This window comes from Limnothrix redekei LRLZ20PSL1 (assembly GCF_043235035.1).
GTDB lineage: Bacteria > Cyanobacteriota > Cyanobacteriia > CACIAM-69d > CACIAM-69d > CACIAM-69d.
In genome coordinates, this window is sequence record NZ_JAZAQF010000082.1 from 1 (window position 1) to 57,671 (window position 57,671).

Annotated in this window: 48 protein-coding genes, 2 tRNA genes and 2 pseudogenes (1 of these 52 running past the window's edge); 20 read left to right on the forward strand and 32 right to left on the reverse strand. The window is 55.9% G+C overall.

Annotated features, from left to right (window positions below; translation table 11 throughout):
* From VPK24_RS14210 to VPK24_RS14220, 3 genes and pseudogenes are all read right to left on the reverse strand, one after another.
* Positions 1-124 (reverse strand): annotated as a pseudogene (locus VPK24_RS14210) (photosystem II D2 protein (photosystem q(a) protein)); the annotation flags it as partial.
* 132 nt (positions 125-256) lie between these two features.
* Positions 257-445 (reverse strand): hypothetical protein, encoded by a 189-nt coding sequence (locus tag VPK24_RS14215; RefSeq protein ID WP_393014322.1) that lies wholly within the window; start codon positions 443-445, stop codon positions 257-259.
* The gene (locus VPK24_RS14220; RefSeq protein ID WP_393014324.1) at positions 436-1,971 is read right to left on the reverse strand and encodes a glycoside hydrolase 100 family protein; all 1,536 of its coding nucleotides are present in this window, start codon (positions 1,969-1,971) and stop codon (positions 436-438) included. Before VPK24_RS14220 ends, VPK24_RS14215 begins: the two co-directional genes overlap by 10 nt.
* 268 nt (positions 1,972-2,239) lie before the next feature.
* Here VPK24_RS14220 and VPK24_RS14225 point away from each other — a divergent pair, with 268 nt between their 5' ends.
* Both VPK24_RS14225 and VPK24_RS14230 read left to right on the forward strand, forming a co-directional pair.
* Positions 2,240-4,525, forward strand: coding sequence for an HAD-IIB family hydrolase (locus tag VPK24_RS14225; RefSeq protein WP_393014326.1), 2,286 nt, complete (start codon positions 2,240-2,242; stop codon positions 4,523-4,525).
* Between the two features lie 657 nt (positions 4,526-5,182).
* Positions 5,183-7,651: a GAF domain-containing protein gene (locus VPK24_RS14230; RefSeq protein WP_393014328.1), complete on the forward strand. Its 2,469-nt coding sequence runs from the start codon at positions 5,183-5,185 to the stop codon at positions 7,649-7,651.
* Positions 7,652-7,679: 28 nt separating this feature from the next.
* On the opposite strand, the gene VPK24_RS14235 is transcribed toward VPK24_RS14230, so the two are convergent.
* The gene (locus tag VPK24_RS14235; protein ID WP_393014330.1) at positions 7,680-8,804 is read right to left on the reverse strand and encodes a metal ABC transporter solute-binding protein, Zn/Mn family; all 1,125 of its coding nucleotides are present in this window, start codon (positions 8,802-8,804) and stop codon (positions 7,680-7,682) included.
* A gap of 268 nt (positions 8,805-9,072) precedes the next feature.
* Between VPK24_RS14235 and VPK24_RS14240 the strand changes: the two genes are divergently transcribed.
* Positions 9,073-9,831 carry a metal ABC transporter ATP-binding protein gene (locus VPK24_RS14240; RefSeq protein ID WP_393014332.1) on the forward strand — a complete coding sequence of 253 codons (759 nt, stop codon included), beginning with the start codon at positions 9,073-9,075 and terminating at the stop codon, positions 9,829-9,831.
* 8 nt (positions 9,832-9,839) lie between these two features.
* A complete protein-coding gene (locus VPK24_RS14245) occupies positions 9,840-10,751 on the forward strand; it encodes a metal ABC transporter permease (protein WP_393014398.1) in 912 nt (303 codons plus the stop codon).
* 41 nt (positions 10,752-10,792) lie between these two features.
* Here VPK24_RS14245 and VPK24_RS14250 read toward each other — a convergent pair whose 3' ends face one another.
* Both VPK24_RS14250 and pdhA read right to left on the reverse strand, forming a co-directional pair.
* Positions 10,793-12,307 (reverse strand): ABC transporter substrate-binding protein, encoded by a 1,515-nt coding sequence (locus VPK24_RS14250; protein WP_393014334.1) that lies wholly within the window; start codon positions 12,305-12,307, stop codon positions 10,793-10,795.
* A gap of 382 nt (positions 12,308-12,689) precedes the next feature.
* Positions 12,690-13,724 (reverse strand): pyruvate dehydrogenase (acetyl-transferring) E1 component subunit alpha, encoded by a 1,035-nt coding sequence (pdhA, locus tag VPK24_RS14255; protein ID WP_393014400.1) that lies wholly within the window; start codon positions 13,722-13,724, stop codon positions 12,690-12,692.
* A gap of 201 nt (positions 13,725-13,925) precedes the next feature.
* Here pdhA and VPK24_RS14260 point away from each other — a divergent pair, with 201 nt between their 5' ends.
* The gene (locus VPK24_RS14260) at positions 13,926-15,416 is read left to right on the forward strand and encodes an aminotransferase class I/II-fold pyridoxal phosphate-dependent enzyme (RefSeq protein WP_393014336.1); all 1,491 of its coding nucleotides are present in this window, start codon (positions 13,926-13,928) and stop codon (positions 15,414-15,416) included.
* Positions 15,417-15,533: 117 nt separating this feature from the next.
* Here VPK24_RS14260 and VPK24_RS14265 read toward each other — a convergent pair whose 3' ends face one another.
* The 4 genes from VPK24_RS14265 to VPK24_RS14280 all read right to left on the reverse strand — a co-directional run bounded on the left by VPK24_RS14265 (position 15,534) and on the right by VPK24_RS14280 (position 19,583).
* The gene (locus VPK24_RS14265) at positions 15,534-16,022 is read right to left on the reverse strand and encodes a type IV pilin-like G/H family protein (RefSeq protein ID WP_190354557.1); all 489 of its coding nucleotides are present in this window, start codon (positions 16,020-16,022) and stop codon (positions 15,534-15,536) included.
* Positions 16,023-16,332: 310 nt separating this feature from the next.
* Positions 16,333-17,679: a class I SAM-dependent methyltransferase gene (locus VPK24_RS14270; RefSeq protein WP_393014338.1), complete on the reverse strand. Its 1,347-nt coding sequence runs from the start codon at positions 17,677-17,679 to the stop codon at positions 16,333-16,335.
* A 251-nt stretch (positions 17,680-17,930) separates the two neighbouring features.
* Complete coding sequence (locus VPK24_RS14275; protein WP_393014340.1) at positions 17,931-19,421, reverse strand: class I SAM-dependent methyltransferase; 1,491 nt, start codon at positions 19,419-19,421, stop codon at positions 17,931-17,933.
* Positions 19,422-19,451: 30 nt separating this feature from the next.
* Positions 19,452-19,583 (reverse strand): hypothetical protein, encoded by a 132-nt coding sequence (locus VPK24_RS14280; RefSeq protein WP_393014342.1) that lies wholly within the window; start codon positions 19,581-19,583, stop codon positions 19,452-19,454.
* A 140-nt stretch (positions 19,584-19,723) separates the two neighbouring features.
* On the opposite strand from VPK24_RS14280, the gene era reads away from it, so the two are divergent.
* Positions 19,724-20,653: a GTPase Era gene (gene era, locus VPK24_RS14285; protein ID WP_393014402.1), complete on the forward strand. Its 930-nt coding sequence runs from the start codon at positions 19,724-19,726 to the stop codon at positions 20,651-20,653.
* Positions 20,654-20,686: 33 nt separating this feature from the next.
* Here the strand turns inward: era and VPK24_RS14290 are convergent, their stop codons facing one another.
* The 5 genes from VPK24_RS14290 to VPK24_RS14310 all read right to left on the reverse strand — a co-directional run bounded on the left by VPK24_RS14290 (position 20,687) and on the right by VPK24_RS14310 (position 23,309).
* Positions 20,687-21,298 carry a PH domain-containing protein gene (locus VPK24_RS14290; protein ID WP_393014344.1) on the reverse strand — a complete coding sequence of 204 codons (612 nt, stop codon included), beginning with the start codon at positions 21,296-21,298 and terminating at the stop codon, positions 20,687-20,689.
* Between the two features lie 336 nt (positions 21,299-21,634).
* Positions 21,635-22,843 (reverse strand): tyrosine--tRNA ligase, encoded by a 1,209-nt coding sequence (tyrS, locus tag VPK24_RS14295; protein WP_190354561.1) that lies wholly within the window; start codon positions 22,841-22,843, stop codon positions 21,635-21,637.
* A gap of 81 nt (positions 22,844-22,924) precedes the next feature.
* Positions 22,925-22,996 (reverse strand) — tRNA-Thr (locus VPK24_RS14300).
* 4 nt (positions 22,997-23,000) lie between these two features.
* A tRNA-Tyr gene (locus VPK24_RS14305) sits at positions 23,001-23,085 on the reverse strand.
* A gap of 98 nt (positions 23,086-23,183) precedes the next feature.
* Positions 23,184-23,309 carry a hypothetical protein gene (locus tag VPK24_RS14310; RefSeq protein ID WP_393014346.1) on the reverse strand — a complete coding sequence of 42 codons (126 nt, stop codon included), beginning with the start codon at positions 23,307-23,309 and terminating at the stop codon, positions 23,184-23,186.
* Between the two features lie 35 nt (positions 23,310-23,344).
* Between VPK24_RS14310 and VPK24_RS14315 the strand changes: the two genes are divergently transcribed.
* Positions 23,345-24,856: an HlyD family secretion protein gene (locus VPK24_RS14315; protein ID WP_393014348.1), complete on the forward strand. Its 1,512-nt coding sequence runs from the start codon at positions 23,345-23,347 to the stop codon at positions 24,854-24,856.
* Positions 24,857-24,888: 32 nt separating this feature from the next.
* Complete coding sequence (locus VPK24_RS14320) at positions 24,889-26,004, forward strand: universal stress protein (protein ID WP_393014350.1); 1,116 nt, start codon at positions 24,889-24,891, stop codon at positions 26,002-26,004.
* Positions 26,005-26,329: 325 nt separating this feature from the next.
* Here the strand turns inward: VPK24_RS14320 and VPK24_RS14325 are convergent, their stop codons facing one another.
* The gene (locus VPK24_RS14325) at positions 26,330-26,950 is read right to left on the reverse strand and encodes a YybH family protein (RefSeq protein ID WP_393014352.1); all 621 of its coding nucleotides are present in this window, start codon (positions 26,948-26,950) and stop codon (positions 26,330-26,332) included.
* A 188-nt stretch (positions 26,951-27,138) separates the two neighbouring features.
* Here VPK24_RS14325 and VPK24_RS14330 point away from each other — a divergent pair, with 188 nt between their 5' ends.
* A complete protein-coding gene (locus VPK24_RS14330) occupies positions 27,139-28,326 on the forward strand; it encodes a tetratricopeptide repeat protein (RefSeq protein WP_393014354.1) in 1,188 nt (395 codons plus the stop codon).
* Here VPK24_RS14330 and VPK24_RS14335 read toward each other — a convergent pair.
* The 7 genes from VPK24_RS14335 to VPK24_RS14365 all read right to left on the reverse strand — a co-directional run bounded on the left by VPK24_RS14335 (position 28,307) and on the right by VPK24_RS14365 (position 36,363).
* Positions 28,307-28,828 carry a bifunctional nuclease family protein gene (locus VPK24_RS14335; protein WP_099534323.1) on the reverse strand — a complete coding sequence of 174 codons (522 nt, stop codon included), beginning with the start codon at positions 28,826-28,828 and terminating at the stop codon, positions 28,307-28,309. The genes VPK24_RS14330 and VPK24_RS14335 overlap by 20 nt on opposite strands.
* Before the next feature lie 206 nt (positions 28,829-29,034).
* Positions 29,035-29,370 carry a ribulose bisphosphate carboxylase small subunit gene (locus tag VPK24_RS14340; protein ID WP_099534326.1) on the reverse strand — a complete coding sequence of 112 codons (336 nt, stop codon included), beginning with the start codon at positions 29,368-29,370 and terminating at the stop codon, positions 29,035-29,037.
* A gap of 94 nt (positions 29,371-29,464) precedes the next feature.
* Complete coding sequence (gene rcbX / locus VPK24_RS14345) at positions 29,465-29,872, reverse strand: RuBisCO chaperone RbcX (protein ID WP_099534322.1); 408 nt, start codon at positions 29,870-29,872, stop codon at positions 29,465-29,467.
* A 134-nt stretch (positions 29,873-30,006) separates the two neighbouring features.
* Positions 30,007-31,431 carry a form I ribulose bisphosphate carboxylase large subunit gene (locus VPK24_RS14350; RefSeq protein WP_099534321.1) on the reverse strand — a complete coding sequence of 475 codons (1,425 nt, stop codon included), beginning with the start codon at positions 31,429-31,431 and terminating at the stop codon, positions 30,007-30,009.
* Between the two features lie 525 nt (positions 31,432-31,956).
* Positions 31,957-34,311: a CHAT domain-containing protein gene (locus VPK24_RS14355; RefSeq protein ID WP_393014357.1), complete on the reverse strand. Its 2,355-nt coding sequence runs from the start codon at positions 34,309-34,311 to the stop codon at positions 31,957-31,959.
* A gap of 596 nt (positions 34,312-34,907) precedes the next feature.
* A complete protein-coding gene (thiS, locus tag VPK24_RS14360; protein WP_190354566.1) occupies positions 34,908-35,132 on the reverse strand; it encodes a sulfur carrier protein ThiS in 225 nt (74 codons plus the stop codon).
* A 169-nt stretch (positions 35,133-35,301) separates the two neighbouring features.
* On the reverse strand, positions 35,302-36,363 hold the full coding sequence (locus tag VPK24_RS14365) for a thiamine phosphate synthase (RefSeq protein WP_393014359.1): 1,062 nt from the start codon (positions 36,361-36,363) through the stop codon (positions 35,302-35,304).
* Positions 36,364-36,682: 319 nt separating this feature from the next.
* Between VPK24_RS14365 and VPK24_RS14370 the strand changes: the two genes are divergently transcribed.
* The gene (locus VPK24_RS14370) at positions 36,683-37,102 is read left to right on the forward strand and encodes a CAAD domain-containing protein (RefSeq protein ID WP_099534318.1); all 420 of its coding nucleotides are present in this window, start codon (positions 36,683-36,685) and stop codon (positions 37,100-37,102) included.
* Between the two features lie 14 nt (positions 37,103-37,116).
* Positions 37,117-37,278 carry a hypothetical protein gene (locus VPK24_RS14375; protein ID WP_393014361.1) on the forward strand — a complete coding sequence of 54 codons (162 nt, stop codon included), beginning with the start codon at positions 37,117-37,119 and terminating at the stop codon, positions 37,276-37,278.
* Between the two features lie 15 nt (positions 37,279-37,293).
* Here the strand turns inward: VPK24_RS14375 and VPK24_RS14380 are convergent, their stop codons facing one another.
* Positions 37,294-38,607, reverse strand: a complete 1,314-nt coding sequence (locus tag VPK24_RS14380) for an ABC transporter substrate-binding protein (protein ID WP_393014363.1) — start codon at positions 38,605-38,607, stop codon at positions 37,294-37,296.
* A gap of 299 nt (positions 38,608-38,906) precedes the next feature.
* Between VPK24_RS14380 and pilM the strand changes: the two genes are divergently transcribed.
* The 5 genes from pilM (at position 38,907) to VPK24_RS14405 (ending at position 45,615) form a co-directional block, all read left to right on the forward strand.
* A complete protein-coding gene (gene pilM, locus VPK24_RS14385; RefSeq protein WP_393014365.1) occupies positions 38,907-40,058 on the forward strand; it encodes a type IV pilus assembly protein PilM in 1,152 nt (383 codons plus the stop codon).
* Between the two features lie 220 nt (positions 40,059-40,278).
* Positions 40,279-41,238: a PilN domain-containing protein gene (locus VPK24_RS14390; protein WP_393014367.1), complete on the forward strand. Its 960-nt coding sequence runs from the start codon at positions 40,279-40,281 to the stop codon at positions 41,236-41,238.
* Complete coding sequence (locus tag VPK24_RS14395; RefSeq protein ID WP_393014369.1) at positions 41,228-42,004, forward strand: hypothetical protein; 777 nt, start codon at positions 41,228-41,230, stop codon at positions 42,002-42,004. The genes VPK24_RS14390 and VPK24_RS14395 overlap by 11 nt, the downstream gene beginning before the upstream one ends.
* Positions 42,005-42,132: 128 nt before the next feature.
* Positions 42,133-44,346 (forward strand): secretin and TonB N-terminal domain-containing protein, encoded by a 2,214-nt coding sequence (locus tag VPK24_RS14400; protein WP_393014371.1) that lies wholly within the window; start codon positions 42,133-42,135, stop codon positions 44,344-44,346.
* 336 nt (positions 44,347-44,682) lie between these two features.
* Positions 44,683-45,615 carry an Npun_R2821/Npun_R2822 family protein gene (locus tag VPK24_RS14405; RefSeq protein WP_393014372.1) on the forward strand — a complete coding sequence of 311 codons (933 nt, stop codon included), beginning with the start codon at positions 44,683-44,685 and terminating at the stop codon, positions 45,613-45,615.
* Positions 45,616-45,785: 170 nt separating this feature from the next.
* Here the strand turns inward: VPK24_RS14405 and sds are convergent, their stop codons facing one another.
* A complete protein-coding gene (gene sds / locus VPK24_RS14410; RefSeq protein ID WP_393014374.1) occupies positions 45,786-46,757 on the reverse strand; it encodes a solanesyl diphosphate synthase in 972 nt (323 codons plus the stop codon).
* 678 nt (positions 46,758-47,435) lie between these two features.
* On the opposite strand from sds, the gene VPK24_RS14415 reads away from it, so the two are divergent.
* Positions 47,436-47,735, forward strand: a complete 300-nt coding sequence (locus VPK24_RS14415) for a hypothetical protein (protein WP_099535225.1) — start codon at positions 47,436-47,438, stop codon at positions 47,733-47,735.
* Between the two features lie 519 nt (positions 47,736-48,254).
* Here the strand turns inward: VPK24_RS14415 and VPK24_RS14420 are convergent.
* Together VPK24_RS14420 and VPK24_RS14425 are read right to left on the reverse strand one after the other, a co-directional pair.
* Positions 48,255-49,460, reverse strand: a complete 1,206-nt coding sequence (locus tag VPK24_RS14420; protein ID WP_393014404.1) for a 4-hydroxy-3-methylbut-2-enyl diphosphate reductase — start codon at positions 49,458-49,460, stop codon at positions 48,255-48,257.
* A gap of 429 nt (positions 49,461-49,889) precedes the next feature.
* Positions 49,890-50,777, reverse strand: a pseudogene (locus VPK24_RS14425) (alpha/beta fold hydrolase); the annotation flags it as partial.
* A gap of 148 nt (positions 50,778-50,925) precedes the next feature.
* Between VPK24_RS14425 and VPK24_RS14430 the strand changes: the two are divergent.
* Together VPK24_RS14430 and VPK24_RS14435 are read left to right on the forward strand one after the other, a co-directional pair.
* Positions 50,926-52,137, forward strand: coding sequence for a site-2 protease family protein (locus VPK24_RS14430; RefSeq protein WP_393014376.1), 1,212 nt, complete (start codon positions 50,926-50,928; stop codon positions 52,135-52,137).
* 128 nt (positions 52,138-52,265) lie between these two features.
* A complete protein-coding gene (locus VPK24_RS14435; RefSeq protein ID WP_099535229.1) occupies positions 52,266-52,421 on the forward strand; it encodes a PCP reductase family protein in 156 nt (51 codons plus the stop codon).
* 93 nt (positions 52,422-52,514) lie between these two features.
* Here the strand turns inward: VPK24_RS14435 and cysW are convergent, their stop codons facing one another.
* From cysW to fraC, 5 genes are all read right to left on the reverse strand, one after another.
* Positions 52,515-53,378, reverse strand: a complete 864-nt coding sequence (gene cysW, locus VPK24_RS14440) for a sulfate ABC transporter permease subunit CysW (RefSeq protein WP_393014378.1) — start codon at positions 53,376-53,378, stop codon at positions 52,515-52,517.
* Between the two features lie 178 nt (positions 53,379-53,556).
* Entirely contained in the window at positions 53,557-54,402 is an 846-nt protein-coding gene (gene cysT, locus VPK24_RS14445; protein WP_393014380.1) for a sulfate ABC transporter permease subunit CysT, read from the reverse strand.
* Positions 54,403-54,806: 404 nt separating this feature from the next.
* Positions 54,807-55,625, reverse strand: a complete 819-nt coding sequence (locus tag VPK24_RS14450; RefSeq protein WP_099535235.1) for an ABC transporter permease — start codon at positions 55,623-55,625, stop codon at positions 54,807-54,809.
* 335 nt (positions 55,626-55,960) lie between these two features.
* Positions 55,961-56,557, reverse strand: coding sequence for a DUF5357 family protein (locus VPK24_RS14455; RefSeq protein WP_393014383.1), 597 nt, complete (start codon positions 56,555-56,557; stop codon positions 55,961-55,963).
* Positions 56,558-56,652: 95 nt separating this feature from the next.
* A complete protein-coding gene (gene fraC / locus VPK24_RS14460) occupies positions 56,653-57,234 on the reverse strand; it encodes a filament integrity protein FraC (RefSeq protein ID WP_393014385.1) in 582 nt (193 codons plus the stop codon).
* 345 nt (positions 57,235-57,579) lie between these two features.
* Between fraC and VPK24_RS14465 the strand changes: the two genes are divergently transcribed.
* A protein-coding gene (locus VPK24_RS14465; protein WP_393014387.1) for a cob(I)yrinic acid a,c-diamide adenosyltransferase crosses the window boundary here: on the forward strand, positions 57,580-57,671 show its 5' end (the start). Its footprint extends 1,054 nt past the window's final position; 92 of the gene's 1,146 nt are visible here — the first part of the coding sequence; the start codon lies at positions 57,580-57,582; the stop codon falls past the right edge of the window.

The window sequence follows — 57,671 nt, forward strand, 5'->3', positions numbered from 1 at the left end:
ATGCGCAGGGGAACAGCAGCAGACCCGACCAGCCGACGAAGACGAAGCGATCCCGCTTCAGCCAGTCGTCCACTACGTCGAACCACCCGCGTTCCGTGCCCACGCGTCCAACTGCGATGGTCATGGAAGAACTCCGAGTAAGAAGGGAAATAAATGACAAAAATGAGAGGTCAGGGATGATCGATGGCTAAGGGCGACTAAGCACAAAGCGATCGAATCGCCACAATCACTCTCAGAAAAGTTTAACTTTCTTTACCTAAATCCGGCTAGGGGATCGCCCCAGGAATTCGGCCGGGGAACCCCCGGCATTTTGCGGGTCAATGCTCAGGTCGGGGCCCTGGGGCGATCGCCGGGCCCGAACCGGCAACTCACGCGATCGCCCGCTGCGGGGCCTGGTTGGGTCGCCATGGGCGATCGCGTTGGCTGCCAGCGTCCTCAATCCCATCGCAAATCCTGATATTGCGCCTCGATCGACAGGATCGATCGCAATCCCGGCATATCCAACACCGTGGCATCGGCCGGCTTATTCAGAAAATGATGAACCAACAGCAGGCCCGTAAAAGTCCAGGTTTGGTAAAGACGCGCTTCTTGACCCAACCAAACCCCCGTGGGCCCATCAAAATATTCCGGCCATTTTTGTTCCGGTAACCGCTTCAACAACACCTGATAGGCATCTTGCAAGCAATCCCAGAGCGACTCATGCAAATGTCCAAAGCGATAGTAAGGCGTGGTTGACGTTTGTTGATGTCGCAAAACGGCCACCACAAAATACCAAAGCAGGCAGGGCCAGTGACCGCCATTGTGATAGCACCAGGGGCGATTTTTGGAGTCATATCCCGTTTTGTTACGCCAATCACTGGCATCCAAAGGGGGATGGCAAATGCGCAAAGGCATTTCTCCAAACAAATCAGCTTGGTTATTCAGCACCAATTGAAAGAGGGCACGCTGTTGGGAAAAGGTGAGCACATCAAAAATAGCGCCCAAGCAATTTCCCAAGGAAAAAAAGCGAAAATCGGGGCGACCTGTACGGATATTACCAATCAGATATCCCCCTTGATCGCCCAGCCAGGTTTGCAACCAGTGGGGAATCGTTTCGGTGCGAATATTATATTCATTGGAGACTCGTTCGCCGTATTGATCAGTGGGGCGACGGCGCAGGATTTGAATGGTTTTGCCATTAATCCAATAGTGCTGAAGCAGATAGCGACGCAGGCGACGGGCCAGGGCAGTGGCGTATCGTAATTGCCAAATTTGCTGCCGAATAAAGGGATCGGTGAGGACTGTTGATCCGGCAGTGCTGCCAATTACTTTTTCCTTCAGATCGCTATGAATTAAAACAACGGAGCTGAGCAAGGCTCCATACAGCAAGGTTTGAATTTCTAAGGGTGCGCCCCACACATCCAAGGGGCGATCGATCATGAAGGCTCCGTCGGGTACGTAAAGGGTTGGAGCGTGCCGAAACCAAGGATGCAAAATCAGCCGCAGAAACCGCTGAATTCCCTCTTGGACTTTGGGTTGTTGGCTCCAACTCCAATCGCCCGTGCGTTGCACATAAACATGGGCCAAAATCGGCCACCAAAGGCTGGCATCAACGGAAGAAACTCGCCCGATCGCCCGTTGGCCATAGTCAGCCACCAGGGTTTGGCTGTTGGGTTCCACATAGAAGCTGCTGGGAAAAATACCTTCCGTTTGGGGATCGGTGCTTTGCAAGTCCAGGCAAGTATCTAGGAAATCTCGCAGTAAATCCGCTCGTCCATCCAACAAAAAATAAATCATCACGGGTACGTTATCCCGGATGAAAACTTCGTTGTAATTCAGGTCAGGATCCGGCGGGGCATCGGGTCGATCGCGCCGAGGTTGTGGCAATGCGGCAAAGGTTCCCACGGGGCGATCGCGACAGTAAACAATTGATTTGTCATAGAGCAAATGCCGCGCGTGATGAATACTTTGAACGCTGTCAAATCGAGCCATAAATGCAAATCCTTAGCGGAAATCTATCGCCTTGTGGTCGGTGCTTAACCGATCGCTGGGCAATTTGAGGTTCGGGTAACCCCTCCAAGCTACTCAAAATTCGCTGGTTATGCTGGAGAGGCCGAGCGGCACGTTTCGGCCGGTCGTTCAACCAGTCGTTTCACCGTCAGTTGCCGAGTTACTCAAGGCTCGATTCAGCATCCAGAGGGTCTTTGGTCATTACCCATCGCTGAAGAACGGGCTGTTCATGGAGGATTCCAACAGAACCATGACTGACTTGAAAAACCTGTATATCGTCACCATTAGCATTCACGGCTTGCTGCGGGGCAGCAATTTGGAACTGGGCCGCGATGCTGATACGGGTGGTCAAACCAAGTACGTGGTGGAGCTGGCGAGATCGCTCGCCCAGCGTCCAGAAATTGATCGGGTCGATCTCATCACTCGTCGCATCCAAGACCCGAAAGTGAGCGCCGACTATGCCCAGCCCATTGAACCCCTCAGCCCCAAATCGCAAATTGTTCGGCTGCCGGCCGGGCCGCGTCGCTATCTGCGCAAGGAGGTGCTTTGGCCCCATCTCGATATCTTTGCCGATGAAGTCTTGCGCTACCTGCGCACGGTGGGCCGCACGCCGGATTTGATTCACAGTCACTACGCCGATGCGGGCTATGTGGGATCTCGGGTGGCCGGGTGGCTGGGGGTGCCCCTGGTGCATACGGGCCATTCACTGGGGCGGGTGAAGTTACAGCGGATGTTGGAGCAGGGTAGCAAGCCGGCCGCCCTGGAAGAGCAGTTTCACTTCAACACCCGCATTGAAGCGGAGGAAGTCACCCTGGCCAGTGCCAGTTTGATTGTGGCTAGCACGCAACAGGAAGTGCAGGAGCAATATCAGGTTTATGACAATTACCAGCCCGATCGGATGGTGGTAATTCCGCCGGGCACGGAGCTTCAGCAGTTTTATCCACCGCCGGCCCAATGGCCCACCCCACCAATCCAAGCCCAGCTCGATCGATTCCTCACCGATCCGCAGAAGCCGATGATCCTGGCCCTGTCGCGGGCGGAGCGGCGCAAGAATGTGGCCAGTTTGGTGCAGGCCTATGGCGAGTCGCCGGAATTGCAATCCCTGGCCAACCTGGTGTTGGTGCTGGGCAGTCGCACGGACATTGCAGCCATGGAGCCGGGCCCCAGACAGGTGATGACGGAACTGATGCTGTTGATCGATCGCTACGATCTCTACGGCAAGGTGGCCTATCCCAAGCAACACCAAAGCACCGACGTGGCGGATTTATATCGTCTGGCCACCCAAACTCGGGGCGTGTTTATTAATCCGGCCCTAACAGAACCCTTTGGCTTAACGTTGATTGAGGCGGCGGCCAGCGGTTTGCCGGTGGTGGCCACCAATGACGGCGGCCCGCGCGATATTCTGGCGGCCTGTGCCAATGGGCAGTTGGTGGATCCGTTGAATCTTGACCAAATTCGATCGGCCCTTTACCAAGCCTTGACCCAGCCCGATCGTTGGCAACAATGGTCTGAGCAAGGCTTGGCAGGCGTGCGACGCACCTTTTCCTGGGAAGCGCATACGGAAAAATATCTGCAACAGATTCGACAACTGTTGCAACCCAAGGCCTTGCATGTGGGCAGCGCTCTCAGCGTCACCACCCCGGCCCATCGCCAGCGACAGGAGGTTTCCACGAATCCGCTGATTCGGGCAGAACATCTGTTCATTTCCGACATTGACAACACCCTGATTGGCGATCGCGAAGGACTGGATCAGCTCTTGGCCCAGTTGCTGGTGGGCGATCGGGCGATCGGGTTTGGCGTGGCCACCGGGCGCACCCTGCCCAGCGCCCTCGAAACCCTGCAAGATTGGCATATTCCGCTCCCGGATGTGTTGATCACGGCCGTTGGCAGCGAAATTCACTACGGCCCCGACCTGGTTCCCGACACCCGTTGGCGACAATACATCAGCCACAATTGGCAGCCCAACGCCATCCGCAGCGCCCTGAACGATATGGAAGGTCTGGTGTTGCAGCCCGCTGCCAACCAGCGATCGCACAAGATCAGCTATTGGATTGATCCACAAATTGCACCCCAGGTTCGCCACATTCGCCAATATCTGCGCCGTCAGGGGCTAAACGTCCGGCTAATTAGCTCCCATGGACAATATTTAGACATTTTGCCCTGGCGTGCCTCCAAGGGCGATGCCCTTCGCTACTGCGCTCTGAAATGGGGATTTTCGATCAAAAACCTGCTGGTGGCGGGCGATTCGGGCAATGATGTTTCCATGTTGCGAGGCAACACCCGGGCCGTGGTGGTGGGGAACCACAGCCGCGAACTCGATCGGCTGCGCACTCATCCAAACATCTACTTTGCCGGAGGGCACTACGCCTGGGGCATTTTGGAAGGGTTGGCCCATTACCAAATTCCCGGCTTTGGCGATCAGCCCCCGTCCCCGTTGGTGTATCCCAGCCCGATCGCCCGCTTCGGTAGCAGCTCGATCGCAGGCGATCACCCCGGTGGCCCCAAACATCCACCCTTGCAGCGGGCCCTGTCTTGAACCTAATGGGCAACCGCCAAGTAACATCCCAAAACCGCTCCTCCCCATAATCCAGTGCCCGATCGGCTGGTTGGCCTCCGAAGCGTGATCGTTGCGACGGAAGCTAGCAGGGTCTCATGCTCAAATCATGAGGGATCGGGCAACTCCAACAACATCCATGCGGGTTCAGCAGTCCCATCCTGGCGAGGCTGCTTAGCCCGCATCTGTTTGTAGGTCTGCTGATGGATCGGCTTGGGTGTCAGTTTGCATCTCTGTTCCCATCTCTAATTCAGTGGGCGAATCAAAACTTTGAAATCGGGACTTTCTGCGGCAGCGTCCGGGTAATCTCAGTTAGTCTGTGCTGAGGGAATTGTTGCGTGCTCAAACCAAGCCCCCTGCACCATGGCCGATCGCGTGCTGCCCTGCCCATCCGCTTGTGCCTCTATTGCCCTGGAGTCATGCCCTCAACCCGCTGGCCCCAGTCTCCTCAGCTCTAGCCAAGTCCCCCAATCATTTTCAACAGGCTTCCCAAAGTCATTCTTCCCAAAACAATTCTTCCCCAAATAATTCAGGCCGTCGTTTCAGACTGTTGTTAACGTATGGGAAGCGCTGATCGCCCCGTGCGATCGCCCCTGGGGATCCGTCATCCTGCCTTCGAGAGTTCTGTTGCCTAGCCCCATGACCGAACCGTTCAGCACCGCCTCATCTCCTGCTGGATCGACCTCACCATCGACCCCACCGTCTCGGTCAGAACCTGACGCGAGCATTGCTCTGCACCCGGAGGCCGATTCGGCTCCCCCCTACCGGGCTGTTAGCTTTGACGAGCATCAGGTCAATTTTCAATCTCTGATTGAGAAAGCTACGGATATTGTAGTGATTTTGGACAGTCGTGGAATTTTTCGCTACGTCAGCCCCTCCACCGAGGGCATTTTGGGCTATACCTCCGCTGAAACCGTGGGGCAACCGGTCGAAAACTTCGTGCATCCCGCGGATTTGCCCGCCGTCCAAGGCACGATTGCGGCGGCCCTGGCCCAACCCGGCGTGAGTCAGCGGCTTTCGGATTATCGCGTGCGCCATGGGGACGGCTCTTGGCGTTTTTTTGATGCGGTCACCACCAATTTGCTGGACGATTCGGCCGTGCGCGGCATTGTGGTGAACTGCCACGACATCACAGAACGGCGCTTGGCCGATCGGGTGTTGATTGAACGGGCCCGGCTGTCCAAGCTGGAGGCGGAGGTGGGGGCAGCCCTGGCTTCTGGGGGATCGCTGTCGGAAGTGTTGCAGCGTTGCACCCAAACGATCGCCGGGGCCCTGCAAGTGCCCTTTGTGCGGGTTTGGACCTATAACCGGGAAGCGCGGTTGCTGGAGTTGCGAGCCTCAGCCGGCCAACATTCCCTGGTGGCGGAATTTCCCACCTATATCCCGATCGGGGCTTCCCTGGTGGGGGCGATCGCCCAAAGTCGCCAACCCTACCTGACCAACTGCACCGCCACCGACCCCAACTTTGAGGCCCGCGATTGGCTCGACAGTGAGCAGGTTGTGGCCTTTGCGGGCTATCCCCTGATTGTGGATGACCAATTGGTGGGGGTGATGGCCCTGTTTGGGCGGCGGCCCATGGTGTCGGCGGAACATGGGGCCCTGGGTTGGATTGCCAGCGTCTTGGCCATGGCCATTGACCGAGCCTGGGCCCGCGAGGCCCTGATGTCGCGGCGGGAGGCGCTGCTGTTTCGGTTGGCGGGGCAAATTCGCCAATCCCTGGATGTGGAAGTGGTTTTGCAAGCGGCGGTGCAGGAGATTCGATCGCTCCTGCATGTCGATCGCTGCTTGTTTTTGAACTATTGCCCCCGGCCGGTGAACAAGGACGTGACCTTCCTAGAGCAATCCTATTGGGAAGTGGCGGCCGAGTCGGCCCAGGGCAGTCTACCGAGCTTTGTGGGCAAGCAGTTACATGGCTTGGCGGCGGGAGTTGCGCCGTTGCTGTTGCAGTGGGAAATTGTTTGCACCGATGAGGTGGTGCGGCCGGCGGCGATTACGGTGCAGGAATTTTTGGCGCAACTGTCGGCGGGGGCCGCACTGATTTTGCCGGTTCAGGGCAGCCGCACCACTTTTTTGGGAGCGGTGGCCTGTGTGGAGCATCGGGGCGATCGGGTCTGGAGCGAAAGCGAGGTAGGCCTGTTGCGGGGGGTGTGCGACCAATTGGCGATCGCCCTGGATCAAGCGGCGCTCTACACCGATGCCCAAGACAAGGCCCGCCAAGCCCGCGACCAGGCCGATCGCCTGGCCCAAGCCCTGGATGAGTTGCAGTCTACCCAAATGCAACTGTTCCAAAGCGAAAAGATGTCCAGCCTGGGGCAAATGGTGGCCGGCATTGCCCACGAAATCAACAACCCGATCGCCGTTGTCCATGGCAATTTGAAATATGCCCGACAGTATTTGGCGGAATTGCTGAGGGTGATTGACACCTATCGATCGACCTATCCCGAAGCCCACGAGGCGATCGACCAACTGTTGCGGGACATTGACTTAACCTTTGTTCGCCAAGACTTCACGAAACTCCTGGAAGCCATGGGGTTAGCAGCGGAGCGAATTCGGCAAATTGTCCTTTCCCTGCGCAACTTTGCTCGCCTCGATCGGGCAGGGATGAAACCCACCAATCTCCACGAATGCTTGGACGAAACCCTTACCCTCCTGCGCCACCGGCTGGAACCCCATGGGCGATTTGGGGGCATTCAATTGGAGATCGATCGGGGAGAACTGCCCCTGGTGACCTGCCATGGGGGCCAGATGGCCCAGGTGTTGATGAACCTCATTGGCAATGCCATTGACGCGATGGAGTCGATCGATCGACCCGCCATCTTAAAAATCAGCACCCGTCTGTTGAGCAACGGCCCCCAATCGATCGCGGAAATTGCCATTCGTGATTCGGGCTATGGGATTTCTGACGACATTCGCCCCCATCTGTTTAATCCCTTCTTCACCACCAAGCCCGTAGGTCGCGGCACGGGCTTGGGCCTGTCCATCACTTATCAAATTGTGGTGGAAAATCACGGCGGCACAATCGACTGGACTTCCGACCCGGAGTGGGGCACAGAATTCGTGATTCGGCTGCCGGTGTTGTTGCCCCTGCCGCCCAGTTGCCGCACCTGAGCGGTTGCATTTCGTCCCTTCAGCCAGCCTAACGCGGCGCTGCTGGGGCGCTTGAGGGGGTGGACGGGCTGGTGGGCGCAAGGTTCGGCGCAAAGGGGCGATCGTGCCCACCCAAGGCCCGCACGATCGACCGCGTATTTTGCGCCAGCATCTTCACGTAGCTCTCGGCCGGCCCCCCAGCCACCCCGATCGAATCCGCATAGAGCTTGTCGGGAGCCAGGGTGACCCCACTTTCCGCCGCCACCGTCTCAATCAAAGCCGGGTTAATGGTTGTTTCTGCAAAAATTGCTGGCACTTTGGCTTGGCGAATGGCCGCCGCCATCCGGGCCATGGTTTGGGCGCTGGGTTGCTCCTCAGTGCTAATGCCAATCAGGGTTCCGAGCACCGGAATCCGATAGGTTTGGGCATAGTACTGAAAAGCATCGTGGGTGGTCACCAGTCGTCGCTGGGCGGCGGGAATGGTTTGGATTTGGACACCAATCCATTGATCAAGCTGTTTGAGTTCCCCCAACAACCGATCGGCATTGGCCACAAACTCCGCCCGATCGCCCGGAGAAAGCTTGCTTAATTCATCCCGAATCGCCATCACCATCACCATTCCATTGCGGGCACTGCCCCACACATGGGGATCCGGAACCGTTGCCCCCTGCTCGGTCAAGGTGAGGGCCGGCACTCGCTCCCCGATCGCCACGGCCTTGGCTGTCTGCCCCGAAGATTGAATCAGCTTAATAATTCCCGGCTCCAGGTTATAGCCATTGTAAAAAATCCGATTTGCTCGCTCGATCGCCACCGTATCGCGCGGCACGGGTTCATAGAGGTGGGGGTCATCACCGGGTCGGAGCAAGCCCTTCACGATCACTTCATCACCCGCCACCCGTTGGGTTAAGTCCGTCAAGATCGTGTTGGTGACCACCACCGTGGGCCGATCGGGCCCGCTGGGTTGTTCTCCTAACCCACAGCCCACCAGCAAGACCCCAATCCCCAAACCGCCCAGCCATCGCCCCCAGGCAAAACCGGGGCCCCGCTGCCCGATCGAGGGCTGGCGGGTTATGTGGCGTTTTAGCGGTGATGCCAGTTGTAATTGCTGGCGTAATTGCTGGGGTAATTGGGGTAATTTCTGCCGTGGTTTTCGGGGTTCTAAGGGTCGAATCATGTGCCGTTTCTCCATTGCCATCATCAAGCCACCGCCAGCAGTCCAAGACCGGGGCCAACCCCAGCCCGAGCGCGATGTTCTTGCCCACTGGCCCGCAGCCTGGCCCCCATCAGAGCGCTGGGAGGGCTTGACGTAACTTTCATTATCATTTCATAATTTCATTCATAATCTTTTCATGATCTTTCTCGATTTGATATCGTGAGAGGCAGGTAGCTGCTAGATCGGGTTCAGGTCATTTCGCACGATTTGATCTGGACTTTTTTTGCCCATGGGCCCAACTCCAATGATGATGAGCACTCATGCGATCGAAATTGACCACTTAAATGCTGCCTATCGCGGTGTGCAGGCGCTCCTGGATGTGAGTTTGCGCATCCAGCCCGGACGGCTGACGGGCGTGGTGGGGCCCAATGGGGCGGGCAAAAGCACCCTGATGAAAGCCATGCTGGGCCTGGTGCCGATCGCAACGGGGCGGGTGGTCTATGGCGATCGCCCTTTGCAACAACAGCTCGATCGCGTGGCCTATGTGGCCCAACGATCGCAGGTGGATTTGGATTACCCGGCCACGGTTTGGGATGTGGTGTTGATGGGGCGAACGCGCAAAACGGGCTGGCTGCGGCCCTTTTCCAACACCAGCCGCCAAGCGGCCCGGGCGGCCTTGGAGCGGGTGGGCCTGTGGGAATTGCGCGATCGCCCGATCGCTCAGCTATCGGGAGGGCAACAGCAGCGGGTGTTTTTGGCACGCTCGATCGCCCAAGAAGCGGATGTGTTTTGTTTTGATGAACCCTTCGTGGGGGTCGATCGGCGCAATGAGGCCATCTTGTTTGACCTGTTTCGGGAACTGGCCCAAGACGGCAAGGTGGTGATGGTGGTGAATCATGACTTGGGCGAGTCGATTACCCATTTTGATGATTTGGTGCTGCTCAATCGCCAACTGGTGGCCGCGGGCGATCGGGCGGCGGTATTGAATGACCTAAATTTGCAACGGGCCTATGGCAGCCGGGTGAAATTTTTCCAGGAGGCCGCCTAATGGATGGGCTGCTGCAAGCCCTAGCGGAACCGCTGCAATACACCTTTTTTCAGCGATCGTTGGTGGCGGCGGTGGTGGTGGGCCTGCTTTGTGCCTGCACGGGCAGCTATCTTTTGGTGCAGCGCATGGCCCTGTTGGGCGATGCCATCAGTCATTCTCTGTTGGTGGGCTTGGCGATCGCCTTTGCCATGGGTGGCAGCTTGTTCCTAGGGGCCCTGGTAGCCGGGTTGGTGAGCGCGGCGGCCATTGACTTTATCCGCAATCGATCGCCCCTCAAGGAAGATGCGGCCATGGGCATTGTCCTTTCGGCCTTTTTCGCCCTCGGGATTGTGCTGATCACCACGATCCAAAAAGACAACAAAATCGATCTCAATCATTTCCTGTTTGGCAACCTTCTGGCGGTGACCAGCGGTGACCTGTGGGATACGGGGCTGGCGGCGGCGCTGGTGCTCGGAGCGATCGCCCTTTGCTACAAGGAACTGCACTTTTATACGTTCGATCGCCTCGGGGCCCAAGCGGCTGGCTTGCCCGTCCGTTGGCTAGATTGGGGGCTGACCACCGCGATCGCGATCACGATCGTGGCCAGCATGAAGGCGGTGGGGGTGGTGTTGGTGTTGGCCCTGTTGATTACGCCGCCAGCCACAGCCTATTTGCTCGTCCCTCGACTCCACCAAATGATGGGGCTAGGGGCCCTGTTGGGTTGTTGCTCCAGCGTGGCGGGGCTATATCTCAGTTACTTTTTCAATTTGCCTTCGGGGCCGGCGATCGTGCTGGTGGCTTCCGGGTTCTTTGTGCTGTCGCTGTTGTTTAGCCCGCGTCAGGGAGTTTTGTTTCAGGGCTGGCGGGCTAAGGCCGCGGGCCGCGCCCCGATCGATTCCAGCTCGATCGACTCAGAATCCACGAACGGAACCGATCCCTAGAAATCAACAGAAATCAACAGAAATCGGCAAAAATTGGGCGCTTAGGGGCCAGGATTCAACAGCCGGAAATCAAACCCCGTTCCCGATCGATTGCCCTCCCGCACCGTGATCAACACCAGGGGCAATGAGCGATCGCCCGTATTGGCAAAGCGCACGGAAGCGGAAGACCCCGCCGCTTGGAAGTCTGGCCGATGCAACGCAGCCTTCACAGCCGATCGCGTGGGGTCTTGGGCATCGTTCAGATCACTGCCGGAAACCGGTTTTTGGTCGGGTTTTTGAGTAATTTCCTGATTAATCGCTTGAATCAAAGCCTGGGCCGCATCGTAGGCCATCGCCGTTCGCCAATTCACATCCCCACCCCAACGACGACGCATGGCCTTGGCAAAATCCAGCGATTGGGGCAAATCTGGATGCCAGGGAATTGCCAGAATCGTGCCCTGCGCACTGGCTCCCAACTTCAACAGATCCAGTGAATAAATCGAATCGCCCCCCAACACCGGCAGCCGTCCTTGATTGGCTTCCACGATTGCCAAAGCGGACGGCAGCGTCGAACGATCGCCCAAGAGCACTAACCCTTCGCTACCCTGGCTTTGGCGTTCCCCAAACAGCACCAAGCCCTCCGTGTTGAACGATTGGGCCTGACCGATCGCCCGTTGCGCATCGATCGGCTCGGAACCCATCTCTTGCAACTGCACCTGGCCCCGGCCGTCGGCCATGAACTGTTTCACGAATTCCGTTTTCAGGGATTGGCTATAGGCGCTTTTGGGGTTGTAAAACACCGAGACCCGCGCCAGTTTCAATTGCTGACGGGCCACCATTGCCAGGGCCTGTCCCGCCTGGCGATCGCTCGGAACTGTTCGCAACACCGCATCCCCCAACCCACTGAGGGTCACCGCCGTGCTGGAAGGGGAAATCATCGGCAGCCCAGCCCGTTGATAAACCCCAGCCGCCGCCAGCGAAGTGGTGGAGCTGAAGTGGCCCACCACCCCCAACACTCGAGGATCTGCCGCTAGGGTTTCGGCCACGGCCTTGGCGGTGACCGGGTTGTTGCTGTCGTCCGCAATCACCACTCGCAATTGCCAGGCAGGTTTCGGGCCGGATCGCTCCCGATCGCCCTGATTCCACTGGGCTTGGGCCTGCGCCACTCCCCGCAGCAACTCCTTGGCCACATCGGGCAAATTAGCCGCCGGTACAACCACGGCGATCGTCCGTTGCGGAGCCTCCCGCGCCAGCCAATTATTCAAATAAATCAGGGCTTCCGGATCGTTGGGCCGCTGTTGCAGACTTTTGCGCAACAGGGCGATCGCCTGGGTCGAATTCCCAGCTTGCCCCGCCGCAGTCGCCGCCAACTTGTCGGGCGAGTCTGCCAACAAAGCCTGCTCGCCACTGCTCAAGGACGGGGCCGGCCCCCCTTGAGGATTCGTAGTTGGCGGGGTCTGGCCCTCGTTGCCCAAAAGACCGTTCGATCGCACCAACCAATAGCCCCCGCCCAGCAGGGCCAAGGACATGAACAGGGCCGTAATCAGTAATGGGGCATCTTGGGAGCGACGACTCATGGGCAAAACCGCGATGGCTGGATCAACAGGTCACCCCACAGCCAATCAATCAAAACAATGACCCGATCAACAACAACCCGATCAACAATGACCCGATCAACAATGACCCGATACGGCAGTCCTTTGTTTTGACCATTTCTGTTTTGACCCATGGCTGTTGCCAGTCTTCGATCGATGGGTTCGCCCAATCATTCGCGCCAATCGCTCGATCGGAAAGCCTGTGCGATCTGTTTGTCCGATTTGTCCGATTTGTCCGATCAAAAACTGGGGCAGGAAGGATGAACCTTTGCCCCAGTTTATGCGGAACTTCGCGGTTTCTGACGGACGATCGCCTTAGCTTTCGATTAGCCTGCTCATTTGATTTTTGAAGGTGCTGGCTAGCTTAATCTTCCGCAAAAATGTACTTGTACAGATCCTTGGGATCCGGTTCAGGGCTGTCGAGGGCAAATTTCACCGCATCGTTCACATGCTCTTGGATCCGGCGATCGATCTCCTTCAGTTCCTCTGCCTGAACCAATCCTTCACCAAGCAGGTGATCGGCCAAGCGAGTGATCGGATCGCGCTTACTCCAAACTTCCTTTTCCTCCTTCGCCCGCAGTTCATCGGGATCGGCCAAGGAGTGGCCCCGGAAACGATAGGTCAAGGCTTCAATGACCGTGGGGCCTTCGCCAGCGCGGGCCCGGGCGATCGCCTCTTGGGCCACACCGCGCACCGCCAACACATCCATCCCGTCCACTTCTACGCCGGGCATCCCGAACGCAGGGCCTTTTTTGTAGATTTCGGGTACTGAGGTGGCACGTTCGTGGGCCATCCCGATCGCCCACTTATTGTTCTCAATGACATAGATCACCGGCAGCTTCCAAAGGGCCGCCATGTTCAAGCATTCAAAGAACTGGCCATTGTTCGCGGCTCCATCCCCAAAGAAGCAAACGGTCACCCCGTCGGAACTGGGGTCATTCATGGCTTCTCGTCGATACTTGCTTTGGAAGGCCACACCCGTCGCCACCGGAATTCCTTCCGACACAAAGGCATAGCCCCCCAGCAGGCGGTGCGGCTCCGAGAACAAGTGCATGGAACCGCCACGGCCCTTGCTGCAACCCGTCACCTTACCAAACAGCTCTGACATCACTTCCCGAGCAGGCACACCAGCACTCAGGGCATGAACGTGATCGCGGTAGGTGCTACACACGTAATCATTGGCATCGCGGCGCAAAGCCCGAATCACCCCCGTCGAAACGGCTTCTTGGCCGTTGTAGAGGTGAACGAAGCCAAACATTTTGCCGCGATAGTACATCTCGGCGCACTTGTCTTCAAAAAGGCGACCCAGCACCATGTCTTCGTAGAGCATAAGCCCTTCTTCGCGGGTGACGGTGGCGCGGGTGGTCGGGGTTGCGGGAAGTACGCGTTCTTGTACCATTTCGCTGGTGCTGGGGTTGCGGGCTGAGTCGGTCAATTCAGAGGGTTCGGATTGCCTGGGCAAGGGTGGCGGCGATCAATTGCGCCATTTCACCGGTTGCGCGGCTAATTGTTGGGAAATCCAGTTCAACATAGTACCGGACTTTGGCAGTCCCCGCGCGGTTGGGCGATCGCGGCATTGTGAAATACAGGATGGGGATGCATGAAATTGGGGGAACAGTTTGCGATCTCAAACGCAATCACGGATCATCACGCCGAGTGTCAGCAAGCCGCACCCCTGCTCGAAGTGCTGGCCGATCGCGCGGGCCGTCGATCGGGGCGGTTTCATGTGCCGGGTCATAAGGGCCGGGCGATCGACCCGCTGTTGGCGGATGCTTGGGGCGACTGCTGGGCCTGGGATTTAACAGAACTGGATGGGTTAGATAATTGGGCGGCTCCCCAGGGCGCGATCGCGGCGGCCGAAGCGTTGGCGGCCGATTGCTTTGGGGCGGGCCTCACTCGATTTTTGGTGAATGGGGCCACGAGCGGACTGGTGGCGGCGATCGGGACAGTTTGCCAAGATGGCGACTCGCTGATTGTGGCTCGCAATGCCCATCAATCTGTTTTGGCAGGTTTGATTCTTGCGGGGGCGCGGCCCTGCTGGGTTTGGCCAACGGTCGATCGGGAATGGCAGATGCCCACGGTGGTGACTCCCGAGGCGATCGCCCAAGCCCTGGCGACCTATCCCCAAGCGAAGGCGGTGCTACTGGTGTCACCGACCTATCACGGTTGGGTTTCGGATTTGCCCGCGATCGCCCAACTAACTCGATCGCACGGTATTCCTTTAATTGTCGATGCGGCCCACGGGGCCCACTTTGGGCTGCATCCGGAACTCCCGATCGCTCCCTTGGCGGCCGGCGCTGACTTGGTGGTGGCTTCGGCTCACAAAACCCTTGGTTCCTTAACCCAATCGGCGCTGCTTCATCTACACTCCCAGGCTTTGATTGATCGCGATCGGCTGAATCAAGTGTTGCGATGGGTCACTTCCAGCAGCCCCAGCTACTTGCTGATGGCTAGCTTGGACGCGGCTCGGCGGCGGGCGGCGCTGTGGGGTCAAGTTGATTGGGGCCAAACGTTGGTGCGGGTCGATCGGGTGCGATCGCAGTTGGCGGGCGATCGGGCGGTTCGGGTGCTTTCGGGGCCAAATCTGGATCGATCGCGCTTGACCGTTCACTTGGCTGGCTGGAATGGTTACCAGGCCGATGAAGCGTTAGACCAAGATTGGGGCATCACCGCCGAACTCAGCAGCCCCCAGCACTTAACCTTTGTTTGGACACCGGCCAACACTGACCAGGAAGCCGATCGCTTGGTGGCGGCTTTGGGGGCCCTGGCGCGATCGCCCCAAATAGCTCCCGATCGGGGGCTGGATGCCATTGCCGGGTTACTTGCGCCTCCCAGTCCGGCCCCGCTGACCCCGCGCCAGGCCAGCCAGCGCCCCACCGAGGCGATCGACCTTAACCGGGCGATCGGGCGCATTGCCGCTGAGTGGATCTGTCCCTATCCACCGGGAGTTCCCACAATCGTGCCTGGAGAAGTCATCACTGCCGAGGCGATCGGCCAAATTCAGCAAACCCTGACCCTCGGCGGCGACTGCACCGGCTGTGCTGACCCCGGCGTTCAACAATGTCTTGTCCTCATCTCAGCCGATCGCTAGCGATCAGCTCCTTGAAAAGTTCCCAAGGAAAAATTCCCAAAAAACAAGGTGGAGCCAGCGACAACACTGGCTCCACCCAAGGCTATCCATTTTCGCAATGGACTGCGCTAGCCTTGATTAGTTGCAATCCTTGGTAGAGTCGCTAGCCAACTTGGTAGCGGCACTAGCAGCTTCATTTTCCTTAGCCGTGATGCACAGGATAGCCTTGGCTTGTTGGTCTTCCAGCTTCACCACGCCCTTGAAGCTCTTCAGGGAAGCTTGCAGCTTGTCAGCGGTGCTGGTTGCTTCCGTGTCGGTACCAACGGTCTTGTACTCGAAGTTATCGGTTTTTTCCTTGATACCAGCGTTCAGGGTCTTCAGGTCAGCAGCAAACTTACCTTGTTCCACGTAGTAAGCCTGTTGAGCACGGTTGAGCGAACCAACATAGGTGCTACCTTCCGACTGACGAGCCTTAGCGGCTTGGTTGAGGAAGGAGGGCAGAGCGATCGCCGCCAGAATACCGATGATGATGATTACAACCAGCAGTTCAATCAGGGTGAAGCCTTCTTCGCTGTTGCGGCGCTGGGCGAGGTGTTGGATCAGCTTGGCTTTGAATTCAGCTTTCATCTAGGATAGTCTCCTCGAGAGTCGGGGGAGGAAGGTTGGGAAGGTGGGGATTTTGTTCCCCTCATGCTTGCAACTTACCCAGGTTACTGGGGATTCATATCAACCGCAGCAGAATTTTTTTGGGGTCAAGGGAAAAAGCCTGAAACCCCTTGCCAAACAAGCATGATCGAGCATCAACTCCAAGAAATTTTTAGGTGGCTTTTGGATCAGGATCATGATTTCCACGATCCTGACGGGCGAGCGGAGCACCTGTTCAGCACCATGTTGCGGAGTGCCAAAGGAATGCCTTTTTAGGGATTCTGGATCGACTCTAGGCCTCAGTGGACTCTAGGAAGATGTAGCCGAAGGTTTCCAAGTCCCGCAAGAAGCTGCAAACCGCTTGGGTGGCACTGGCGCGATCGACTGGCGATCGATCGACTGGGTTCAGGGGCCGCACCCGCATGAACCGATCGATCAGTTGCGTAATCGGTTGGGGGCCCGTCAACAGCGGAACCAACACAGGCACTAGGCTGGCACTGGCCGCTGCGATGCCTTCCGGCCGCCGCAAAAATTTCGCGAAGTTCAGGGGCTTGAGGTAGCGGCAGGATTCCACGAGGGCGGTTTCAAATTCTGGATTGTTCAGGAGTGGGTGCAGCACCGCTTGGGTGCGATCGGGCTGCTGGACCAACTGCTCAACCGTGGGCGATTGCGGCGGTTCTGCCATGGTTTTTGGCGTACAGAATATGTCAATCAATCGGTTGCGGCTAACCAACAGATCGTGCCAATACATTTGTTCACGACAACTGATTTGCGCAAATCGCGATCGCAGTTCCTCGGGAAATTGCTCCAGATCCAGCATGGTTTTCACTGCCCAATCCTGGGGTTCCACCGGGGCAATGACCTGTAAGTTTGCACCATCAACTAGGTCAAACACCTCCGGCACTGAAAATCCCCGATCGCCGTGGAGCATGAAATTAAAAGCCAAGATCCGCTCGCGAATATCAGGATTGTCGGTGTCATTGCGATCCCACATTTTCCGCACATCCACATTGCGCGGATTCAGGGACAACACAATGGATTCCACCAGAGCCATGGTGGTTTTTTCATCCCGATCAGGTGTAATTGCGCCCACATCACGCAAAAATTCCTGGGCACAAAGCACAGGAATTCGAGTGTTGAAGCTATGCAAATTCACTCGCAAAATACCCGTTGGTTTCAGCACGCTGGCCATCAACCGCAAACTAGCGAGGGGATCTTCCAACAGGTACAGCACCTCATCGCAGTTGATGTAGTCAAATTGCTGATTGAGGCTAGGAAGCTGATCGATATTGAGGGTTAAAAACTTGGCCCGATCGAGCAAATCAAACCGCCGAAACCGCTCGATCGCCACGTCGATCGAAGCCGGAGAAAGATCAATGCCGGTAATGGTTGTTCCCGGGTTCAGATGAGCCAACATCAACCCCTTAAAGCCGCTGCCGCAACCCACATCGAGAATCTGCATTCCTTCGGAGCTGACCGATCGGCGATCGCGGGCATAGAATGCGGTGGCCAAGGAGTGAGCATGAAATTCATCGGGCTGACTATCAGGAGCCGTTTCGATCGGTTCGCGAGGATAAGGCGTTTGGTCAAACTGTCGCTGAATCCAGGCTTCTCGTTCAGCGGAAGATTCAAAATTCATGGCAAATCAGGGCTTCCAATCAGGGCTGCGAAATCAATCAATTCGATTCAATTGGATTCAATCTGGCTTGACTTGAATCTGACTTGAATCTGGCTTGAGTTTGGTTTGAATTTGATTTGACTCGGATTAATTTGGCTTTACTCCGTTCGAGTTCTCGTGAATTTTCAAAAAACTCGCGCCAAGTCAAGTTAATTCGTCAATTCGTCAGTTCAATTCACCAATTAATTCAGTTCAATTCAGGCAAGTTCAACTCAAGCGAGTTCAACCAACAAATAACCCGCTTGACCCAATTCCGAGAGCAGATAACGCAAGGATGCTTCCACTTCCGATCGCGCAATGGGTTCCAAGGTTACTGGATCCACAGGGCGCAATTGTTGCAGCGAATCTGCGAGTTGCGTAAAGGTTTTCATCCCTTCCAACAGGGGCAACAACCCAAGGGCGATCGCGCTGCTGACCGACTCCCAACCCCAGTTCAGAGACAAGTGTTGACTCAACTTTAAATCAGTGCCCTTTAAAACCACGTTTTTGAGGTCTGCGGCAAATTCTGGCGTATCTAACTGCGGGTGAAGCGCGGCTCGGGATTGATGCCAATCTTCTGGTTCCCAATCGCTGAGGGCTGTCCAGGGTTGCGCCGCGTCGGGATGACCACACCAGAAATCTAAAAGTCGATGGTTCGATCGAATCAAGTCAAAAAAGTGTAGTTGATCGGAAATCGGCGCTTCCGACAAGCCAAAAGCGATCGAAATGGGCATATTCTCTGGGTCTTTGAACAGATCCGTCACTTCCCAGGACTGCCAATCGGTCATGCTAATAAATTCCAGACCGGAGCGATCGATATAGTCAAAAAGCTGCGGAATGGTAAATCCCCGATCACGCTGAAACAACAGGTTCATCATCACCCGCTGTTCATCCTTCATTTTCCCAGAATCCCAAATTCGCATTTTCAGGAGTACTGTATCTTTCAAAGACTCCATCAATTCGGTCAGAATTCCCATTTCCAGCTCGCCAGGATTGTCATCCATCAACCCAATCAGGTGAGCCAAGCTTTGGGCCTTGAAATAGTCAAATCGCTGATAAAGACTATGGAGATTGGAACGAATAATGCCATCGGGTTTCAAGACGGCTTTCATGGCCGCCAACCCATCGGCAGGATCCGGTTGCAGATATAGCAATTCATCGCAGTTAATGTAGTCAAATTCCATGCCTAATTGCGGCAATTCTTCCATTGCCAATGCATGAAATTCCACGCGATCGCCCAATCCATGATGCTCCAAGCGCTTTTGGGCCAAGTCCACGGAAGCGGGCGACAAGTCCACCCCCACAATGCGCGCACCGGGGTTGGCCAAAGCCATGCTCAACACGCCATATCCACTGCCACAGCCCACATCCAGCATCAACCGCCCTTCGGTGTTGGCAATTTTTTGGTTGCGACGATAGTAGGCGGTGCGGAAATCGTGCCAGTAGGTATGGGTTTCGGCCGGTAAGCGATCGAGCGGAATGCGGGGATAGGGGGCGCGATCGAACTGGGCCCGCACCTTGGCAAGGGGATCCTCAAGCGGATCGTCAGCGGGGTTCGTGGGAGAAGGCAAGAGGGATGGCTCGGTCATGCGGGGGTTGACGAATAGTTGTCCTAACGCAAGGGTGGGAAGACCCAACGGCAAGGGCGGGTTAGAATCTTGACGGGGCCATGGATTGGCCGTGGTCAAGCGGTTGCCGAGGCTACCTTGGCCATATTGCCCCATTTCGATCCCGAAGCGATCGCCCCAAATCCGCTACCTGCCGCCCGATCGCCGATCCGTTTTAACAGTTGGTTTCACAAATTGTTTAACAAGTTGTTTAGCGATTGGCTGCACAATCGGCTCAGCAATCGGCTCAGCAATCGGCTTCACCATGGATTTCACCATGGGCTGAAAACTTTTGAACGGCTTGTCCTGCCATCTTCTCCAACACCATTTCCCACACCGTCAGTCGCAACCCTATGAGCATTGAACAGCATTCCCAGCCAACGGACGATCGCGCCGCTGTGGCCAACTCGTTGGATGAAATGCTAGAGGCGCTGAATTTGGGAATTCCGACGGCTCCCGACGATTTTCGATCAGGCTTTGTGGGAATTGTGGGGCGGCCAAATGTGGGCAAGTCCACGCTGATGAATGGTTTGGTGGGGCAAAAGGTGGCCATTGTCTCCCCGATCGCCCAAACCACTCGCAACCGACTGCGGGGCATCCTGACCCGGGATGATGCGCAAATTGTGTTTGTAGACACGCCCGGCATTCATAAGCCCCACCACGAATTGGGCAAAGTGTTGGTGGCCAATGCACGCATGGCCATCCATTCGGCAGATTTGCTGCTGTTTGTGGTGGATGGGTCGGTGGAAGCAGGCGGGGGCGATCGCTTCGTGGCCGAGTGGCTGGCCCAAGCGCCCGTGCCGGTGGTTTTGGGGCTGAACAAAATTGATCTGCAAACGGATCCGACGGTGGAAGAGTCCTACGCAGCCTTGGCGGCCGATCGGGGTTGGCCGATCGTGCGGTTTTCGGCGCTCCAGGGCGAAGGGACGGAAGAACTATTGCAGGCGCTGATCGATCGACTGCCGCCGGGCCCGTTTTATTACCCCCCGGAATTGGTGACCGATCGCCCCGAACGATTCATTATGGGTGAGCTAATTCGCGAGCAAATTTTGCTCCATGCCCGGGACGAAATTCCCCATTCCGTGGCGGTGGAAATCGATCGGGTGGAGGAAACCCCGAAAATTACCCGCGTATTAGCCACCATTCACATTGAACGGGCCAGCCAAAAGGCAATCTTGATCGGCAAAGGTGGTTCCATGCTGAAGGCGATCGGCACGGCAGCCCGTGAACAAATTCAAAAGCTAATTGATGGCAAGGTTTACCTGGAGTTGTACGTGAAGCTGCAACCCAAATGGCGGCGATCGCCCGCTCGCCTGGCCGATTTGGGTTACCGAATTGAGGAAGATTAGGCGACAAACCCGCAAGACGTTAGCCGCGAGCGATTAGTTATTAATAAATTTCTCGAAAACTTCCCCAAAATCCTTGCGCACATAGGACTCATGGGCCAGCTTTAACCAATTGAATGCATATTGGTTAATTGCCTTGAATTGCTCTTCCGCCGTTGAAGTGCTGGTCGATCGGCTGATGGTGGTGGCCGCCGTGTTCAAACTGGTTTGTGCATAGCCGTGGAACGCAGTATTTTCCTGCTGAATTAAGGCAATTTTCAGCAGGGCCTTATACAAGTCCTTGAGTTCGTGAATATGGACTTTGGCCACATCGATCGAGTAATGCTGGTTGCCCATGGAAAACTTAATTTCCACATCCCGATCGAGCGTTCCCGCCGTTTCCAAAGTCACATGGGAAATGGCATGGTGGGCATAGTTAAAGCGCCGCAAAGTGCGTTTTTTGCTGACAGCCGATGTGCCATCCACATGGATCAGCGCCAAGTTGGTGAAGCAATATTCATCCATCTTGGACTTAATTAAAAAATAGATTTTCTCGCCTTCTTCATTGATGATGTAGTCGTCCGCATCAACCTTGCCGTAATCCTGGGGACGAATCACCACCCCAATATCACTGAGACCCAAGGCATCCGAAGCCAAACTCTTAAACATGGGAATCACCAATTGTTGATTAGCCCTAGCCCAGCATTGCCCAGCCCAGCATTACTTTGCCCAACCTTGCCAGGCTGACTTGAGTAACCATTTTGAGGCTAGCCCGGCCAGCCAGTATAACAATCGGATTTTGTTGGTTGCCAGGGGCGATCAACTCTCAGGCTAGTAGCGTGGCTGCCTTAATTCGCTGGGTTAAATGATATGGCTGTTACCGTCACCTGATCGTTAAGCAGCAAGATGCTCAAGCCCCTTGTTACCACGACTGGCTCCGCAACTTTGACCCAATATTTGACCCAATATATTAAGCCTGTCGCACTACTAGGCTTTGGGCTGTTCCTAGGCCACTAATCGCACAAATTTCTTTTTTCCCACTTGCAGCACTTTGCCCAACAAATCCGCCGCCGATTCAAACTTTTGGTTCACATCCGCCAGCTTTTCGCCATCCAGTTTCACACCACCCCCTTGAATTTGGCGACGGGCTTCGCTACTGGTGGTGCATAACTTTGTGGCACTCAAAAGATAGAAAATTGGAGCCGGAAATTCCACCTGAGCCAAGGAAAATTCCGGTACATTTTCCGCGCCGCCACCGCCCGACACCAAATTCATGGCATCTTTTTGGGCTTGCAGGGCGATCGCCTCGCCATGGATTTGTTGGGTAATTTCCAGGGCCAACAATTTTTGGCGATCGCGAGGATTTTCGGGCAACTGATCCAACGGTAAATCCGTCATCAGTTCAAAGTAGGTTTCCAGTTGCGCATCGGCCACCTTTTCCAGCTTGGAATACATGGTGAGCGGGTCTTCTCGCAGGGCCACATAGTTCCCCAAGGATTTGGACATTTTTTGCACCCCATCTGTCCCGATCAAGATGGGCGTGAGCAATCCAAATTGCGGTTTTTGACCAAAGTGGCGCTGCAAATCTCGCCCTACGGCTAGGTTGAACTTTTGGTCTGTGCCACCCAGTTCCACATCCGCCCGCACGGCCACGGAGTCGTAGCCCTGCATCAACGGATAGAGAAATTCATGCAAAAAGATGGGGCTTTCCTGCTGATAGCGCTCCGCAAATCCTTCCTTGGCCAACATTTGGCCAACGGTCATGGTGCTGAGGAGTTCCAGGATTTTGCCTAAGTCCAGCTTGGCTAACCACTCGGAGTTGTAGCGCACCTCCAGGCGGCCAGGCGTTTCAAAATCCAGGATCGATCGCACCTGTTCCAAATAGGTTTCCGCGTTGGCCTGCACTTGCGCTTCGGTCAGTTGCTTGCGCACTTCCGATTTACCGGTGGGGTCGCCAATGCGAGCCGTGAAATCGCCAATAATCAGGACGGCGGTGTGGCCTGCATCCTGGAAGGCGCGCAATTTGCGAACAGGAATGCTGTGCCCCAGGTGAATCTCGCTGCCGGTGGGGTCAATGCCGAGCTTGACGCGTAAGGGGCGATCGGTCGTGGCCAGCAACCGCTCTAGGTTCTGGGTCGGATCCGCTGAGTCGGGTTGGTTGGGAAAAATATCAGCGGTTCCGCGATGGAGCCAATCGAAGTTAGACGCTGCCATAACTGGTGCGCTCAATTCGCTATAGGGATTGAATAGGGGTTGACAATCGAGGCTCAAAGATTTCAATGAGCTGATCAAAAGAGCCTCTGACGAGGATTGAACTCGTGACCTCACCCTTACCAAGGGTGCGCTCTACCACTGAGCTACAGAGGCGGGGTGGTGGGCCGAGCTGGATTTGAACCAGCGTAGGCATAGCCAACGGATTTACAGTCCGTCCCCATTAACCACTCGGGCATCGACCCGCTTCCACCACGGGAGATAACAATAGCACAAGGATCGAAAATTCCCAATAGGCAGCCCAAAAATCTTTTAAATTTTTTTGAGGAAGCGCTTGGCCCGGCTAGGGCGGGATGTTGGGCAACGCTGGGGTCAAAAATTGGGGACGATCGGGAGGCCGCTGGGGCGATCGCCGGGTGTGGAGATTTCGCCGGGCGGCGGCTCCCGCAGTTCGCCAAATCCCTTTCATAATGAATATAGTTAGCGCGTTCTGAGTAGCAACCTGTGCAACTTGAGTCTCAGCCTGATACCCAGCGATCGAATGCGGGTCGATCAGGCACGGCCCAGCGATCCCCATCAAGTGCCCCGGCTGCTGATTCGGACTCTGGATCTGCCCCCCCAGCCTCACCCTCGGCACTCCAGGAGCTGAACCAATGGGAGCAGCGATCGCGCCGTTTGTTTTGGCCTTTGTTGGGGGTGGCAGCCACGGCCATCTTGGGAGCCGCCGGTTGGAGTCTGTGGCAATTGCGCAAGCCAGCGGATCCGGCGGTTGATCCCTTGGCCAAGCTGACCGTTCCGGTCACCTCCGCTGATTTGACGGTCAAGATTGATGCAAGCGGCACTATCCGCCCGATCCAAACCGTGAACCTGAGTCCCAAAACCTCTGGACGACTGCTGGAGTTGTATGTGGAACAGGGAGATGCGGTGCAAAAGGGCCAAGTGATTGCCCGGATGGATGATGCGGAGCTACAGGCGCAACTGGCACGGGCCCAGGCCGGCTTGGCGCGGGCCCAGGCAAGGCTGGCGGAGGCCCAAACCGGCAACCGACCGGAAGAAATTGCAGAGGCGGAAGCTCGCGTTAATCGATCGCGCGCGGATGTGGTGAGTGCCCAGGCGCGGCTTGATTTGGCACGGGAACGACTGGAACGCAACCGATCGCTGGCGGAAGCGGGAGTGATTGAGCGTGATCGCCTGGATGGGTTTGAGCAAGAGGCCCGCAGCGCCAAGGCGGATGTCGATCGAGCCAAGGCGGCGTTGGTGGAATCCCAAAAGGGGCGCGATCGAATTCGGAACGGTTCCCGGATTGAGGACATCGCCGCCGCCCGGGCCGATGTGGCCGAAGCCCGCGCCCAAATGACCCTGGTCCAAACGCAATTGAATGACACCGTGGTGCGTGCGCCCTTTGCCGGATTCATCTCCCAAAAGTATGCAGAACCCGGCTCCTTCGTGACCCCCACCACGTCCGCTTCCTCCGGCAGTGGGGCAACTTCCACCTCGATCGCGGCTCTGGCCAGCGGGTTGGAGGTGTTGGCTCGGGTTCCGGAAGTGGACATTGGGCAAATCAGATTGGGGCAAACGGTGGAAATTACGGCCGATGCCTATCCCGATCGGGTCTTTCGGGGGCGGGTGAAGCTGGTGGCTCCGGAGGCGGTTCGGGAGCGCGATGTTACCTCCTTTGAAGTGCGCGTGGCAATTCTGTCAGGGCAGGAGGTGTTGCGATCGGGCATGAATGTGGATTTGGTCTTTGTGGGCGATCGCCTGCCCCAAGCCGTGGTTGTGCCGACGGTGGCTGTGGTGACCGATCGCGGCCGCACGGGCGTTTTAGTCCCCAATGCCACCCAAAAGCCGGAGTTTCGCGCGGTGGTTTTGGGTCCCACCTTGGGCAACCAGGTGCAGGTGCTCCAAGGCATTAAACCGGGCGATCGGGTTTTCACGGATTTGCCCCCAGGGCAGACCCTCGACAGCATCTTGAACAACAAGGCGAAACCTGGCGATGGGCGATCGGCTAATCCCTAGGAGCGCAGTCAGTTTCAAAGGGCGATCGGCTCATGCATATTCCCAAACGCGGTAAACATAAGGTCTTCATCGGCATGGCTCCCGGTGTTGGCAAAACTTACCGCATGTTGGAAGAAGGCCAGCAATTAAAGGCAGAGGGCGTGGATGTGGTGATTGGGTTATTGGAAACCCACGGCCGCAAAGAAACCGCCGACAAAGCGATCGGGTTGGAGGTGGTTCCCCCTGCCCAAATTGCTTATCAAAATCGATTGCTGCCGGAAATGGATGTGGCCGCCATTTGCGATCGCCAGCCCCAGTTGGTGTTAATTGATGAGCTGGCCCATACCAATGTGCCCACGAGCGATCGCCCCAAGCGCTATCAAGATGTGGAGCTGATTTTGGCGGCGGGAATTGATGTGTTTTCCACGCTGAATATTCAGCATTTAGAAAGCCTCAATGATCTCGTGACTCAAATTACCGGTGTGGTGATTCGAGAACGCTTGCCCGATCGAATCCTTGAGGAAGCGAATGAGGTCGTGGTGATTGATGTCACCCTTGAAACCTTAGAAGAACGCCTACAGGACGGGAAGGTTTATGCCCTGGATAAAATTCCCCAAGCGTTGACCAATTTCTTTCAGCGTCGCCACCTGATTGCTCTGCGAGAATTGGCATTGCGGGAAGTGGCCGACAATGTTGAAGAACAGGCGATCGACCAGGATCCCAGCACTCCGTTTTGTAACATTCATGAGCGCGTGTTGGTCTGTGTTTCAACCTACGAAGGATCGATGCGCCTATTACGACGGGCAGCGCGTTTGGCGAGCTATATGAATGCGCCCTTGTATGGCTTATTTGTTTGTCCGCCCGATCGGTTTTTAAGCAAAAGCGAAGCTCTCCAAATTGAGGGCTGTCAGCGACTTTGTGAGGAGTTTGGGGGAGAGTTTTTACAAGTTCAAGCGTCCAACATTCCCCAGGCGATCGCCAAAGTGGCCAGAGATTATCGAATTACACAAATTGTGCTGGGCGAAACTCGTCGCTCGCGATGGCAATTATTCCTGCGCGGTTCTTTAACCTACCGATTGATGAATCTCCTAACGGAGCAGTCAGTGGATTTGCACATCATGAGTCATGACGGCCGCGCCCCACGATCTCAGAATTCTGCTGAGTCTTGATCAATAGACCTCTTGCATCAATCACGATTTTGATCCTAAATCCCTTTCTAAGATTACTGATTGACTGACAAAACGCTCAAATGCTTGGTTCTCCGGTAGGTTGGGTTGAGCTTTGCGAAACCCAACTTGATCACTACGAACCTTGCTGTTGTTGGGTTTCGTGCCTCAACCCAACCTACAAAATGATCGTTGATCGGCCGATCTGGAGGAAAGGGGTTTTCGTGAAAGAGGTCTAATATTTTCCAAGGGGTTTCCGGTTTTCAGCACGGGAATTTTTGGGCAATTTTCCCGGTCACGAATTTCCCACAGGGCCGCTGGGTTGGGGCTAATTTTTGGGAAAACTACGACTCGTTTCCTCAGAAATATCTTCGGTAATTAGAATTTCTTGATCAATGACGCGAAACACCAACCGCTGATTAGCCACACTGTTCAGGGGCTGATCGCGAGCCAGCGCCGACTGAAACAGAGTGCAGGTCACCACCGCTTGGGAGCGATCGGGCGAAATCTCAATCACCAAATCTTCGTAGCGAACGGCGGTCATGCGCATTTGGGGATAGGCTAGCTCCAGCAAATCTCGAATTTGTTGGCGACCGTCAAGCCGAATAATTTGAGATCCTCCGGCGAGGTTCACCGTTGCCCGAATTGCCGCATTGGGTGCATAGAAGCTGACGATCGCCTCAATATCTTGGTTTTTGATGGCGGCCAGCAGCCCTTCCAAGCGCGATCGAATCTGATTTTCGGTCAACTCCACTGGTGGACGCATCCGGGGTGGCGTTCGGGGTGGCGTTCGGGGCGGCACCCGGGGGCGCTCCGGTTGGGTCTTGGCCTGGTGGGGCTGAGTGAGGGTGGCGGCCAGCGACTGCGGGCAAGCCATGGCTCCGGTTCCGATCGCGCCAATTACAGCACTGAAGATCGCCACTCGCAACCGCCGCCATACCTGTGCCATGCTTGGATCCATCATCAAAGTTCCTTCCCCTTGAATCGTTGTTAGCGTCTAGTTTGGGATCTAGTCGTTTGGGATCTAGTCGTTTGGGATCTAGATTTTTGGGTTTAGTTGAATTGAGTTGAGTTGAATTGAGTTGAGTTGAGTTCCACCACCCCTTGCTGCAACGGCCATCGTAGGTTCGATCGCCCATGAGTCGTCCTCCCGAAATCGATCGCGTGATCGAAGCCTTTAAAAACAAGGACTATCGCACCGCCGCCCGGTTGCTGAATCCACTGCTCACCAGCCACCCGCACGATCCTTGGGTGCAACTCTATGCGGCGCGGCTCCATGAGCTGGCGGGGCGACCGGCAGTGGCGGAACCCATTTATCGAGAACTGCTGAGAAACACAACCAACCCCAATCCCAAGATTTTGGCCCAAGCTCGCCAGGGGTTACAGCGCTTGGAAACGGCCGATCGCACCCAACGCCAAGCCGCCATCACCCAAGCCCGAGCCGCCGCCAGCCAAGCCACCCATCAAGGCAAGAACCAGGGCGATCGCCCCCAAAAACCAGCCCACGGCATTTTAATTTTGGAACCGATCGCCTCAAACGATCGCCTGGAAGCAGCAAAACAATTTGCCCGCATTTTTGACTTAGATCCCTATACCGCCCGGATGCAGTTGCCCAGCCGCGATTGGCGACTCTATCGCACCGGCCTCTTGGGAGAACTGCAAGTCTATGCGGAAGCCCTCCAATCGCACCAAATTCCCTGCTTTTGTGTGGATGAAAAAGCGGTACAAGCCGTCAAAACTTTCACCATCAAGCATTTCCAATCCGTTGATCCAGACCCGATCGTGATTTGCGAAAACGATCAACACCAGTTGGGAACCTTGGCTTTCCGGTGGGCAGAGGTGAGCCAGCGCGTGTTAGGAGCCGTGCCCGTGGTGGAATCGGTGATTGATTTGAATGCGCGCGGCCAAATTGTGCGCCGAGATCAAACCCAAGATTGGGTTCCTCTCTTGGATTTGCATTTACCCGATCGGGGCTGCATTTTGCGCCTTTGCGAAAGTGCCTATCAGTTCGATCGGGGCGTGGCCTTTGCGCCCATGGGATTCTCGCCCAACTCCTTTGTGCAGGAATTAGATGACGGTCGCCCCACCCGGCGCACCCAATGGAACGCCCTCGTGACCTTTGTGGCTCAACAAACCCCGATCGCTCGGGTATTTGATCGGTTCACCGGTTTTGCGGAAACAGCCTTGGATTACCGAGAATTGCTCGATCGGCTCAATCCCCAAATCCCTGTTCCTCGTCGCAACGCGCAGCCCATGCGCGAAGATGCCGCCTTCGCCCTTTACAGCCGCGTCAGCTTCTGTCGTCCTAACTCTCCGATTCGCTAGTCGGCTCACCTTGAAAACGATTGCCTCGCTCCGAGAAATCCTCCGGGCGTAAATTGGCGAGAAAGTCCCGAAAAGCGGCTTGCTCAGCCTCGTCCGCGTCCCGATCGACCGGCACCGAAGCATCGGCAATCACCTCCTCCATCACCCAAATGGGGCTATCGGTGCGCAGAGCCAGGGCGATCGCATCGCTTGGGCGCGCATCAATATCCTTCTGCACATCCCCTTGCCGTACACAGAGCACCGCATAGAACGTGCCATCTTGCAGCGAATGGACAATCACCTTCTCCAGGGTCATTTCCCAAGCCTGGAGCAGATTCGCCATCAAATCGTGAGTGAGCGGGCGCGGCGGTGGCCGATCCTCCATGGCACTGATGATCGCCTTGGCTTGATCCGGCCCAATGTAGATCGGGAGGGCACGCCGATCGGCCGTATCTCGAAGCAACACGATCGGCGTGCGGCTCGCCGCATCCAATGCAATTCCCGCAACCTTCATTTCCACCATAGACCCAGCATCCGTAGCATCCGTGAGCGATTGACCGGTATTCGCCTTCAAGCCTGTTCTCAGTATGCCCTGCCAATCGGCGGGATTACGGAAAAAACCCGCAGAAAAACAAACAGGGGCGAGTCAACCTCACCCCTGCTGCTCATTCAAAATGACCACTTTAGCCGCTAACGATCTCGATCGCGCCAGCTAGCTCCCGCCGCGACTTAGTAGCGGCTCAGGTTAGGACGGTGCACAATGAAGCCCACCGATTGGCACTGCTTGATGTTGTCGAAGCCCACAACACGGATGTAGCAGTTGCCATATTCCGAGCGGCAAGCTTGCACTTCGGTCAACACTTCTTGCACCGAACGCGCGTTGAACAGGGGCAACTTCCACATCGTCCAGTAGTACACCTCGGGATCCGAGTTCTCGTTGAACTCAACACCGGGGATGTAGCCCTGGTCGATCATGTACTGGATTTGCTTGGCGATCTGTTGGTCGCTGAGGGGAGGCAGATACGAGAAGGTCTCAAAACGACGCTCTTTGGGCAGAGTCTTCATGCCAGTTGTCTCCAAACGGGGCGAAGAGAAAAAACTTCAACGAATGCAATTCGAATGCGATTCACTCATCCCGTGGCTAATTCCAGAAGTGGAATTAATCATCGATCGAGTGGTCACCCGATCGCCGCTCCGATTCCAGGAGTCGATCGGGTTCCTCAGCCAAAACCAGTTGTGTTAACCGCTCGAGGTGCTGGCGACGGAGATGGCCATTGGACTTTTGAACCCCTTCACGCACCATCTCCGGCAAATAGTCAGTCACATCACTGACCAACTCATCACGCACCGTCATCAGACGAAAGGCCAAATCCGGATCAACAGTCAGCAGTGATTGCAAGTAGGCTTCCCCATCTTGCAAATTGCTCTCCGCCGAAAACCGATGCAGCCAAACCGCCTTGGGGGGATTAGTTTCATGTAGTTGCGCGAGGACAGTCCGCATTGCCTGGTAGGTCAAATAGCTTTGCAGCGTTTTGGCCGTATCCTTGGCAATTTGCTTGAGATCCATACGCAGCCTCCGCGATCGCCCAACGTTCTCACGATGCTAGACGATCGCAGCTTCAGAAACCGCTACCGGCTTACCGATTTCCATCGGTGCGCAGCTTCCCCCTCGATCGGCCAATCAACCGGCTCGCCGCATCATCAGACGGTATCAACCGCCTCGAACTCGAACTTGATTTCCTTCCACAGTTCCAGGGCCACAGCCAAGTCAGGAGACCAGCGAGCAGCCTCACGCAGGATGTCGCCGCCTTCACGCAGCAGGTTGCGGCCTTCGTTACGGGCTTGGACACAAGCTTCCAGAGCCACACGGTTCGCCGTTGCACCCGGAGCGTTACCCCAGGGGTGACCCAGCGTACCACCGCCGAATTGCAGCACTGCGTCATCACCGAAGATGTCAACCAGTGCGGGCATGTGCCACACGTGGATACCACCCGAAGCCACAGCCATCACGCCCGGCATCGAAGCCCAGTCTTGGGTGAAGTAGATCCCACGGCTGCGGTCTTGCTCGATGTAGTTTTCGCGCAGCAAGTCCACGAAGCCCAGGGTCACGGCCTGGTCGCCTTCCAGCTTGCCGACCACCGTACCGGTGTGGATGTGGTCACCACCGGACATCCGCAAGCACTTCGACAGCACACGGAAGTGGATCCCGTGGTTCTTCTGACGGTCGATTACCGCGTGCATGGCGCGGTGGATGTGCAGCAGCACGCCGTTGTTACGGCACCAATGCGACAGGGTGGTGTTGGCGGTGAAGCCAGCCGTCAAGAAGTCATGCATGATAATGGGCATTTCGAGTTCTTTGGCGTACTCGGCCCGCTTCAGCATTTCTTCGCAGGTGGCAGCGGTCACGTTCAGGTAGTGACCCTTGATTTCGCCGGTTTCTGCTTGCGCCTTGTGAATGGCATCAGCCACAAACAGGAAGCGATCGCGCCAGCGTTGGAAGGGCTGCGAGTTGATGTTTTCGTCGTCTTTGGTGAAGTCCAGACCGCCGCGCAGACATTCGTAAACGGCACGACCGTAGTTCTTCGCCGACAGACCCAGTTTGGGTTTGATGGTGCAACCCAGCAGGGGACGACCGTACTTGTTGATCCGATCGCGTTCTACTTGGATCCCGTGCGGGGGGCCTTGGAAGGTCTTCAGGTAAGCGACGGGAATCCGCAAGTCTTCCAGGCGCAGCGCTTTCAGGGCCTTAAAGCCGAAAACGTTACCCACCAGCGAGGTCAGCAGGTTGGTAACGGAGCCTTCTTCGAACAGATCCAGAGGATAGGCGATGTAGGCAATGTATTGGTTGTCTTCACCGGGAACCGGCTCTAGATCGTAGCAACGACCCTTGTAGCGATCGAGGTCGGTCAGCAGGTCAGTCCACACAGTGGTCCAAGTCCCGGTCGAGGACTCAGCGGCCACGGCTGCCCCAGCTTCTTCCGGGGGAACGCCCGGTTGCGGGGTCATGCGGAACGCAGCCAAAATATCAGTATCTTTCGGCGTGTAGTCCGGCGTGTAATAGGTCAGCTTGTAGTCTTTTACGCCAGCGTCGTAGCCAGCTTTTGATTGCGTCTGTGCGTAAGCCATAACGTCCCTTCCTAAGAACTGCTTCGTCGATCGAGGGTCGGCGAAAGTGGTGGGCGATTGAGAGATCAGCAGCGTCTTCGCAGCAGAATCTTGCGAAGCCCCTTAGATCTTGGAGCTTCGCAGACCGAGGAATGCGAGCGCATTATGCAAATTGCATTATTTTCGATGAATCGGCGCTTAGACGAGCGATCAAGCAGCTAGAAATCCGAGAGAAGCAGTTTCTTCAAAGGTGACGGTCGAGACGATACCGCCAACGGGCTGCACTCTCGCGAAGTTGTAGCCGAATTGCCCAAAAAAAATATATCAGGAAAGGTATAGCTAGAACTTTGCAAATACTTTGGGATCTTATGAATTTTCGTAATTAGCGTTACGGTTCGTAGCAAAGGCGATCGTGTGTTGGGATCGAGAAAACGGGGCAAAGGGGCACAGCGCAAGCCAGCAGAGCCAAACTCTGGCTAACACTGAGAAGATCCTGCCCCAGTCTTTGGGGCGATCGATCGGGGCAAATGGCAAGATCTCAAAAGATTACGATCGGCTGAGCAGTTGCTGCCATTGACTGAGGGCCAACTCTGTCCAGAGCCAATTTTGCGCCAAAACGGGGGGCTGAAACTGGCTACCAGCATTGGCTTGCACCTGATCACGGTAGCGAATGGCCTGTTGCAGGGCAGCGGAGTCGTTGTTCTGCTGGGCCCGGGACTGAGCCACCAGCGCGAGGCCGGCTTGGGCGGTGAGAGCCAGGTTATCGCTGAGGATGGCTCCGTCAGCAGTTTGGGTGAGGTTCAAGGATTCGGCAAAGGCTTGCTCGGCCCGATCGAGCGCTTGGGTCTGAAAATGCGCAAACCCTAGGGCCAGGTGATAGCGCGGATCGTTAGGGCTTTGTTGAATGGCCAGCTCCCAAAATCGTTGGGCATCGTTGAAGCTGTAGTCCGGTTGCTGTTGGCGTGCCAGTTGCCAGGTCACCCGCCCGCGCAAAAAGAGGGTTTCGGCGGTGTCTTGGCTGTTGGGGAGGGTTTGCAGCACGTCACGGGCAATGGCGGCGGCGTTGCGGTTGGGGGCCAGCAGGGCTTCGATCGCCTGAACAGCGATGGGAAGTTGCTTTTGGCGCAAGGCTTGCAGGGCGATCGCCTGCACTGTTTCCGTGTCGGTGTTGTTCCAATCGTTGGGCGGATTCAGGGATTGGGCGATCGGGGCGGTGGGTTGGGGGGCTGGCTGCGATCGGGTTCCCGATCGGGAACCCGTCCACCACAGCCCGCCAGCCCCCAACAGCACGGCCAAGGCTCCGGCCACTAACCAAGATTGGGGCACTGTGACGGCCTTGGCAGCCCCCGATCGGGCAGCATTGTCCGCGTCGGCGGATCCCAGGTCAAACCGAGGATGCGATCGATCCGTTAATGGAACCGCAGGGGATGAGGCCGCAGCAGATGAGGATGCAGCAGAGAATAAATGATCCTGCCCCTCTTGGCCCCTTTGACGATTGGGGGCACCCTGGCTCACTGCCGGATGATCGCCCTTTGAGGCATCCGAGGGCGATCGCGCCACCAGTTCCTCCAGATTCACCGCCATGGTTTGGTCAGCCCACTGATCATCCGCTAGCTGCTCATCCGCCAGACCCTTCAGGGGCATTGGGGGCCGCAACCCCGATTCATCGGGCGATCGGGGTGTGGTGGGCAGTGGCTCACCGTTGGGAATTAAGGGCGATCGCCCCGGCAGCGCCAGGGGCACTCCGGCCGCAAATAACAGCCCGTCAAAATCGGGATGCAAATACAAAATGGGCAAGGCCCAATAGAACTGCGCCGAACCATAGGTAGAGACCAACCCCTGACGCATTCGGCTGGTGGCTAAATCTAGGGAATAGTCTGGACGCAGATTGCGATAAAACAACTGCATCAGGGTAATCGCCACATCGTCGGGAATTTGCTCCGACATGGCCAACACCCCCGGCACACCGCGCCTCATCAGAGCCGCCGCCAACGTGTCCGCATCGGTTTCCGGCGCATCCGATCGATAAACCGGCGAGTCGCTGCCCCGACAAGAGTTCAAAAAAGCCAGCCACACGCCGTTATTCACCAACAGCCCCGCCAAGTCGTTGCCCGCCAAGGGTTCCGCCAGTCCCGTGCGCCGATTCACCAAGTGCAAGCTGCCCCCATCGGGGCCCGGGTCACTGTGGCCGGCGTAGTGAAAAACATGGTATTGCCCCTGCTCTAGGGCATGGGTGAGTTGTTCCCGATCGGGCTGATCCAGCACATCGATTTCCATGTGGGCGGTGGTTTGTTGCAGCTCTTGGCGCAACCGCCCCACTTCTTGCTCCACGGCCAAGGCCGCTTGGTCGTCGGGAGCTGCCAGGGCCACCAAAATTCGCAATGAATCTGAGCGGCGCAGGGTCAACCGCCGCGCATCAAAGCTGCCGGAGCGGCCAAACTGCGATCGATAGCGAGAAAAGGTGATGTCCGTGCCCGTGGTCAACAGTCGCCCATCGCCGTAGAGCGCTTCCCAGGGCAGTTGCAGCAATCGATCGCCCCGCAGTCCCAACCGCAAATGCAGCGCCGCATCTTGACTATCGGCCACGCTTTGGGCAGAAATCCATCGATCGCGAATGGAGCCTTGAAATAAAGCGCTGTATAGCTGTTCTCCCAAGGCCACCAGACTGGCCAGGCGCTCATCGGTCGCTGGCTCCGTGCGAAACAGATCCCACAGGGGATCCGCCATCAACCGTTCCGCCTGCACCAACCATTCCCCGATCGGCCAAATGGCTTGCTCCTCCGCCAACATCACTCCCTTAGGTGCTCGCTCCGTGCGAATCAACACCCGATCGTCCCCACCCAGCGGCGTAATCGACAGGTGAAATTCCAAGACGGCTTTGGCGATCACGGAAGTCGGCATAGGACAAGGGCGCTACAGCGGGCGAACAATCAGACAGCCAAAAATCAGACAGCCATAGGGTGGCAAGGGAAGAAAGCAAGCAAGAAGAAAGCGAACAAGCGGAAAGTCAATAAGAACAATCAAAAACCAAACTAGCTAAAACTTTTTTCGTCAGCTTCTCCGGATCAACCGTATGGTTCTGCGAAGGGAAAAGACAGGTAGATGCACCCTGACGATATCTCAGCTCTCCGCCTTCGGGTGGGGAGCTTTTTTTTGCGATCACGCCCCATCAAACGATCGGTTTAGATGATCGGCGGGCAATCAGTAGGTGATCACTGAGCAATCGGTGGCGATCACTGGGTGATCGACCCGAATCGGCAATCGAGCTGAATCGTTGCTGAATCGTTGCTGCCCTGGATGCCAATTCCCTGAATTGCAATTTCCCGAATCGCAATCCTTCAAAATCATCCGCTTCAAAATCATCAGCCTTTGATGGTCTGGGCATCGGTGGGCAATCCATCCCGATCGGGCCCGATCGGGCAATTCCGACGACTCCATCTCCAGATTGTCGGCCCGCCTACCCGACAGACAAGGGGTTTAAACCCCTAGCCCCACCCTTAGCCGCCACCCACGATCGTGACGATCTCCAGCCGATCGCCCCCCTGCAACGTGGTGCGCTCCCAGAACTGCCGATGCAAGATTTCACCGTTATATTCCACAGCCACCAAACGCGGATTTAGTCCCAATTGTGTCAAAAAATCCGGGAGCTGCGTGCCAGGAGCACAGTGGCGGGCTTCGCCATTCACCTGCAAGGCAATGGTTGAACTGGATAGCTCACTCATGAAGGATCCTCCAAAACGGCTCAAAGGGCCTGGATATGTGGAAGGTTTGCTGCAATTGGGGCAACAGTCCCGGCGATCGGGTTGTGCCCCCCGTCCCGCCCAAACGACTCAAGGGCTTGGCGTTAGAAGGCGTGAAGTTGTAAGGGCGTGAAGTTATAAGGGCGCGAAGTTAAGGGGTATGAAGTTGGGACAGTAAATATTGGGTGACTTGTTTGGGCTGCTCTGCGGCCATCAGGGCCCGCACCACGGCCACCCGCCGCGCACCGGCTTCCAAAACAGCCGACAAGTTTTGGGCATCAATGCCCCCGATCGCAAACCAGGGAACCGGCGACTTTTCCGCCGCAAAGGCCACATACTCCAACCCAGCGGCCGCTTTGCCCGCCTTGGTAGGGGTTTCATAGACGGGGCCCACGCCGATGTAATCAGCACCACCCCGTAAGGCCCGCTCCATTTCAGTCGGGTTGGTGGTGGAGCAGCCAATGATGTATTCGGGCCCCAAAATCTGGCGGGCCGCTTCCAAGGGAAAATCCTGCTGACCCAGATGAACCCCATCGGCCCCGACGGCGATCGCCACATCAACCCGATCGTTCACCAAAAACAGCGCCCCGTAGTGATGGCACAAGTCGCAAAGTCGCTGGGCATTGGCCAAGCGCCGCCCATCATCCTCATTTTTGTCGCGGTATTGCACGAGGGACAGCCCCCCCTTGAGGGCCTCTTCCACCACTTCAAAGAGGTATTCATGGGGTGAGGTGACCAAATAAAGCCGGGCAGCCGCCAATTGTTGGTGGCGGTTCCGTCCCTGCAAACGGCTCTCTAGGCTATAGGTTTGGTAGCGCAGTTGCTTGCAAGCTTGGGATAGCTCGGGGGACAGCAGCTTGCCATATTCTTCGATCGAACGGAGGGCTTCCTGCACACGGCACAGGTTAGCCTGCAAAACGGCTTGAATGCTCGATCGGGTCTCTTCGTTGCTGTGGGTCAGGGTTGTGCCGGGATCGGCGGGGGTGTTACGAGCCGATCTCATTTCGTCGCTGTGCCATTGGGCCAATTCGTGACGCATGGCTTTGCACTGCTCGGTCAGTTCGGCGCTTTCTAGGCCAAACCGACACCATTCCTCCACAATCCGCAGGCCCTCCCGGGCCCGATCGAGGTTGGCATCCAAAATTCGCAAAACGGCCGATCGGGTCGATCGGGCTTGAGAAGCCAGTCCCCGTTGTTCCATTGGTTCACTCATGGTTTCGCCCTGCTCAACAAAACTTCCATCCACCGACATTCATCGGCCGTGCTAGCTTGGTTAGACTTTCGGCAGACCCTCTGCCGGGCGATCATCCCAGGATTGCAGTTCTGAAGAGTCTAGGGTATTTTCCTAGCTAAACCACGATCGCTCGATCGGGGATGCCCCTCGCTCCAGCCCAACCCACCACACACCGGACTGACTGCGTAAACCGTGAGCTGTCCTCCCAAAACAACTGTTCCCATCGGATGTTTTGATCGGACAGTCCCCCTTTGCGGCAGCAGTCTACTATCGAAACGCTGTATATCGGTCGTGAACAATGGAACCCGAACTGCAAAAATCTGACTATGCCGACGCTGGCTCCGTAAGTGCCGAAAAAGGCGGTTCGCTAGCCCCGGCCAGTAGCGAAGAAGCAAGCAACGCTGAGTTTCAGCAAATCCTTGACCAAGTTTCTGACTTTTTGGCCAAACTGCCGGAATACATCGGCAAGTTCTATGGCGAATACCGTCAGCCCGTAGTCACCGTCGCTCTGATTGTTTTCGCGCTGATTTCAGTGAAGATCCTGTTGGCCCTGCTGGGTGCAATCAACGAGATCCCGCTGCTGTCGCCCACGTTCGAGCTGATTGGGGCCACCTACACCGGTTGGTTCATTTATCGCTACCTGCTGCGAGCCGAAAACCGTCAGGAACTCTCCAGCAAGATTGCAACCCTGAAGGGTCAGGTGTTGGGTCAAAAGTAGTTTCCTGGCTGGCTATGGAGATTGGGCAATCTCAGGCCGCGCCAGTTCCTATTGTTCGATCGCCCCTCGCCACGGGTGAGGTGTTTGATCGCAAACCGGTGCGGTATCGATCGCAACCCCAATTTTCGACTAAGACCGATGCAAGGGACAGTTCCGTGTGGTGCTGTCCCTTCTGATGTTTGGGAATCTACCTAGCTGGGGGCTAAACGATTCCACTCGATCGCCGCATCCCGCAGGGCTTGATCAACGCTTTTTTCGTCTAGCAACGCGCCTTGGATGTTTTCATACAAAATTTGCTGAAGATCCTTTAGGTTTTTAATTGGGGGCAGCAACACGCGGGCGCTGGTCAGTTGGTCGGCGGCAATTTTGCGGGCTTGGTCGATCGCGCTGGAGTTACCTTGGCGCGTGGCCTGAGCCAGGCTAGCCCGCAAGCTGGCCAGAGCGCCTTGGGTGGAGGGCAACACGTTGGCAGCCTGGGCAAAGCTGAGCTGGTGGCGATCATCCGTTAAAAACAAGGCAAAATCGACGGCCGCTTCGGCCCGGGGCGATTTTTTGGGAATGGTGAGGTTCATCACGGCCACACTGCGCACCCCGGCGGAACCAACCACTTGGGGAGCCGCCGCCGACAGGGCCGCGATCGAGGGGGCATTGGTGGCGATCGCATTCAAAAACTCAGGACTGGAACCAACCAGGGCCGATTCTCCCGCCTGATACAGCTCAATGCCACGACGGTGGCCTTGGGTGAGGGCTTCCGGGGGTAACCAGCCCCGCCGAAACAGGTTAACCCAGTAGTTCACGGCGGCCCGTCCGGCGGCCGACTCAAAGGCGGCCCGCCCCCGATCGTCCACCAGGGTCACCCCCATTTGCACCAAAGCTTCCAGCACCTCAGCCGAATCATTGGGCGCAAAGGTGATGAAAAAGCCATATTTGCCGGTTTTTTCGCGCACCCGTTGGGCCAGCTCCGCCAAGTCCTCGTAGGTGGCGGGCGGCCGATCGATCCCGGCCCGTTCCAGGAGTGATCGGTTATAAATCGTCACCTTGGTGGTCAAATACCAAGGCACACCAAAGGGTTCGCCCCCGATCGCGTTTGCTTGCCAAATATTGGGCAAATAGCGCCTTTGAACGGCAACGGGAACCCGATCGCCCAAGGTCAACCAAGCCCCGCGTGCCGCCAGCCGGGAGGCAAAGCTAGGGTTCAAATTCACCACATCCGGAGCTTGGCGGGCCGCCACCGCCGTCAGAATCTTGCTTTCCATGGCGGCCCAAGGCACATCGAGCCAATTCACCCGCAGGCCCGAGCGAGTTAATTCAAACTCCTCGATCGCCCGCTGAAAATAGTCCGTGAATTTGGGCTGGAGCTGCATCGTCCAAAATTGCAGCGCCGATGATGAACTCGATCGCCCGCAGGCCGCCAACCCGATCGCCGTGCCGCCGGCCAACTGCAAAAACGATCGACGGCTCCACCCTCCGTGCTGCCCTCTCCGCTGCATCTTGGCCATCCCCATGGTGCTCTCCCCGAGTTTACACGGAATTTTGCGGCGATTTCCCGATCGCCGTCAATCGTGAAAACCTACGGCCAGCAAGATTTCTTTACCCTCGGGTATGGCGATCTTAAGCGAAATTGGATACCATGCGTCGTAGTCTATGGTAGTGCTGAAACCATCAGCGTTTTCGGCTTTTTGAGCCATCCATTCCCTGCCTGCCAATCCACTTGGGACCAAACAATTTCTCTGGTTTTGGATCCCTGATGGTTGCCCATCGGCCCCTTGACTGCCATTTTCGGGTCTCCTAACCGTCCCCAACTATGAACGCTGCTGGAAACTTGTTTGCCCCCTTAACCAACGCGATCGGCAGTCTCTTAGGAGGCGGTAAAAAAGGCATCGGCATCGAAATTTCACCCGAACGAATTAACCTGGTTCAGCTCCAAAAAAAGGGCCAGAAATTTAAGCTCAATATTCTCTCTTCCGTTGAAGTTCCTGAAGGCGTAATTGAAGAGGGAGCCATTATTGACCCCCCCGCCGCTGCAGAACTCATTCAAGCGGTCATTCAAGATAGCCGCGTCAAGGTCAAGGAAGTGGCCACGGCCATTCCTGGGCGCGAAACGGTAATTCGTTTGATTCCTGTGCCAGCGGAACTCAATGATGATGAGCTGCGGCAATACATGAATCAGGAAGCGGGTCTCTACCTCCCTTTTCCTCGGGAAGAGGCGGATGTTGACTATCAAAAACTGGGCTATTTTACCGATGAAGATGGCATCGAAAAGGTGCAAGTGTTGCTGGTGGCCACACGTCGGGAGGTCACTGATGCTTATCTGGACACCTTTGAGCAGGCGGGGCTACGAATCAAGACCCTAGAAATCAGCAGCTTTGCCCTCATCCGAACCATCCGCGAACAGCTCCGGGGCTACGCTTCCAATCAAGCCGTGGTGCTGGTGGATATTCAGTTTGATAGCAGTGAAATTGCGATTGTGGTAGACGGCGTGCCGCAATTTTCGCGGACAGTCCCGATCGGGACATTACAAATGCAAGAGGCCTTGAATCGGGCGATGAACACGCCCCCCAGCCGCAGCACGGACATGCTGATGGAGATGACCATTCCCATTTCGCAAATCGAGGCTGTGGGGGCCGCTTCGGGCACGACGGGCATGAGTCCCGGCTCGGTGGCGATCGTGAAGATGATGGGCGAGTTAGCCGATGAGTTGCGGCGATCGGTCGATTTCTACCTCAACCAAAGCGAAAATTTGGAAATTGCCCAGTTGATGTTGGCGGGGCCCGGCGCGGCGATCGGGGAAATTGATGAGTTTTTTACCCAACGGTTAAACGTGCCCGTGATGCGGGTTGACCCGATCGAGTCCTTGGGTTTGGAGGCCGACAGCGACATCACCGAAGCCCAACGCGCCAGCTTGGGAGTCGTGTTAGGGTTGGGGCTGCGGAATGCACTCGATGAACGGGAATAGAGGGCCCTAGCACAGAGCCACAGACACGCAGCCATTGACTCGCAAGGGTTATTGCTGTTACCCCTGTTGGTTAATGTCGGTTCAACCGCTCAACTTCTGATTGCCCCATCGACTCCCTGCCCGATCGCCCCTCGTTGATCGACCGCCTTCCTGCCCTAGGTGATGACCGAGCCGAATCCCGAGACTGCAAACCCCGAGCCACCTGACTGTTGCCCTCGCTATGTATAGTCTCAACGTCAACTTCCTGAAGGATCGCCCCGAGTACCAAACCGCCGGGGCCGGCAAAACAGCGGGTACGGCTGTCGCCCAGGCGAGTAAGTTGCCGCTGATTTTGGGCGTGATGGTGGGTTTGGCAGTTCCGGCGGCCATCGGCGGATTTTGGGGCTATCTCCAACTCCAAAAAGCCGCCTTGGAACAGAGCCAAGCTGAACTCAATCAAGACTTGCAAGATTTGGAAGCGGAGCTGGCCAAAGCGGCCCAAGCCGAAGCAGAGATGAAGGCGATCGACCAGCTCACCCAAGGTTTGGTGGGGGTGTTCAGTCGCGTGAAGTCTTGGTCTGCCCTGCTGGGTGATTTGCGCGATCGATTGCCGGTGGGTGTGCAGATGACGGCCATCCGCGAAGCCGAAGACAAAAACGCTGCCACCACTGCCGCCGCCAGCACCCCCAAGCCCAGCCCCGGCGCGGCTGCCGCGCCCGCTGCCAACAAACCCATTCGCCCCCCGAAAACCCTGACGATCGAGGGTTATGCCAACTCTATGGAAGGGGTGGGCGAGTTTTTGCTGCTGCTGCAAAAGTCGCCCTTCTTAGATGCGACCAAAACCCAGTTAGTGGGCAGCCAGGCGATCGACAACCCCGCCCAAATCGTCCAGGCTAACCAGGAAGTGCAAGACGGCATTGCCTATGTACTAGCCGCGCCCCCGCCCACTGCGGCGGCCACCGGTGGTCAAGTTAGAATCGTTGCGCCGCAGGTCATTAAGTACACGATCCAGTCGGCTTACACGACCAAGCCCGCCGAAGAGCTGCTCCCGATGCTCGATCGCAACGGAGCCTCTGGTCTTGTGGTGCGCATCGAAACCATTCGCCGCATTTTGGCTGAACAAGGCAAAACCCCCAACACCGGTCTCACCCCACCGGCCGGCGACAGCGAGCCTAAGGAGAATACCAACAATGGCGTTTAGCGCACAGCAAGCGGTCACGGAACCCAGCGATCCCGTTGTTTTTGGGATTACCTTCACACCCACCATCCTCGGCGGTGTTGTGGCCGCCGTCGGTGTCATTGGCGGCGTGGCGCTCCTGATTCAGGTGGTGATGCCCCAATACGAAGAATACAAAAAGCTTGAGGAGGATGTGGCCACCAAACGAGAACGCCTAGAGCAGGTGGCCGAAGAAAAGCGTAAGGTGCAGCAAACCCTCGACAACTTGCAGCGGGCCCGCGCCACTCAAGAGCAAGTGCTGGCTTTGTTTCCCGCTCCCACCACGGTTTCGGTGCTGCCGTTGGATCTCAATCGGATTGTTTCTGAACAGTTTGGCCAAATTACCAAGCTGGAACCTGTCCCGGTCAAGAGTCCATCGGAGGAAATGGTCACCGATGGCTCTTGGGGCGATGCGGTCAACAGCAAAATTCGGCAACAGGTGCTGAAGGTGGGGTTCGAGGCGGACTACGATCGCACCGGTAACATCCTGCGCAACCTTGAGCGCTATCAGTCGATGCTGGCGATCGATGATTTGACCTCCGAGCTAAAACTCTCCAAGCAGGCGGTGCGGTTTGATGACAAAACTGGGCAGTTTGTCGCTCAAGGTGCGCCCCAGGTTCGGATCCAGACCAATTTTTCGTTAAAGGTGCTCCTACCGCTCTCGGCTCGGGAGTTGGCCCAACAGGCCGCCGCCGAAGCCAACAAAGAGGGCGAAAACGCAGATAAGCCGGAGGGTGAAGCACCTAAATAATCGCAAGATTGGTGGCCGAGGGATCCGCAGCATCATGATGTTCTGACTCGATCGCCCTGGCGAACACCCATTTTCCTTTCCCTAACCCCAACAACCACGATCGACAAAACAGCAGTGAGGAGCGAACGGTGAACTACGAGCGGATTTTGGGCAATGCAGCGCTGATGGGTGGGTTGGCAACGGTGGCGATCGTGCAGCCCGCTTTGGCCGAAACCAACGTGCTGGACGTGCGAATCAGCGGCAGCGGCAGCGGCGTGGATGTGGAATTGGTGACCGATTCGGTCGATCGACCACAGGTGTTCCTGTTGCCTCCCCAAGGAACCAGCCTGATTGCCCATGTGGCCGGCGCGCGGTTGGTGGTTCCCGGCGGCAACGTGACCCGAGCCAACCCAGCCCCCGGGATTGCAGCAGTGGAAGTGACCCAACTGGATGGCAGCACTGTCCAGGTAACGGTACGCGGCACCACGGCCCGCCCCACCGGTCGCATTCGCCCCAGCAACAACAATGCCGTTCTGCTGAGCTATGCCGGCACGGCCACCCCCAGCACCCCAAGCACCCCCAGCAATACTGGCAGCCCCGTAGCCCAAACACCGGCCAATACCGGCTCGCCGGTTGGCAACGGCGCACCCAACGTCCTGGTTCCCAACCCCACCATCACCATTGATGGTCAACCGGCCGTGCTCAGTCCGGCGGTGGCTCCTCCCACCATGCCCCGGGCGATCGCCCCACCCGTTGGCGACATTGCCATTTCCGATCTGCCGATTCAGCCCTACACCATTAATCTAGGCAGCAGCCAAATCATTCCCCGTTTGGTACTGCGAGAAGCCCCCGTACGCGAGGTGTTGTCACTGCTGGCCCGGGCCAGCGGCGTGAACATTGCCTTCGCAGACAACGCGGCCGGCCCCACCCCCGGCGGCCCCACTGCTCCCGGCACGCCTCCCACCACCGGAGCCGACGCTCGGATTAGCCTCGACATCGAAAACGAATCGGCCCAGGACGTTTTTAACTACGTCTTGCGGATTAGCGGTCTTCAGGCCAGCCGCAATGGCCGCACCATTTTTGTGGGCCGCAGTTTGCCCAACGCAGCCCGGGATGTGGCCATGCGTTCCGTACGCCTCAACCAAGTGCGGGCCAACGAAGCGGCCGGTTATTTGGTGATTTTGGGGGCTGAAAGTGCCACGGCGGCCACAGAGCGAACAACGGAAGTTGTGCGGCTGGGGGCAGACCAACAGCAGCAGGGCGGTGGTGATGCGCAAGTTCAGGCGGCTCCCTTGACCCAAACCCGCACCAGTGAGCGCACGGTCATTAACCCGCTTCGCTATGATCCGAAAGATTCGGTTCCGATTCTCCGCGGCCTGCAAATTGCGGTAGATCAGCGCACCAACACCATCACTTTGGTGGGGCAGCGGGATTTGGTCGCCCTGGCTTCTGAGCAGTTGTCGCGGATTGATAGCCGCCTGCGCCAGGTTGTGGTGAATGTGCGGGTGATTGACATCAACCTGCTGCAAAACGATCGCCTGGGTACGAGTTTCTCCTTTGGGGTGGGCGGCACTCGCATCGTCAACACGGGTGGCATCGGGGTGATTAACTGGAGCGATCGGGGCGCACCCTACTCCACCAACTTGGCTCCCGAATCCGTTGGATTTGGGCCTGTTTCGGTTCCCCTTTCAATTTCAGGCGATGTGAATGGCCAAAATCCCAATGGCTTTAACATCGCCAACGACTTCCTCGCTCAGCTCCAAGCGTCTGTGATTAACGGAAATGCCAAAATTCTGACCGATCCAACCTTGGTGGTGCAGGAAGGGCAAGTGGCGAATGTGGAACTCACTGAAGAAGTGGTGGGAACCGTGGAGGCCGAAACGGAAGTTTCCAATGGTGTGAGCAACACGACTTTCACCATTGAAAAGGAAAAGGCCGGTCTCGTTTTGGGCATTCAAGTCGATCGAATCGATGACAATGGTTTTGTTACCCTGTCGGTTTCGCCCTCGTTGAAAGTTCCGATTGATCGATTTGGGGCCCTTGAAGATAATGCCTTTGCCACCTTGTTGTCTGAGCGGAAGCTATCGTCCGGCACCATTCGGATCCGGGATGGCCAAACCCTAGTCCTGGCGGGCATTATTCAAGACACAGATCGTAGCGAAGTGCGCAAGATTCCGATTTTGGGTGACCTGCCGCTGTTGGGTTCTCTGTTCCGCCGCACCGATCGCCGCAACGAGCGTAAGGAGTTGGTGGTGTTGCTCACACCGCAATTGCTGGACGACTCGAACGCTTCAACCGCTGGCTACAGCTATACGCCCAGCCGGGAAGCCCAAGAGCTGATTCAACGCACCAACATGCGGTAAAAAACACTGCGGTTGCTGTTTTCAAGGGTTGACGGCATCCATCGAGCAAATTGAGGGGCGATCGAGCGAGTTCGATCGTCCCTTTGAATTTCTGAGCTGGTTCAAGTTTCTGAGCAGATTATTCTTGATCAATCTCATTGCTCAATTTTTTCCCAGCCGATCGTCCCTGAGCACATCATTCTTGGGCGCATCCCCCTTAGGCCCATCATCTTTGAGCACCATCCAAGATGGCTCCGATTTATGGGGATTTGGCAACCGATGGCAAGAATAAAGGTTCAGGCCTATGCTGAAATGGCCAAGGATCGGCTGAACTGAATTGCAAAGGATCGATCGACTATGAGTCGTGGATTTTATATCATCGCCAATGACAAAGTAACGGAACATGCGATCGCGCTGCTCGAAAGTATTCGGGCAACTGATTCCGAAACGCCCGTTATGCTCATTCCCTATGATGATCACTACCAAAAGGTTGCCAAAATTCTGAGTGATCGTTTCGGTGTTTTATTATTTGAAGATCTAGAGTTTATTCAGCGTCTTTCTGTTCAGCTTCAAAGCATCTTTGGTCAAGAATTTTTCGCTCGTCCTAATCAGTTTCGTAAACAAGCTTGCTGGTTTGGCCCCTTTGATGAATTTCTCTACATTGACACAGACCTGATTGTTTTTGAGCCGATTATTCAATGCCTTGATGCTCTCTCTGAAGCAGACTTTGTTTGCTATGACTATCAACATGCTGGAGGTCTCAAGGACGTTTTCACATCCACCGTTCTAGAGCAAGGCATTTTTACAGAAGAAGATTTGCGGGGAACTTTTAACGGCGGTTTGTGGGGATCTCGCAAGGGATTAATCACCGAGCAGGATCTGTACGACACCTTTGCTGAATGTGCCGCTCACCCAGAATATTTTGATTTTTCTAAGAAAACATCCGACCAACCGATCATTAACTACATGGTTTTGCGTCGGTTTCCTCGGTGTTGGAATTGGACACAGCGGCCCGCAAAGGGGCCCGGAAGCTGGGCCGGTAGCAAACATTTTGTTTGGCAGGGCGATCGCTTGATCGATCCGAAAGTCAACAAGCCCGTTCCCTATCTACATTGGGCCGGCATTCGACTCCAGCCCGGTTGTCCCTACTGGGAACTGTGGGAGAAATATCGGTATTTACACGAACCGAAACCGACCGTTTCCCCGTTGGCCCCGCCACCCCCGCGATCGATCTGGCAACGGGCCCTGACCAAGGCCAAACGCATCCTGAAACCCCATCCCAAACGCTAAGGCCGATCCTCGGATTCGCAAAACCCCAGTTCTTACATCTCAAAATCCTGAGGAACAAGGGGCTTAAGCCCCTTGTCTGGAGTGGCTGTTGGTTTGGGGTCGTGACCGATCTGGAATGATCAATCGCTGGCGATCATCACCCGATCGCCCCCCTGGCAACCCAGCTAACCTTAGTAAATCCGTTCGATCGCGTAATGTGCCAACCCCACCAAGGCCTCCCGCGCCGCCGACGGAGCCAACACCATCACATCCTCGATCGCCTGCTCCACGTGATGCCTCGCCAAAGCGCGAGACCGCTCAATACCCTGGCTCGATCGCACCAATTCCAGGGCCGTTTCAATATCGCCCTCCTCTGAAAACTCCCGCTCGATCGGCCCCTCCAGTTGGGGGAACTCCTCCAGCGCATACAGAACCGGAGCCGTTAGATTGCCGCTGCGCAAATCCGACCCTGCCGGTTTCCCGAGCACCTCATCGGAGCTGGTGAAATCGAGAATGTCATCCACCACCTGGAACGCCAAACCCACATGGCGACCGTAGCTATAGAGCCGTTCAGCCACCGATCGCTCCACATCGCTCAGAATCGCCGCCGCCTTGGAACTGTTGGCCACCAGCGATGCGGTTTTGTAGTAGCTCTTTTGCAGATAGGCTTCCAGGGTCAGGCTGGTGTCAAAGCGATTGAGGCCCTGGTCAATTTCGCCCTCCGCCAAATTCATAATCACTTCCGAAAGCAGCTTCACCACTTCCAGATTGTCCAAATTTGCCAAGTACCAAGAGGACTGGGCAAAGAGGAAATCGCCCGCCAGCACCGCCACCCGGTTATTGAAACGACTGTGTACCGTGGGCACACCCCGTCGCGTTCCTGCTTCATCCACCACATCATCGTGAACCAAGCTGGCCGTGTGGATCATTTCCGTAATTTCTGCCAACCGTCGATGTCGGGCCGTAATTTCCGCTGACCCCATCGTGGCCCGGGCCACCAACAACACAATCGCCGGTCGCAAACGCTTGCCGCCTGCACTAAACAAGTGCTCTGCCGCTGCATAGAGGATCGGATGCTTTGCGCCAACCAGCTTGCGCAGGTTCATCGTCATGGCATCAAGATCGGCTTCAACCGGAGAAAGCAGGGAAATCGTCGAGGTCATGGATTGGCCCGGTGCAGCATCAGGTTACGAAATTTTACGCATTCTGTGATTATTTTAAGCTAACCCCAGACCAATCCGTGTAGATGAGTGGGATCGGGATTTGTCAAGGTTACGGTGATTGATCGGGGATCGCTATTGCACGAATGCCCATCAATACGGGCTTTTGGGGATTTCTAAAGATTTGTAAAAACCACCAAAAATTCACTGTCAACCCTGAGAAATCAGGTGTTATTCTATAGGTCAGGGGTTTCTAAAAACTTCATGGGAAAGCTGCCCGCTGCAAGCTTTGCCGAATTGAATAGGACTGGACTCCGAAATGTGAATTGCGTGAGCTTTTCACACAAAGACGACCAGATCCAAGCCGCTATCAAGTCTGCTGACCCGAACCAATCCGGTAGCGATCGCGAATCAGCATCCTTAAGGGTGTTTCGGTTCCCGATGGGATGGTTCTATTCAGTGAGGCCCAGACCCAGATAGGGGTTAAGCACTAGGTTGGACTCCGATTCTCAATTGCCTTGAGTCAGGGTTCGGCCTTGGTGTGCGCCATGGTGAGTGCTGTCATTGTTTTGGAACGGCGACCGGGGGATGTCGATCGCGTTCTGAACCATATTTCAGTGCTGGCTTCAGCGCGACCATATTTTCAGCTCACAAAAACTATATTCATGTACAGTTACTGCTATGAACGCGCTGGGACTGTTGGTGGGATTGGCCCTCTACCAAGGATTGGTGATCGCAAATCGGTATTCATTACCGATTAATAACGTGGCGCATTTGGTGTTTCCGCAGCAAACGTCTTGGACTATTTTGGGGGCATCGGTAGTCTATTTGGCGGTGGTTTATTTGCTGCTGTCGATCGCACAGCAACGCTATAAAAACCGCTACCAAGAAGTAGCTGAACGAGTTACGGAATCCAGAGGTGATCGGGTGGAATCGTTGGGGCTATCGGATGGTCGCGACCTGGCCACCAGACGCTTTTAGCTCCAGGAGCAAAAGTTCAATAAAGGTCAAACAAAGAAGGCAAAGGACACAATATCCAACGGGTTCTCTCTAGCAGCATTTCTCTGATGAAATGATTGAGTTCAATCAAGATTGGATTCAACTTTTGGGTTCAACCAAGGAATTTAAACACCTTAGTCAACCCAAGTTGCTGTGAGGGGATGTCTCAACAATCAAAATGCTACCTTGTGGGTCTCATCGATCAATTTGACCGATAGAGACAAGGGGCTTAAGCCCCTTGCCCCCACGACTGCTAGGGCTTTGCAAGCCGTTACTGCTCAGACATTCTCTAAGCTTTTGCCACAACAGAAACGGGGTGCTGGTTAAGAGTCAGTACCCCGTTTTTATGGCGTTTTTTATGGGGCTTTTGATGAAGCTTTTGTGGGCTAGCAAAGTTACCCATCACGATCGCCCATTAGATCGCCCATTAGATCGCCCATTAGATCGCCCATCAACCGTTAACGTTCTAGACTGCCTTTCAGAATAGAAATTCTGGCTACCCTATTGAGCGAGGCGTTCTTTGCAGGCAAAAATCCGCTCGATCGTTTCCTCAACGGCCTTATCTGGCGTGGATGCACCGGAAGTGATGCCCACGGTGATCGGCCCGGCGGGTAACCAGTTTTCGGCGCGTTCGATGTCGCCGTGAAGGGGTTTGTGCTCGATCGCCCGCTCATCCAAAATTCGATCAGCACTGTCAATATGATAAGAAGGAATATTGCGTTCGATGGCAATTTCCTGCAAATGGGTGGTGTTGGAAGAGTTAAATCCACCAATCACAATCATCAAATCCATCGGCGCATCCACCAACTCAAACATGGCATCTTGCCGTTCTTGGGTGGCATCGCAAATGGTGTTGAAACTCATGAAGTGATCGTTCAGTTTGTCGGGGCCAAACCGTTGCATCATGGTGCGCTCAAATAGTTTCCCGATCGCCTCGGTTTCGCTCTTGAGCATGGTGGTTTGGTTTGCCACACCCACCCGATCGAGATCCCGATCGGGATCGAACCCTTGAGAACAGGCCTTGGCAAACTTAGCGAGAAATTCTGTCTTATCTCCGCCGTGCAGAATATAGTTGCTGACGTATTCCGCCTGCTCCATATTCAGCACAACCAAATATTTATTGGCAAAGGAACTTGTGGCGATCGTTTCCTCATGGTTGTATTTCCCATGAACGATCGAGGTGTAATCACTTTTTTTGTGTTTTTCAACGCTGTTCCACACCTTCGCCACCCAAGGACAAGTGGTGTCTACGATGATGCAACCGCGATCGTTCAACAGTTGCATTTCCTGCACACTGGCCCCAAACGCCGGCAGAATCACCACATCCCCTCGTTCCACCACCGAGAAGTCTTTTTGGCCATGGTTCACTTCAATGAACAACACGCCCATCTGTCGCAAATGGTCATTTACCGATGGATTGTGGATGATTTCATTGGTGATCCAAATGCGCTCCGTGGGGAATTGTTTGCGGGCTTCATAGGCCATGGCCACCGCCCGTTCCACCCCCCAACAAAACCCGAATGCCTGGGCTAAGCGAATGGTCACATCGCCCCGGGTCAACACGTTGCCATTAGCCCGCAGTTCTTGAATTAAACCGCTTTGGTAAGAGGTGGCCATGGTTTCAGCCACTGCTTCTCCGTGACCAAACCCGCGCCGAAAGTAATTATCGGAATGGTTTAGCGATCGCCGAAATGCTTTGGTATCCAGAGGGGCGGCGGTTTGGGCGGCGCTGTCTTGGGTCTCGGGGGCCAGGTCGGTGACGGGCGTTTCCATGCGATCGCTCTCGGGATTTAAATCGAGTTTTGTTTAAACGGCTCGGCCCCATTGTATCAGGGGCGATCGGGCAGTGATGGGCCGGATCCGGCGGCAGCGATGGACTTCCTGCGCAACCTATTCCCCGTCCTTGTCCCACTCCAAATCCGTTGGCGGTTCGATCGCCCTCACATCTTCTCGGTAGAAGTGCCGGATGCCTTGGCCCTGTTCCACTCGCACCGTCACCGCCCGATCGCCCACCTGTTCCACTTGGCCGCGCAAGCCGTTCCAAATTGGGTCTCCATCGGGCCGCACCACTGCAATTTCCACCCAATCCCCGATCGACAAGGGCGAATGCTGCTGCTTGGCTGCCGCTTTCCAAAGAATCCAATCCCGCAGCAAATAGTTCACCTGCTTGGGAGCCTCGTCTTGGGGGCAGTGGCCGACTCCTTCCAAATTCACAAACCGCTCAACGGCTGGGTATTGCTCGAAGGCCAACCCACGCTCGATCGGCTCCCAAGGATCCGCCGCGCCCCACAGAATCATGGCTGGACAAGGCAGCTTCGGGAGCAAGTCCTCTGGCAACGGCCCTTGGGAATAGCGCGTGAAGGCCAAAAACACATCGGCCGCCCCCGGATCACGCGCCGGTTCCATCAGGATCTCCACCAGCTCATCCGTCACCGCGCTGGTGTCTCGGTAGGCTTGGCAAAGAATTTTGCGCACGGTGGCCGGCTGGGCAATTTGTTGGAAAAAAGTTCGGCCTAACCAAGGCCAACCCAAGATTTTTTGCAAATAGCCGGAGCCAACCCGCTTGAACCAGGGCAGCTCGGCCCGGCGGCGATCGTGCAACAGGCGCAAGGAACAGTTCAACAACACCACCGCCCGCGCCAGCTCGGGGTGGTCAACGGCCGCCTGCATGGCCACCACGCAGCCGATCGAGTTGCCCACCAAAAACGCCGCTTCCCCAACCACCTCGCGGCAAAAGTCCGCCACCAACTGCCCCCAAGTCTCGAAGGTGTAGCGGATTTCCCGATCGGGCGTGGGCTTAGCTGACCCCCCAAAACCAATTAAATCAAGGGCAAATACTCGGCAATGTTGCGCCAAAAAGGGAATATTTTTACGCCAATGCCGCCAGGAAGCGCCAAACCCATGGATTAAAACCACAGCGGGGCCAGCATCACCCGAATGCTGATAGCAAATGCGATGGCCTTGCCAAGTCCAAACATAAGGACAAGCATCGGTGGCGGAAAATTGGGTGAGTTCAGGGGCGATCGCAGTCACGGCAGGGGGAAAGGGATTGGAAAAGGGAGCCTAACGAGATTGTAAAGCTGATAATTATCAATTTCCGCGAGTCGATTCAGTCGATCCAAGGAAGCGCGTTACCCTGGAAGAAAGAGTTCGATCGATTGAGGCGGTTACCATGCAAAGCGGTTGGCGCGTGGGGTCGATCTTTAACATTCCGCTACTAGTCGATCCATCGTGGTTTTTAATTTTGGTTTGGTTTTCGGCCGCCAACAGTGTTGAGTGGGCGAACCGCTATCCCGATTGGGGCGCGGGGCTAACTTGGCTGTTGGGTTTGCTGACCGCTTTGTTGCTCTTTGGCTCCGTGCTGGTGCATGAGTTAGGCCACAGCTTGGCGGCCCGATCGCAAGGCATCGCCGTGAATTCGATCACCCTGTTCATGTTTGGTGGTGTGGCCGCGATCGACCGGGAATCCAAAACCCCCGGCGGCGCAATGCAAGTGGCGATCGCGGGGCCCCTCGTCAGCTTGAGCCTGTTTATTTTGCTGTCCGCGATCGGGCGGTTGGCTCCCACCAGCCCACTCACCATTCTTTGCTTGAATTTGGCGCGGATTAATTTAGTGCTGGCGGTGTTTAACCTGATTCCCGGTTTGCCCCTCGATGGCGGCCAGGTGCTGAAGGCACTGGTTTGGAAAGCCACCGGCAGCCGGTTTACGGGCGTGCGTTGGGCCGCCAAAGCTGGCCAGGCGATCGGTTGGTTGGGCATCAGCTTGGCGGCCTTCCTGATTCTGTTTGTGCCCGGTGGTCTCCAGGGTTGGTGGATTGGGTTAATTGGCTGGTTCTGTTTGCGAAATGCCGCCAGTTACGAACGCCTGACCGCCGTGCAAGAAGCCCTGGTGAATGAACGGGTGGCCAATGCCCAATCCCGGGAATTCCGGATCGTGGATGGCCACCTGAGCCTGCGGGATTTTGTGGATAACTACCTGCTGACGGCCGATCGCCCGGAATACTTTGTGGCCATGGACGGCCGCGATCGGGGTCGAATTGATCCCGAAAACCTCAAAACCATTGACCATGAGCGCTGGCCCTGGATTCGGGTGGTGGATGCCATTGAACCGATTGACCACCTATCCTCAATCGCGGACAGCGCCACCTTGGCCGAAGCGGCCCTGCTGATGGAAGAACGGCAGGTGAAGCGGCTGGTGGTCTTGAGTCCGATCGGTTCCGTGGTGGGCACGCTCGATCGCGCTGACCTCACCCGCCAAATCATGCAGCGGCTCAAAATCGTGATCAATGAAACGGAACTGAAGCGGTGCAAAGCCGAACATTGCTACCCATCGGGCTTTAACCTCGGGGCGATCGCCCGCACCCTGGCTGAAGAGATGGCCTAGGGGCCTGCTGGCCCGGTTGCCACCGCTCTCAGTTGCTGCTGTTCTGGGTGGCGACCGCTTGGCCAGTCGTGAATCCCGGGTAATCTTGTTAACTTGCTTGTCTTGATTTGCTTCCTGATTTGCTTACTATGAACTGGACTCCCGAAGCCGAAGCCAAGCTCAAAGAAATTCCGTTCTTTGTACGGCCCGCCGCTCGCAAAAAGATCGAGAAATTCGCCCAAGAAGCCGGTGAAACCACCATCACCGTTGAAGTTTACGAAGCTGCCAAGAAAAAATTCGGCTAGGGATTGCTCAAGGCTATTCTCCTGTGGCGGCTCGGGGCGATCGACTCGATCGGCTACTGATCTATGGCGGCTCGGGGCGATCGACTCGATCGACTACTCATCCCCTGTTTGCGTTTGCCGCTCCAGCACCGTTTTCAGCACCAACGTCACCAACGCCAAGCAAGCCAACAGCAACGCCGCCGTATAGGACGCTTGGGTTTGATATTGCTTATAGGCTTCCTCCACATACAGCGGCAAGGTCTGCGTTTTGCCCACAATGCTGCCGGAAACCACCGCCACCGCCCCAAACTCGCCCATGGTGCGAGCATTGGTCAAAATCACCCCATACATCACGCTCCAGCGAATGGATGGCAGTGTCACTCGCCAAAAGATTTGCCACTCATTCGCGCCCAAGGTGCGGGCGGCTTCCTCTTGGTCTTTGCCCAAATCCTCGAGCACCGGCAACACTTCCCGCACCACAAAGGGCATGGTTACAAAGGCCGAAGCCAACACGATTCCCGGAACCGCAAAGATGATCTTGACATCCCACGCCTGGAGCAAGGGGCCAAACCAACCTTCACGCCCGTAGAGCAACACCAACATCAACCCCGCCACCACCGACGGCACGGAAAATGGCAGGTCAATCACGCTTAGCAAAAAAGCGCGACCAGGAAAATTGCGCCGCGTCAAGGCCCAAGCCGCGCAAAGCCCAAAGACCGTGTTCAAAGGAACCACAATCACCGCAATCAGCAACGTCAGCAGGACGGCTTTTTGAAAGTCGCTCTCTTGCAGCGCAGCCCAAAACCCCGGAAAACCGCCCGCGAGTGCTTGGTAAATCACATTCAACAGGGGAATCACCAGCACCAACAGTAGATAGGCGGCAACTCCCAAAATGAGGGCTAGCTTTACCCAATCAACTCTGTTTTTTGGGGGCAAGGATTGGGGAGGATTGGGGGGACTCAGAGGGGTCGAAGCCATGGTGACCGACGGGGAAAAGTTCGAAAAAGTGGATTGACGAAAAAGTGAATTGACGAAAAAGTGAATTGACGAAAAAACGGCGTGCGGCTGGTGGCGGCAGGCGCACGCCACTTTTAGCAATTAATCGTGAAAGGACTGCGAGCAGTGGTTACGGTGGTCGTTTTCAGTGGAGAGAGCACTAGTCATAGCGGCGACCCCAAGCTTGCAGCAAGTTAATAATCAACAGCATGACCAGGGAAATCAGCAGCATGGTCGTGCCAATGACGGTGGCTCCTTCAATGTCGTACTGTTCCAGCTTTTGGAAAATCAAGACAGAAGCGACCAAATCTTGGAAAGGTACGTTGCTGGCAATCAACACAACTGAGCCGAATTCCCCCACCGATCGGGCAAATCCCAGGGCCACCCCCGTGACGGTGGCGGGCAGCAGGGGCGGCAACAGCACTCGGGTGAAGGTTTGCCAAGGGGAAGCCCCCAAACTCCAGGCTGCTTCTTCCAATTCCGATTCAATTTCCCGAATCACGGGCTGCAAAGTGCGCACCACAAAGGGCAGGGAAATGAAGAGCATAGCTACCCAAACCCCAGTGATGGTGAAGGAAACACGGACTTTCAGGGGAGCCAGCAGGGAGCCAATCCAACCCGTTTCGCTGTAAACCGTGGCCAGGGTCAGGCCGGCTACGGCAGTGGGCAGGGCGAAGGGCAGGTCGATCGCCGCATCCAGCAGCCGCTTACCGGGAAACTGGTAACGTTCCAGCACCCAGGCAACAATGAACCCCGCCACACCATTGACCGCAGCGGCCAAAAAAGCCGTTAAAAAGGTGGCTTGATAGGTGGCCAGGGCGATCGGGGCGGTGGCCGTTTCCCAGAAGCTGTCGATCGGGAGGGTGCTGGCTTTGCTGAACATGGCCGCAAAGGGCAACAGCAACAGCAGCAACATGTAGCCGATCGTGACCTGCCAGGGAATGGAGAGACTTTGGAGCCAGGCCCAGCGGCGGCGCGGACGGCGGGAAGTTGCGTTGGCGGTCATAGGGATTTTGCAACGAAGTCGTTTTCAGGATAAGCCAAAGGGTTCCCGAAAATACACATTCTCAATCGATTTAGGGGAGATTCTTGAGAAACTCGGGGTCTAGGGTCATGGATGTGATGTCCGGGCGATATCCGGGCGATATCCGAGTGATACACGGGCAATACGCAGGCAATCTATGGGCAATCTATTGGGTGACCTCCGGGCAAGTCGCCATAGGGTACGTTGGATGGGCGATCGCCCCCTGAGCTGAAGAATGGCCCTAAGGGCCTGTCGTCACTTAGCCCAAAACCCTAGATCTACCGTTAGCGGATCGTGGGGAGCAAGGGACTTGAGCATCTTGTTACGACGACTGGGGCACGGAAGATCAACCGTTTCAGCATCACCTCGAAAAATGACGACACCCCCTAGAACTCTCGTCTCGAAAAGGCGAAAATTGCCCCACACAACAGCAGCACAGCGTATAAAACCCCATACACCGCATCACCGATCAACAGATGCCCCTCGGGAATCAGGCCATACACGGCGAGGTTTTTGAGGTTAAACCGCTCCAAATCCGGCAGGATCAGATAGAGAATTTCCGTCAGCCGCTGCATAAAGGGATCTTGAAGCTGAATCCCGATCGTCAGCAGGTTGCGGCTGATGTGGCCCATCAGGTAAATCGCCAGGGTCAGCACAACCGCCAGCAGGGGGCTGGTGAAGGATCCCAGCAACAGGGTCACCGCCGCAATCAACACCAGTTCCAGCCAAGCAAACAGAGCCGTCAACACCATGGCACTGAGTTCAAAGCTGGCCCGTCCCCACAACCACAGGCCCACCGTTTGCACCAGCGTGGCCCCCGTGACCCAGGCCGCCAACAGCATCGACAGGCCCAAGTGCTTGCCCAGCATGAATTCTGTGCGGCTGAGGGGTTTGGCGATCGCGAGCAAAATGGTGCGGCGTTCAATTTCGCGATCGATCAGCCTTGTGCCCACCAAAATTGTCACCAGCAGCCCCAGCAGACTGGTGGCGGCCAAACAGCCATCGAGCACAATTTTGCCAGCGGAATCACCAGCGGAAATTAAGGGCACTAGGGCGATCGCCAGCACCAAGGCTACGGCATAGACCAAGAGTAAATAGCCGATTTTGGCGCGCCAAGCCTCCAGAAAGGCATTGTGGGCGATCGCCCAAATTCGCTGGCCACTGAACCCAGCCAAGAATGCTCGCCAACCTGTTAATTGACCCATGTTCCTGACGAATTTTGAACGCAACGTGAATACAAGAGGGGATGGGCAAAGTCGCTGAGTTCAACGTTGATTGATCGGGTGTCGATTCCTTCAAGATCAATCAATACTAATCAATCCTAAATCAATTACAGTCTTTACCTATAACGATTGGCACACCATATCGCAGGTGTCATGGAGCAATTATGAGGTGGGCAGTGTCCACCCTACGGGCTAACGCTGGATCTGATGCTAATTAGTTCAAGGATGATTGATCCAAAACTAATTAACTCAAAGCCAATTAAGCCAGAGTTCAATAGATCTGTTAATCCTAATGATCCTGATGAGATCGATCAACACTATTGAAACAGATCGACCGGCCAGACAAACATACTAGCCGCATAGGCTCGGACATCGTTATTGTTCAGGGCCGGATGTTGATCAATCCAGGACTGGATCATAAAAGCAAACCGAATCCAAAAGGCTAGCAAGAAATGGCCCAGCAACCACATCGCCAAAGGAATGCGCTCTTTGATCGGCACTTTGTAGCGAGAATCCGTGGGCTTGCTGAGAAAGTCTTGGACAATTTTGATGGTAATTGAACTGAGCGGAAAGGTTAAGCAAGCTAGGTACAGGGCATCGGTGCGATCGCTGCTGGGATCCGCCAAAAACCGATAGAGCAACAGGGAGCACAGAGCACCGGCCATCCAGGGGCCAAGGGAAACACCCCGAATTTGAATTGGCTTTTGCTCGATCGACCAAACCACCCCAGACAGGGCCAGCATCAGGGCACTGAAACCCGAAAAGGTGCGCTGTAATTCCAGGTTGTTCGCACCCAACCGTGCCATAACAGACAAGATCAAGAAACCAATACTGACCCAAAGCAAGGTCTGCCAGGAAAAGGCTTTTTTGGGCTGTACAATTTTCCAAAAATCACTGCTGATTTCTTTGAGCATTGTTCGTCAATTTCCTAAACTTACAGTTGACTTACAGTTAACTTGCAATTGACTTGCAATTGACTTGCGGTTGTCTTTGAACTCGATGGGTCAACCTAAGCCTGGCGAAGGGCAAAGAGAATACTCTGGATGGCAATCACCAACGCGCCAATGCCGGTGCTGGCAATATGTCCCCAAAAGATCGTTTTTTTGGCTAATTCACTTTGAATGGACTGGTAGCGCTGAAAGAAGCTCTGGAGCTGCTTGCGCATGGTGATGGTGAGAGTGGGAGTTGCTTCGGTTTCCGGCTCTTCCGGAATGCCCAAATCAGCACCGGGAGCAGGATATTTCAAGATTAAGTCTAGGAATTGGACGGCGATCGACTTCAGTTCAAAGATTAGGAAAAAGACGATCGGGACAACAATTAATAACCAATTATTTAGCTCGCTCGACCAAACACCTTGCAAGATCAGCGCTTGTAAATCGTTTTGAATTGAGGGTGGGAACAGCTCATAGGCCGTGAAGAAACAGGCCCACCCCATGCACAGCACCAACAGCTCCATGGCGGCGGCATATTCCACGCTGCGGCGCTGGTTCATGCCCGCCAGTCGGTTGAAGATCACCGCTTCACTGGCGATCGCAATGAACAGAAACAGAATCTGAAAAATAACGGTGGGCAAAGGCAAGATCAGAGGCATAGGGGCGATCGGGGGGGTGTCAGGGTTTGCAGGCTGGGAGTTGGGGCCGGATAATGCTGATTTTACCGGGCTGGCTTCTCTGCGATCGGGCAAGTTGGATCACGATCAAGCCAATTGGGGCGATCGGGTCTGGGCGCTTCGGTCTAAGATCCTGAGGGCACGGCATTGGGATTATGTCCCTGCATTTTGCATCGCTGGCGCTGCGGGAAAAGCGGCGGCCGGAGCCTGGGGCGATGCCTTGTTCCCTGTCCCGTTAACGACCCGAGCGGCACCCGACACAGGCCCCTGAGCAATGGCTCAGATTCCGGTTTTTCAGTAACCTTCAGCAACGTTTGTAGCATCGGCATGAGAACCGCACCACGAAACGGCATTGGTATTCGCACAGCCCAGGCCCGCGACGATCGGGAATTGGGGCAAATCCACGTCTACGATGGCGC

What these genes read in the sequence shown, in the direction of transcription:
- VPK24_RS14215 (WP_393014322.1), bottom strand. Translation starts at nt 445, where the DNA reads ATGGGATTGAGGACGCTGGCAGCCAACGCGATCGCCCATGGCGACCCA.
- VPK24_RS14220 (WP_393014324.1), bottom strand. Translation starts at nt 1,971, where the DNA reads ATGGCTCGATTTGACAGCGTTCAAAGTATTCATCACGCGCGGCATTTG.
- VPK24_RS14225 (WP_393014326.1), top strand. Translation starts at nt 2,240, where the DNA reads ATGACTGACTTGAAAAACCTGTATATCGTCACCATTAGCATTCACGGC.
- VPK24_RS14230 (WP_393014328.1), top strand. Translation starts at nt 5,183, where the DNA reads ATGACCGAACCGTTCAGCACCGCCTCATCTCCTGCTGGATCGACCTCA.
- VPK24_RS14235 (WP_393014330.1), bottom strand. Translation starts at nt 8,804, where the DNA reads ATGATTCGACCCTTAGAACCCCGAAAACCACGGCAGAAATTACCCCAA.
- VPK24_RS14240 (WP_393014332.1), top strand. Translation starts at nt 9,073, where the DNA reads ATGGGCCCAACTCCAATGATGATGAGCACTCATGCGATCGAAATTGAC.
- VPK24_RS14250 (WP_393014334.1), bottom strand. Translation starts at nt 12,307, where the DNA reads ATGAGTCGTCGCTCCCAAGATGCCCCATTACTGATTACGGCCCTGTTC.
- pdhA (WP_393014400.1), bottom strand. Translation starts at nt 13,724, where the DNA reads ATGGTACAAGAACGCGTACTTCCCGCAACCCCGACCACCCGCGCCACC.
- VPK24_RS14260 (WP_393014336.1), top strand. Translation starts at nt 13,926, where the DNA reads ATGAAATTGGGGGAACAGTTTGCGATCTCAAACGCAATCACGGATCAT.
- VPK24_RS14265 (WP_190354557.1), bottom strand. Translation starts at nt 16,022, where the DNA reads ATGAAAGCTGAATTCAAAGCCAAGCTGATCCAACACCTCGCCCAGCGC.
- VPK24_RS14270 (WP_393014338.1), bottom strand. Translation starts at nt 17,679, where the DNA reads ATGAATTTTGAATCTTCCGCTGAACGAGAAGCCTGGATTCAGCGACAG.
- VPK24_RS14275 (WP_393014340.1), bottom strand. Translation starts at nt 19,421, where the DNA reads ATGGGGCAATATGGCCAAGGTAGCCTCGGCAACCGCTTGACCACGGCC.
- VPK24_RS14280 (WP_393014342.1), bottom strand. Translation starts at nt 19,583, where the DNA reads ATGGTGAAATCCATGGTGAAGCCGATTGCTGAGCCGATTGCTGAGCCG.
- era (WP_393014402.1), top strand. Translation starts at nt 19,724, where the DNA reads ATGCTAGAGGCGCTGAATTTGGGAATTCCGACGGCTCCCGACGATTTT.
- VPK24_RS14290 (WP_393014344.1), bottom strand. Translation starts at nt 21,298, where the DNA reads ATGTTTAAGAGTTTGGCTTCGGATGCCTTGGGTCTCAGTGATATTGGG.
- tyrS (WP_190354561.1), bottom strand. Translation starts at nt 22,843, where the DNA reads ATGGCAGCGTCTAACTTCGATTGGCTCCATCGCGGAACCGCTGATATT.
- VPK24_RS14310 (WP_393014346.1), bottom strand. Translation starts at nt 23,309, where the DNA reads ATGAAAGGGATTTGGCGAACTGCGGGAGCCGCCGCCCGGCGAAATCTC.
- VPK24_RS14320 (WP_393014350.1), top strand. Translation starts at nt 24,889, where the DNA reads ATGCATATTCCCAAACGCGGTAAACATAAGGTCTTCATCGGCATGGCT.
- VPK24_RS14325 (WP_393014352.1), bottom strand. Translation starts at nt 26,950, where the DNA reads ATGGCACAGGTATGGCGGCGGTTGCGAGTGGCGATCTTCAGTGCTGTA.
- VPK24_RS14330 (WP_393014354.1), top strand. Translation starts at nt 27,139, where the DNA reads ATGAGTCGTCCTCCCGAAATCGATCGCGTGATCGAAGCCTTTAAAAAC.
- VPK24_RS14335 (WP_099534323.1), bottom strand. Translation starts at nt 28,828, where the DNA reads ATGGTGGAAATGAAGGTTGCGGGAATTGCATTGGATGCGGCGAGCCGC.
- VPK24_RS14340 (WP_099534326.1), bottom strand. Translation starts at nt 29,370, where the DNA reads ATGAAGACTCTGCCCAAAGAGCGTCGTTTTGAGACCTTCTCGTATCTG.
- rcbX (WP_099534322.1), bottom strand. Translation starts at nt 29,872, where the DNA reads ATGGATCTCAAGCAAATTGCCAAGGATACGGCCAAAACGCTGCAAAGC.
- VPK24_RS14350 (WP_099534321.1), bottom strand. Translation starts at nt 31,431, where the DNA reads ATGGCTTACGCACAGACGCAATCAAAAGCTGGCTACGACGCTGGCGTA.
- VPK24_RS14355 (WP_393014357.1), bottom strand. Translation starts at nt 34,311, where the DNA reads ATGCCGACTTCCGTGATCGCCAAAGCCGTCTTGGAATTTCACCTGTCG.
- thiS (WP_190354566.1), bottom strand. Translation starts at nt 35,132, where the DNA reads ATGAGTGAGCTATCCAGTTCAACCATTGCCTTGCAGGTGAATGGCGAA.
- VPK24_RS14365 (WP_393014359.1), bottom strand. Translation starts at nt 36,363, where the DNA reads ATGAGTGAACCAATGGAACAACGGGGACTGGCTTCTCAAGCCCGATCG.
- VPK24_RS14370 (WP_099534318.1), top strand. Translation starts at nt 36,683, where the DNA reads ATGGAACCCGAACTGCAAAAATCTGACTATGCCGACGCTGGCTCCGTA.
- VPK24_RS14375 (WP_393014361.1), top strand. Translation starts at nt 37,117, where the DNA reads ATGGAGATTGGGCAATCTCAGGCCGCGCCAGTTCCTATTGTTCGATCG.
- VPK24_RS14380 (WP_393014363.1), bottom strand. Translation starts at nt 38,607, where the DNA reads ATGGGGATGGCCAAGATGCAGCGGAGAGGGCAGCACGGAGGGTGGAGC.
- pilM (WP_393014365.1), top strand. Translation starts at nt 38,907, where the DNA reads ATGAACGCTGCTGGAAACTTGTTTGCCCCCTTAACCAACGCGATCGGC.
- VPK24_RS14390 (WP_393014367.1), top strand. Translation starts at nt 40,279, where the DNA reads ATGTATAGTCTCAACGTCAACTTCCTGAAGGATCGCCCCGAGTACCAA.
- VPK24_RS14395 (WP_393014369.1), top strand. Translation starts at nt 41,228, where the DNA reads ATGGCGTTTAGCGCACAGCAAGCGGTCACGGAACCCAGCGATCCCGTT.
- VPK24_RS14405 (WP_393014372.1), top strand. Translation starts at nt 44,683, where the DNA reads ATGAGTCGTGGATTTTATATCATCGCCAATGACAAAGTAACGGAACAT.
- sds (WP_393014374.1), bottom strand. Translation starts at nt 46,757, where the DNA reads ATGACCTCGACGATTTCCCTGCTTTCTCCGGTTGAAGCCGATCTTGAT.
- VPK24_RS14415 (WP_099535225.1), top strand. Translation starts at nt 47,436, where the DNA reads ATGAACGCGCTGGGACTGTTGGTGGGATTGGCCCTCTACCAAGGATTG.
- VPK24_RS14430 (WP_393014376.1), top strand. Translation starts at nt 50,926, where the DNA reads ATGCAAAGCGGTTGGCGCGTGGGGTCGATCTTTAACATTCCGCTACTA.
- VPK24_RS14435 (WP_099535229.1), top strand. Translation starts at nt 52,266, where the DNA reads ATGAACTGGACTCCCGAAGCCGAAGCCAAGCTCAAAGAAATTCCGTTC.
- cysW (WP_393014378.1), bottom strand. Translation starts at nt 53,378, where the DNA reads ATGGCTTCGACCCCTCTGAGTCCCCCCAATCCTCCCCAATCCTTGCCC.
- cysT (WP_393014380.1), bottom strand. Translation starts at nt 54,402, where the DNA reads ATGACCGCCAACGCAACTTCCCGCCGTCCGCGCCGCCGCTGGGCCTGG.
- VPK24_RS14450 (WP_099535235.1), bottom strand. Translation starts at nt 55,625, where the DNA reads ATGGGTCAATTAACAGGTTGGCGAGCATTCTTGGCTGGGTTCAGTGGC.
- VPK24_RS14455 (WP_393014383.1), bottom strand. Translation starts at nt 56,557, where the DNA reads ATGCTCAAAGAAATCAGCAGTGATTTTTGGAAAATTGTACAGCCCAAA.
- fraC (WP_393014385.1), bottom strand. Translation starts at nt 57,234, where the DNA reads ATGCCTCTGATCTTGCCTTTGCCCACCGTTATTTTTCAGATTCTGTTT.